Here is a 57,671-nt window from a genome sequence, read left to right as displayed (position 1 = left end):
GCGCCGCTTTCGGCATCCAGCGAGACCAGCGCGGACTGGCCGCGCGGGATCTGGTCGATCAGCCACTCGCCTTCCTTCTCGCCGGCGCGCACGCGGACCAGGTCGCCGCGGGTCAGCAGCTTGGCCGGGGCCTTGTTGACCCAGCGGCTGGCCGCGACCGGCAGCACCAGCTCGCTGCGGTTGGCCAGCACGACCGTGGCGCTGCCGTCGGCAGCGGTCGAGGCCACGATCGCCGGCAGCAGCCCGGACTGGGACGGGATCCCGACCAGCTTGGCGGCCAGGGCCTTGGCGTCGGCGTCGGCGGGCACGTCGAAATGCTGCTCCACCCCGTGCCAGCCATGGCGGTGGTCATACACGCGCAGGCCATCGCGCACGGCGATGTTGGCCGCCGTCTGCAGTTCGGCATTGATGGTGGTGGTGACGTGGTAGCCCTTGTTGACCACGTCGCCGCCGAAGCGGGCGATCATTTCCTGGCGGACCAGTTCGGCCACGTACGGCGCGTCGACCTGCACCGGCGGCTCGTGCGCGCTGGCGTGCATCGGCACCGCCTTGGCCGCGTCGGCCTCGGCCTGGGAGATGAAGCCCAGGCTGGCCATGCGCTGCAGTACGTAGAAGTCGCGGCGCTCACGGGCGCGCTCGGGGTTGCTGATCGGGTTGCCCGAAGAGGGGAACTTGGGGATGCCGGCCAGCGAGGCCATCTCGTCCAGGTCCAGTTCGCCCAGCTTCTTGCCGTAGTAGAACTCGGCCGCAGCGGCCACGCCGTAGGCGCGGTTGCCGAAGAAACTCTTGTTCAGGTACAGCTCGAAGATCTCGTCCTTGCTCAGCTCGGACTCGATCTTGCGCGCCAGCAGGATCTCGGCCAGCTTGCGGGTGTAGCTGTACTCCGAGCTCAGGAAGAACTGCCGGGCGACCTGCTGGGTGATGGTGGACCCCCCCGGCACGCGCTTGTCGTTGGTGGTGGCCAGCAGCCACACCGCGCGCCCGATGCCCTTGTAGTCCACGCCCCCGTGCTCGTAGAAGCGGGCGTCCTCGGTGGCCAGGAAGGCCTGCTTGAGGCGCTCGGGGACCTCTTTCATGGTGATCGGGGTGCGCCGGGACTCGCCGAACACCGCCATCAGCTTGCCATCGCTGGCATAGACGTACATGGGCTCCTGCATCTCGATGTCGCGCAGGCTCTGCACGTCCGGAAGCTTGGAGGAAACAGCGTAATAGAGGCCACCTGCGACGGCGGCGCCGATCAGGCCCAGGACCAGGAAGGCGACCAGCAACCAGCGCAGCCAGCGGCGAAAGCGTGTCATCAGTGACAGATTCCGATTGCGAATTTCGTGGCCGCAGAGTATAGATTACGCAAGGGAACGGCTGGGGCCGTTCCTGGGGAGAGCAGGTCGATCATCGTTTGGGGACGTGTGAAACGTGTCGTAGTGCACGTTTTGCCGCGAACGGTTGCGCTTTGCTAAAAAAACGTTATTAATGCGCGGGCGCAGGTTCTGCGTCCAAGTGCCCGTCGGCAGGGGAGAAACCGTGGGGCTTATCCCAAAAAGCCAGTCGCCGCTTATTGGCGTCGACATCAGCTCGACTGCAGTAAAGCTTTTGCAGCTTTCCCGCAGTGGCAATCGTTTCCGCGTGGAACATTACGCTGTGGAACCACTACCGCCGAATGCGGTGGTGGAGAAGAACATCGTTGAGGTCGAGGCTGTCGGAGAGGCTATCCGGCGCGCCGTGAACCGTTCCGGTACCAAGGCCCGGCACGCCGCCGCGGCCGTGGCCGGTTCGGCGGTGATCACCAAATTGATCCCGATGCCGGCCGACCTGGACGAGAACGACATGGAAGCCCAGGTCGAGCTCGAAGCGGTCAATTACATCCCGTACCCGATCGAGGAAGTGAACCTCGACTTCGAAGTGCTGGGCGCCATCCCCAACAACCCGGAGATGGTCCAGGTGCTGTTGGCGGCGTCGCGGTCGGAGAACGTGGAGCTGCGCCAGTCGGCGCTGGAACTGGGCGGCCTGACCGCCAGGGTCATGGACGTGGAGGCCTTCGCGGTCGAAAACGCCTTTGCCCTGGTCGCCAGCGAGCTGCCGATCGCCAGCGACGGCGTGGTGGCCCTGGTGGACATCGGCGCCACCATGACCACCCTGAACGTCCTGCGCGGCGGGCGGAGCCTGTATAGCCGCGAACAGGTGTTCGGTGGCAAGCAGCTCACCGACGAGGTGATGCGCCGCTATGGCCTCACCTACGAGGAGGCCGGCCTGGCCAAGCGCCAGGGCGGGTTGCCGGAAAGCTACGAAATGGAAGTGCTGGAGCCGTTCAAGGAAGCCACGGTCCAGCAGATCAGCCGTCTGCTGCAGTTCTTCTACGCCGGTAGTGAATTCAACCGGGTGGACTACATCGTGCTGGCCGGTGGTTGCGCGGCGCTGGCCGGGCTGCCGGAGATGGTGGAAGAACAGCTGGGCGTGGCCACCGTGGTGGCCAATCCGCTGGCACAGATGACGCTGGGTCCGAAGGTGCAGGCGCATGCCCTGGCCCAGGACGCCCCGGCGCTGATGATTGCCACCGGTCTGGCCCTGAGGAGCTTTGACTGATGGCAAGAATCAATCTATTGCCTTGGCGCGCCGAGCGGCGCAAGCAACGCCAGCGCGACTTCTACGGCATGCTCGGCTTCGCCGCCATCGGCGGGGTCCTGCTGTCGTTGATGATCTGGTTCTACTACGACCGCCAGGTCAGCGGCCAGGCCGAGCGCAACAGCTTCCTCACCGCCGAGATCGCCAAGGTCAAGGACCAGAACAAGGAGATCGACCGGCTTGACCGCCAGAAGGATCGCCTGCTGGCGCGCAAAAAGGTGATCGAGGAGCTGCAGGCCAAGCGCTCGCAGATGGTCCACCTGTTCGACGCGCTGGTGCGCACGATCCCGGACGGGGTGGTGCTGACCGCGCTCAAGCAGGAAGGCGACATCCTCACCCTGGAAGGCCGCACCCAGTCCAACGCCCGGGTCAGCGCGTACATGCGCAACCTGGAAAGCTCGGGCTGGATGAGCAAGCCGGAACTGTCGGTGATCGAAGCCAAGAAGCCTGACCAGAAGGCGGGCACCGCGGGTCCTGTCACCGACATCAGCGCCTTGCCGTACATGTTCGTGGTCAAGGTGACGCTGCCGGCACAGAGCGCACCGGTCGATGGCGTGGCGCCTGATGGCAGCGTGATCGTTCCTGCGGAGACGACCGACCCGGCCGCCAATCCCGCCGCAGCGCCGGTGGCGCCGTTGTCGCCGGGCACCGCGCCCGCTCCGGCCACCGCACCTGCGACCGATCCGGCCGCTCCGCCCGGCAAGCCCGGCGGCAGCCGTCTCGCTCCGACCGCCGCACCCGCACAACCGGCGGCGTCCAGTACGCCGCAGAAGGGGGCCGCATGAGCCAGAAGATCAACCTCAAAGAGCTGGACTTCAACAACATCGGCAATTGGCCGCAGAAGGCCAAGGTGGTGTTCTGCGTGCTGCTGTCGGCCCTGATCGTGCTGCTGGCCTGGTTCGCCCTGATCAGCGGCAAGCGTGAAGAGCTGGCCGGCCTGGAGCGTACCGAATCCGGCCTGCGCGCCGAGTTCGAGAAGGAGCAGGGGCGTGCGGTCAACCTGGAGCCGCTCAAGCAGCAGCTGAGCCAGATGGAGCAGGTGCTGCAGCAGATGCTGCGCCAGCTGCCCAGCAAGACCGAAATGCCGGACCTGATCATCGACATCTCCCAGACTGCGTTGTCCAGCGGCCTGGTCAATGAACTGTTCCAGCCCGGTGCCGAGCAGCCCAAGGAGTTCTACGCCGAGAAGCCGATCGCCCTGCGCATGGTGGGCAGCTACCACCAGTTCGGTGCGTTCGTCAGTGGCGTGGCCTCGCTGCCGCGCGTGGTCATCCTGACCATGCACGACATCAACCTGAAGCCCAAGGACCCCAAGACCGGCATCACCGCGCGCAGCGGTGCGCTGGAGCTGTCCGGCACGGTCAAGACCTACCGTTACCTGGACGAGCTGGAAATGGAAGCGCAGGAAAAGGCAGCCGCCGCCAAAGACGCCAAAGACAAGAAGTCCAAGTCCGGAGGCCGGAAATGAGCCTGGCGATGACCGCACGGATCTGTGGACTGCTGGCGCTGGCCTTGCTGGCCGGCTGCGCGCGCGGGGTGAGCAGTACCCCGGGCGATGCACCGAACCTGGCCAAGTGGGTGGAGGACGTGCGTGCACGTCCGGCGCCGCCGCTGGAGCCCCTGCCGGTGATGCAGCAGTTCGAAACGTTTGAATACTCCGCCCAGGGGATGCGCGATCCGTTCACGGATGCCTGGACCAATCCACAGGGCGGCTCGGGGCTGCGTCCCGATCCGAACCGTCGCAAGGAGCCGCTGGAAGTTTTCCCGCTGGATGCCTTGGACATGGTGGGTTCGATCGGCAACGGGGGCGGGCTGGTCGCGCTGGTGATGGCGCCGGACAAGGTCACCTATCGGGTGCGTCCAGGCGTGTACATGGGGCAGAGCGACGGCCGCGTGACCGGGGTCTTCGAAGACCGGATCGAACTGATTGAACTGGTGCCGGATGGCGCGGGCGGCTGGCTGGAACGGCCTGCATCGCTTGCGCTTGAAGATCAATGATTGATTATGGGGATAGCACGATGACCTTTTCCAATGCCATGCGGCAGCGTCCCAACCGGCGCCCGAAGCTGATCCACCTGTGCGCGCTGGGAGTCGCGCTCATGGTGGCCAATGGCACGCTGCTGGCGGCAACGCCAGTGGCAGCACCCACGCCGGCAGCGGCTGCGCCGGCGATCGCGCCGGCCTCGCTGGCGGTATCCAAGATCGACTTCAAGCGCGGTGAAGACGGCGCCGGCCGCCTGATCCTGAAGTTCGACGGCCAGGGCGCCAGCCCGGACCTGCGGACCCAGGGCAACAACGTCGTCATCGACGTCGGCAACGTGCGTCTGCCGGAGAACCTGCAGAAATCGATCAACGTGACCGACTTCGCCACGCCGGTGCAGCGCATCGATCCCAAGCCCTATGGCGGCGGTACCCAACTGGTGCTCAGCACCAACACCGCCTTCGAGTCGCTGGCCTACCAGTCCGGCAACGAGTACGTGGTGGAGATCAGCGCGCGCAAGGAGGCCCCGGCCACCGGTGCGATCAATGCCACCACCGTGAGCCAGGCCGCGGCAGCGGTCGGCCAGCGCGGTTACAGCGGCAAGCCGGTGACCTTCAACTTCCAGGACGTGCCGGTGCGCACCGTGCTGCAGTTGATCGCCGAGGAGTCGAACCTGAATGTCGTTGCCTCCGACAGCGTCGAAGGCAATGTCACCCTGCGCCTGGTCAATGTGCCGTGGGACCAGGCACTGGACATCGTGCTGCGGGCCAAGGGCCTGGACAAGCGTCGCGAAGGCGGCGTGGTGTGGGTTGCCCCGCAGCCGGAACTGGCCAAGTTCGAGCAGGACAAGGAAGACGCCCGCATCGCGATCGAAAACCGCGAAGACCTGGTGACCGATTACATCCAGATCAACTACCACAACGCAGTGCAGATCTTCAAAGCACTGACCGAGGCCAAGGGCATCGGCGGCGGTGGTGGTGGTGGCGGTGGTGGCGGCAGCAGCTCGCAGGAAGACAGTGGCTTCCTGTCCTCGCGCGGTCGCATCGTGGCCGACGAGCGCACCAATACGCTGATGATCAGCGACATCCCGAAGAAGCTGGCGCGCATGCGCGAGCTGATCAACGTCATCGACCGCCCGGTCGACCAGGTGTTGATCGAAAGCCGCATCGTCATCGCCACCGATACCTTCGCTCGCGAGCTGGGTGCCAAGTTCGGCATCAGCGGCAGCCGCGACAACGTGTACTTCAGCGGCGACCTGGCGGCCAATGCGGCCACCCGCAGCTCGCAGGTCAATTCGCAGACCGAGTACAACAAGGCGGTCAACGAATGGCTGGCGGGCGGCGGCACGGGCCCGGCACCGGTCAGGACGCCGTCCACGATCACCCGTGGCTTGAACTGGAACCTGCCGGTGGCCGCGGCCAGCAACCCGGGCTCGCTGGCATTGTCGATCCTCAACGCCGGCTACCTGCTGGACGTGGAACTGTCGGCCATGCAGCAGGAGTCGCGTGGTGAAGTGATCTCCAACCCGCGTGTGGTCACCACCAACCAGCGCGAAGCCACGATCAAGCAGGGTAAGGAAATCGGCTACGTCACCATCAGTGGCGGCGGCGGTGTGGGCACGGTTGCCACCCCGAACGTGCAGTTCAAGGAAGTGCTGCTGGAGCTGAAGGTCACCCCGACCATCACCAACGACAACCGCGTGTTCCTGAACATGGCGGTCAAGAAGGATGAAGTCGAGAGCTACATCGTGCTGGAAGGCTACGGCCAGGTGCCGACCATCAACCGCCGCGAAGTGAACACCGCGGTGCTGGTGGAAGACGGCCAGACGGTGGTGATCGGTGGCGTGTACGAGTTCACCGACCGCAACAGCGTGAACAAGGTGCCGTTCCTGGGCGATGTGCCCTTCCTGGGCAACCTGTTCAAGAAGCGCAGCCGCAACAAGGACAAGGCCGAACTGCTGGTCTTCGTCACCCCGAAGGTGCTGCGCGTGGCCAAGACCAACTAAGGCCGCCGCACTACCTGCAGCGAAAGGGCCGCCTCGTGCGGCCCTTTTCGCGTTCAGGCAATCTTGATCCCGCTCCGGGGCCAGCCCTGCCATCATGTCGGCGGAACCTTGCGCACCTCGCGTGGGTCACATGGATGCCATGAACCTGCCTCCCCCGATGCCCGACACCCAGACCGATACCCCCGCCGCCGCCGACGCGTCCCTTGGCCGCCTCCACGATGGCTTCCGCGCGCTGCGCGATGCGCTGTCCAGCGAGATCGTGGGCCAGGCCGCGCTGGTCGACCGCCTGCTGATCGCCCTGCTTGCCGATGGCCACCTGTTGGTGGAAGGCGCGCCGGGGCTGGCCAAGACCACGGCGATCCGCGCACTGGCTGCCCGCCTGGAAGCGGACTTCTCGCGCGTGCAGTTCACCCCGGACCTGTTGCCGGCCGACCTGACCGGCACCGAGATCTGGCGGCCGCAGGAAGGGCGCTTCGAGTTCGTGCCCGGTCCGATCTTCCACCCGATCCTGCTGGCCGACGAGATCAACCGCGCGCCGGCCAAGGTGCAGTCGGCGCTGCTGGAGGCGATGGGCGAGCGCCAGGTCACGGTGGGCCGCCACACGTATGCGCTGCCGGCGCTGTTCCTGGTGATGGCCACGCAGAACCCGATCGAACAGGAAGGCACCTTCCCGCTGCCCGAAGCGCAGTTGGACCGCTTCCTGATGCACGTGCGCATCGGTTATCCGGATTCGGACGCCGAGGCGGAGATCCTGCGGTTGGCGCGCGACCGCGCGCGCGACGCACTGGGCACGCCGCCGCCGATGCCGGCGCGGATGCCGTTGGAGGATGTCTTCGCCGCCCGCAAGGCGGTGCTGTCGCTGCACATGGCGCCGGCGCTGGAACGCTATCTGATCGAGATCGTACTGGCCTCGCGCGATGCCAGCCGCTACGACCCGGCGCTGGGCCGTCGCATCGCCTGGGGCGCCAGTCCGCGCGGCTCGATCGCGCTGGAGCGCTGCGCCCGCGCCCGCGCCTGGCTTGCCGGCCGCGACTTCGTCACCCCCGATGACGTCCGCAGCGTCGCCCCCGATGTGCTGCGCCACCGCGTGCTGCCCAGCTACGAGGCGACCGCCGAAGGCTGGGATGGCGACCGCCTGGTCGCCGAGCTGCTGGCACGCGTGCCGGCGCCCTGACCCCGATGGGCTCGAACGTGGACGACCCCGCAGGCGCCAGCCAGGGCGACGGCCTGCGCCCCAGCCTGGCCGAACTGGTCGCGCTGCGCCGCAATGCGCATCGCCTCGCACCGGCCCGGCGCGGGCGGCTCGGGCATGCCGGCAGCGCGCCGGCGCCGATGCGCGGCCGCGGCATGGAGTACGCCGAATCGCGTGAGTACGTGGCCGGCGACGATGCGCGGCATATCGACTGGCGCGTTACCGCGCGCACCGGGCGGGCGCATACCAAGCTGTTCCAGGCCGAGCGCGAGCGCTTGACCCTGCTCGTGGCCGACACCGATCCGGTGCTGTATTTCGGCACCCGCGTGCGCTTCAAGTCGGTGCAGGCGGCCCGCGTGGGTGCGATTGCGGCGTGGCTGGCGCAACGCCAGGGCGACCGGCTGGGCGCACTGCGCGGCAGTGCGGTGGAAGCCCCGCTGCCGCCCGCGGGCGGCACCCGCGGCGTGCTGCGCGTGCTCGATGCATTGACCCGCTGGTACGCGCAGCCTCCCGCCGAGGACGCCGGGCTGGACAGGGCGCTCGAACAGGCCTCACGCCTGCTGCGCCCCGGCGCGCGCGTGGTGGTGCTGGCCGACCCGGGCCAGGCCGCGGCGATCAGCGTCTCCCGCTGGACCGCGCTGGCGATGCACCACGAAGTCCTGGTGATGCTGCTGGTGGACCCGCTGGAACTCGCCCCGCCGTCGGCGCCGCTGGCCTTCCTGTCGGAGGGCCGCCGCGTGCTGCTCGACCTGGACCGGGCCAGCGTGCGCGATCACTGGCGCGAACGCTTCGTGGCGCCGCTGGAGGCGCTGCAGAAACAGCTCGCATCACGCCGCATCCAGGTGCATGTGGTGGCCACCGATGACGCCAGCGATTGCTGGCTGACCCCGATGCCCTCGGCGGTGGTGGCATGAGTACGCCCACGTCACTCCCGCTGCGCGACGTGCACCTGCCGGCGGCGCCGTCGTTGTGGCCGCCGGCCCCGGGCTGGTGGCTGCTGGCGGCCGCGCTGCTCGCCCTGTGCCTGCTGGCCGGCGGATGGCGGCTGCATCGCCAGCGTCGCCAGCAGCGGTGGGAACGCAGTTTCGACGAGGCGGTGGCGCAGGCCGGCACGCCGGTGGAAACCGTCGCCACGATCGCCACCTTGTTGCGCCGCGCCGCGCGCCTGCGCCAACCCGGCGCCGAGCTGCTGCAGGGGCAGGCGTGGCTGGAATTCCTCGATGCACCGGGCAGCCGCGCCTTCTCCGATGGCGACGGGCGCCTGCTGCTGGACGGCGGCTATCGCCCCCACGTCGATGCCGAGGCAGTGCGCCGGTTGCAGGTGCTGGCCCGCATGCGCTTCCTGGCGCTGGTCTCGGGGCGACGCCAATGATCGCGCTGAGCGTGCCGCAGGACCTGGCCGGCGCGTTGCCCGGCTGGCTGTCATGGCTGGACGTGCTGGCCTGGCCATGGATGCTGGCGGCGCTGCCGCTGCCGGTGCTGATGCACTGGTGGCCGCAGCGCAAGGCCACCGCCGCGGCGCTGCGCGTGCCGTATGCAGCGGCGCAGTTGCAGGCACTGGGCGCGGGCGCGGGCGGGCGCGCGTTCGGGGTCGGTCGCGTGCTGTTGTGGTTGGCGTGGGCCTGCCTGTGCGTGGCCGCATCGCGGCCACAGCAACTCGGCGAGGCGGTCACTCCGCCGCAGCAGGGCCGGCAGATGATGCTGGCGGTGGATGTGTCCGGCAGCATGAGCGAGGCGGACATGCTGCTCGGCAACCGGGTCGTGGAGCGCCTGACGGCGGCCAAGGCCGTGTTGGCCGACTTCCTCGACCGCCGGGCCGGCGACCGGGTGGGCCTGCTGATCTTCGGCGAACGCGCCTACACGCTGACCCCGCTGACCAGCGACCTGGCCAGCGTGCGCCAGCAGTTGGGTGACAGCGTGGTCGGCCTTGCCGGGCGCGAGACCGCGATCGGCGATGCGATCGCGCTGGCGGTCAAGCGCCTGCGCGAGCAACCGCAGGGCCAGCGCGTGCTGATCCTGCTCACCGACGGGGTCAGCAACGCTGGCGTCCTCGAGCCGCTGCGCGCGGCCGAGCTGGCCAAGGCCGAAGGCGTGCGCGTGTACACGGTGGCCTTCGGCGGGGATGGGGGCTTCAGCCTGTTCGGGATGACCATCGCCCCCGGCGAGGATCCGGTGGATGAAGCGACCCTGCAGAAAATAGCCGCGCAGACCGGCGGGCGTTCCTTCCGCGCGCGCAACACCGATGAGCTGGCCGGCATCTATGCCGAGCTGCAGCGCCTGGAGCCGGTGGTTTCGGCCGGGCCGGCGGTGCGGCCGCGGATCGAACGCTACGCCTGGCCATTGGCGCTCGCGCTGTTGTTGGCGTCATTGGCGTGGCTGCTGCCCAGGCGGTGGGCATGAACATCGACTGGACCGCGCTGCACCTGGTGCGCCCGCAGGCGCTGTGGGCCCTGTTGGCGCTGCCGCTGATCGCGGCGCTGTGGTACTGGCGCCGCCGCCGTGGCAGCGCCTGGCATGGCGCGGTCGATGCGCACCTGCTGCGCCACCTGCTGGTGGCCGGCGGGCAGCGCGCCTGGGGCGGACTGGTGCTGCTGATGCTCGGCTGGACGCTGGCGGTGTTGGCCCTGGCCGGGCCGAGCTGGCGCCAGGTGGCGCAGCCACTGTGGCAGTCGCCTTCGCCGCTGGTGGTAGCGCTGGACCTGTCCACGCGGATCACCGCCACCGACCTGCCACCCTCGCGCCTGCTGCAGGCGCGCGCCAAGCTGGCCACGCTGCTGCGCGAGCGCCAGGGCGGTGAGGTGGCGCTGCTGGCGTATGCCGACGATGCGTACACCGTGGCGCCGCTGACCGCCGACGCTGCCAACGTGGCGCTGTACCTGGACGCGCTTGGCCCGGACGTGATGCCGCGCGATGGCCAGCGCGCCGAGCGCGCGCTGGATGCCGCGGTCCTGCTGCTGCAGCAGTCCGGCGCACATGACGGCGACATCCTGCTGCTCACCGACCGCGCCGACGCTTCGGCCACCCCGGCGGCCGCGGCGGCACGCCGGCAGGGTATCCGCGTGTCGGTGCTTGGCCTGGGGACACCGGCCGGCGCGGCGTACCGCAGCGGCGATGGCCAGATTGCCCAGGCCAGGCTGGAGGAGGCGTCCCTGCAGGCGATCGCCAGCGCGGGCGGAGGGCGCTACGTGCGTATCGCAAGCGACGATGCCGACCTGAAGCAGCTCGGCGTGCTCACGCCGACGCTCAGCCAGGCCGATCGCCGCGACGGCGATGGGCTGGCCTGGCGCGATGAAGGATTCTGGCTGTTGCCGCCGCTGATGCTGCTCGCGCTGTGGGCGTTCCGTCGTCGCGGGCTGGCGATGGCGCTGGTGCTGTGCACCGCGCTGCCGCTGGCCGCGCCGGCGCCGGTGTACGCCGCCGAGGGCACCTGGTGGCAACGCGCGGACCAGGCCACCCAAGAGCGCCTTGGCGCCGGCGTGGATGCGTACCGGAAGGGCGACTTCAAGGCCGCCCAGCAGCAGTTCGACGGGATCGACACCGCGACCGGCTGGTACAACATGGGCAACGCGCTGGCGCGCCAGGGCCAATACGACGCGGCTATCGCGGCCTACGACAAGGCGCTGCAGCGGTCGCCGGGGATGGCCGATGCCGTGGCCAACCGCGCCGCGGTGGAGGCCGCGCGCAGGCGCAAGCCGCCGTCGCCGCCGCAGGGCAAGGACGGACAGCCCGCGAAGACCCCGCCGTCGTCGGGGCAGGGCGGACAATCCGGGCAGGATCAGGCGCCGCCCAGGCAGCAGGGCAAGCAGGACCCGGGCCAGGCGCCGCCCACGCCAGGGCAGTCACCCGGCACCCCGCAGGAGGCCAAGGGCGAATCCGGGCAGCCGAACCCGGCCGCGCAGGCGCAGGCCGATGCCGCCCAGCGCCAGCGCATGCAGCAGGCGCTGCAGCGGCAGGACACGCCCGGCAAGGCCGGGCAGGACACGGCGGCCCAGCGCCAGGCCGGCGAGACCCCGCAACAGCGCGAACAGCGCCAGGCCGTCGAGGCGTGGATGCGGCGCGTGCCGGACGATCCGGGCAGCCTGTTGCGGGCCAAGTTCCAGCTGGAAAACGAACGCAGGAAACGGGAAGGACGATGAGCATCCACTCCATCACGCGGCGCTGGATGCAGGCCGGTTGCTGGCTGCTGCTGGTGCTGTGCGCCACGGCGCAGGCGCAGACACGGGCCTGGCTTGACCGGCAGGACATCAGCGACACCGATACGGTCACCCTCACTATCGAGAGCGATGCCGCCGGCGCGCCCGATTACGCGCCGCTGCGCGCCGATTTCGACCTGAGCGCCCAGACCAGCAGCCGCCAGGTGCAGTGGAGCAATGGCGGGGCCAGCACGCGCAATCTGTTTGCCGTGGTGCTGGCGCCGCGCCGCACGGGCACCCTGCAGATTCCGAGCCTGCAGGTCGGCTCCCAGCGCACCGCGCCGTTGCAGCTGCAGGTGGCTGCCGGGGCCGGGGCGTCGGCGGCGGTACCGGGCAATGCCGCGGTGTTCATGGAAACCGAGGTCGATGACGCCACGCCGTATGTGCAGCAGAGCGTGGGCGTGGTGGTGCGGCTGTTCTACGTGGCCCAACTGGTGTCCGGCGAACTGGTGCTGGATACCCCCGACGGCGCCTCCATGCAGCGCGTGGGCGAGGACCGCAGCCTGGTGCGCGAGGTCAATGGCCGCCGCTACAACCTGGTCGAGCGCCGCTTCCTGCTGATCCCCGAGCGCAGCGGGCCGTTGCAGGTGCCGGCGGCCCAGTTCAACGGACGTGCGGCGGGGGGGTTCTTCGATGACATGTTCGGTGGCGACGGGCGGCTGCGCGCGAGTGCGCCGGCGCGCACGTTGCAGGTGCAGCCGCAGCCGGCGAGTGCGCCGCAGCCGTGGCTGCCGCTGCACGACCTGCGCCTGCGCTACACCGCCGCGCCCGACAGCGGGCGGGCCGGCGAAGCGGCCACGGTGGTGGTGGAAGCCGTCGCCGTGGGTGCCACCCGTGCGCAGTTCCCGGAGCTGCCCTCGCTGGACGTGGGCCCGGATGCGCAGGTGTTTGCCGAGCCGGCCCAATACGATGAGACCTTCAACGGCGGCACCCCACAGCTCAAACTGACCCGACGCTATTCGATCGTGCCGCGCGGCCCCGGCACCCTGCGCGTACCTGGTCCGCGCATGGCGTGGTGGGACGTGCAGGCGGGCGAGGCACGCATGACGGCCCTGCCGGACCTGACCCTGGCCGTGGCGGCGGGTGGCGCGGGCGGCTCGGCACCCGCGCCGCTCCCGGTGGATACGCGCTCGGCGCTTCCCGGGCAGGCGCCGGCGGCGTCCAATGCGCTGCCGTTGGCGGCGCTGCCGGCGCCCACCCGGCCCTGGGGCTGGATCGCGGCGGCCTGCTTCGCGTTGCTGTGGCTGCTCACGCTGGCGTGGGGCTGGCGCCGGAGGCGGCATGACGGCCGTCGCGCGCCCGCGCCGGTCGGCGTAGCGGCCGCGCCGGTTGCGCCGGTGTCGCGGGCCGAACTGCGCCGGGCCATGGAAAGCCAAGGCCTGGACGAGATCATCAGTTTGTTGGCGGCGATGGGCCGGGTGCAGGGGCTGGAGGGCGTGATCGGGCGGCTGGCCGACCCCGTCCAGCGCGAGGCCCTGCTGGCCATGCAGCAGGCGCGCTGGTCCGGCCAGGGCGGCGATGTGGCCGCCGCCCGCCAGGCCCTGCGCCGGGCGTTCCATGACGGACCGCACTGGCAGCCGGTCACGGTGGCGGAAAACAATGGGCTGGCGCCTCTATATCCTTCAGGACCTTGATGCGCCGCCGGGCCTGCGGGACCGGCTTTGCTAAGCTGATTCACTTCTTTACAGGAAAGCCGCTACATGACTGAGGCCGCAACGACCCGGAAGAAACTGCCCTTGCACTGGAAAATGGGCATTGGCTTCGCGCTGGGCCTGGTGCTCGGCCTGATCGTGCATGCCGCCGGCCCGGGCGTCCCCGGCCTGACCGATGCCGCCAGGGGCGTGATGGCCTGGGTGACCACGCCGCTGTCGGGCCTGTTCCTCAACCTGATCTTCATGCTGATCGTGCCGCTGATCTTCTCGGCGTTGATCATGGGCGTGTCGGAGATGGGCGACATCCGCGCGCTCGGCCGGATCGGCTGGAAGACCCTGGCCTACACGGTGCTGCTGTCGGGCATCGCGGTGGGCATCGGCCTGGTGCTGGTCAACGTGCTCAAGCCCGGCGCCGGCATGGACCCGCAGGTGGCGGCGCAGATGCTGTCGGAGAACGCCGAGCGCAGCAAGGAAATCGTCGCCGGCATCCATGAAACCCCCAAGGGCATGGACATGCTGCTGTCGATCGTGCCCAGCAACGTGCTGCAGGCCGCATCGGACAACGGCGCGATCCTGTCGCTGATGTTCTTCGCGCTGATGTTCGGCATCGGCATGGTGCTGAGCCCGGAAGAAAAGGTCGCGCCGCTGCGCCGCGCCATCGAAGGCGTGTTCGAAGTCTCTATGACCCTGATCAACCTGGTCATCCGCCTGGCGCCGTATGCGGTGGCCTGCTTCATGTTCAACCTGGCCGCGCTGTTCGGCTTCGACCTGATCATCCGCCTGGGCGCATACGTGGGCGTGGTGGTGCTGGCGCTGGGCCTGCACATGGTGGTGACCTACGGCACGGCGGTGTGGCTGTCCGGGCGTTCGCCGCTGTCGTTCTTCCGCGATACCCAGGAAGCGACGGTGATGGCCTTCTCCACCGCCTCCAGTAACGCCACCCTGCCGACCGCGCTGCGCGTGGCTGACCAGATGGGCCTGCCGCAGAAGGTCTCGCGCTTCGTGCTGACCGTGGGCGCCACCGCCAACCAGAACGGCACCGCGTTGTTCGAGGGCGTGACCGTGATCTTCCTGGCGCAGTTCTTCGGCGTGGACCTGAGCATCGGCCAGCAGGTGATGGTGATGGCGGTCTGCATCCTCGGTGGCATCGGCACGGCCGGCGTGCCGTCCGGCTCGCTGCCGGTGGTGGCGATGATCTGCGCCATGGTCGGGGTTAACCCGCTGGGCATCGGCCTGATCCTGGGCGTGAACCACTTCCTGGACATGTGCCGTACCGCCCTCAACGTCACCGGTGACCTGGCCCTGACCACGCTGGTGGCCAAGGGCGAGACCGACGACAGCCCGGTCCCGGTGCAGGTCGGCCGCGACTGACTCCCCGCCGGGCGCCGCCGCCGCGCCAGCCCCGATCAACGCCCCGCCCCGAGCGGGGCGTTTTTTGTTCAGGAAGCAGACGCACGGCCTGACCCCGCTGGACGTCTGTGGGACAATGGCGCGCCCGCACGTTCGCGGCCGCCTCCCGATTCCGACAGAACCATGACGCAGCCTACCCGCCGCCAGTTGGCCAATGCCATCCGCTTCCTCGCCGCTGATGCGGTCGAAACCGCCAAGTCCGGGCATCCCGGCATGCCGATGGGCATGGCCGATATCGCCGAGGTCCTCTGGAACGACTATCTCCGTCACAACCCGAACAATCCGAAGTGGTTCAACCGCGACCGCTTCGTGTTGTCCAACGGCCACGGCTCGATGCTGCAGTACGCGCTGCTGCACCTGAGCGGTTACGACCTGCCGATCGAGCAGCTCAAGCAGTTCCGCCAGCTGGGCAGCAAGACCGCCGGCCACCCGGAACACCATGAAACCCCCGGCGTGGAGACCACCACCGGTCCGCTCGGCCAGGGCCTGGCCAACGCCGTGGGCTTCGCGCTCGCCGAGAAGTTGCTGGCACAGCGCTACAACCGCCCCGAGCACGAGATCGTCGACCACCGCACCTGGGTGTTCCTGGGCGACGGCTGCCTGATGGAAGGCATCTCGCACGAAGCCGCCTCGCTGGCCGGCACCTGGGGCCTGGGCAAGCTGGTCTGCTTCTGGGATGACAACCACATCTCCATCGACGGCAACACCGAAGGCTGGTTCACCGACAACACCCCCGAGCGTTTCGAAGCCTATGGCTGGAACGTGGTGCGCGGCGTCGATGGCCACGATCCGGAGAGCATCAAGGCCGCCATCGACAGCGCCCTGGCCCAGTTCGACAAGCCGACCCTGATCTGCTGCCGCACCACCATCGGCTTCGGTTCGCCGGGCAAGGCCGGCAAGGAATCCAGCCACGGCGCGCCGCTGGGCAAGGACGAGCTGGAGGCCACCCGCAAGCAGCTGGGCTGGAACTACGGTCCGTTCGAGATTCCCGAAGAGATCTACGCCGGCTGGCGTGCCGGCGGTACCGGCACCCTGCGCCAGGCCGAATGGGAACTGCAGTTCGACAAGTACGCCGCGCAGTTCCCGGCCGAAGCCGAAGAGCTGACCCGTCGTTCGCACGGTGAGCTGCCGGCCGATTTCATCGCCAAGGCCGATGCCTACATCGCCAAGGTCCAGGAAGAAGGCCAGACCATCGCCTCGCGCAAGGCCTCGCAGCTGGCGATCGAAGCGTTCGCGCCGCTGCTGCCGGAGCTGGTGGGCGGCTCGGCCGACCTGGCCCACTCCAACCTGACCCTGTGGAAGGCCAGCAAGTCGGTCGCCACCGATGACCCGAACGCCAACTACGTGTATTACGGCGTGCGCGAATTCGGCATGACCGCCATTGCCAATGGCCTGGCCCTGCATGGCGGGTTCATTCCCTTCGATGCCACCTTCCTGGTGTTCAGCGACTACGCCCGCAACGGCGTGCGCATGAGCGCGCTGATCCCGGCGCACGCCATCCACGTCTATACCCACGACTCGATCGGCCTGGGCGAAGACGGCCCCACCCACCAGCCGGTGGAGCACCTGGCCTCGCTGCGCTACATCCCCAACAACGATGTGTGGCGCCCGTGCGATGCGGTCGAGTCGGCGGTCAGCTGGAAGTCGGCGATCACCCGCACCGACGGCCCGAGCTGCCTGGTGTTCAGCCGCCAGAACCTGCCGCACCAGCCGCGCAGCACCGAGCAGGTCGCGCAGATCGCGCGCGGTGGCTACGTGCTGGCCGACGCCGAAGGCGGCGTGCCCGACGTGATCCTGATCGGTACCGGTTCGGAAGTGGGCCTGGCCGTGGCCGCCAAGGCCGAGCTGGATGCTGCCGGGATCAAGACCCGCGTGGTGTCCATGCCGTCCACCGACGTGTTCGATCGCCAGGACGCGGCGTATCGCGAGTCGGTGCTGCCCAACGCGGTGCGCAAGCGCGTGGCGGTGGAAGCCGGCGTCACCGGTTTCTGGCGCCAGTACGTGGGCCTGGACGGTGCGGTGGTCGGTATCGACACCTTCGGTGCCTCGGCCCCGGCCGAAGCGTTGTACAAGCACTTCGGCATCACCACGGACCACGTGGTGGCCGCTGCCAAGGCGCTCTGATGCACTGAGTGCCGTTGCAGGGTTTGCAGCAGAAGGCCGGGGATTTCCCCGGCCTTCTGCGTTTCCGGGAGAGCAGCCGAGCATGGCTCGGCTCTACCACCCCCCGATCGATGCACGGCCCGGGGTAGAGCCGAGCCATGCTCGGCTGCGCCAGACGACGGACGTCGTCACCCTGGGGACGATGCGAGGCTCGCCGGTAGAGCCGAGCCATGCTCGGCTGCGCCAGACGACGCGCGTTGTCACCCTTGGGACGATGCGCGGATCGCCGGTAGAGCCGAGCCATGCTCGGCTGCTCCAGACGACGCGCCTTGTCACCCTGGGGACGATGCGTGGCTCGCCGGTAGAGCCGAGCCACGCTCGGCTGCGCCAGACGATGCGCCTTGTCACCCTGGGGACGATGCGCGGATCACCGGTAGAGCCGAGCCATGCTCGGCTGCTCCAGACGATGCGCCTTGTCACCCTGGGGACGATGCGCGGATCGCCGGTAGAGCCGAGCCATGCTCGGCTGCGCCAGACGATGCGCCTTGTCACCCTGGGGACGATGCGTGGCTCGCCGGTAGAGCCGAGCCATGCTCGACTTCTCCAGACGATGCGCCTTGTCACCCTGGGGACGATGCGCGGCTCGCCGGTAGAGCCGAGCCATGCTCGGCTGCTCTAGACGACGCGCCTTGTCACCCTGGGGACGATGCGTGGCTCGCCGGTAGAGCCGAGCCATGCTCGGCTGCGCCAGACCACGCGCCCCGCGCTCAGGCGGCTGCCGTCCGCGCCAACGCCAACCGCACCAACCGCGCTTCGATCCGCTCGCCAAAACTCGCCGGTGCATCCAGTCCCATCCGCTGCAGGTACACCGCATCGCCATCGCCGGCCGGCTGGGTCAAGGCGGCCAGGACCGTGCGCAGCTTGCTGCCGCGCGTCTGCGTGTTCTGCTTCAACCAGCCCAAGGCCTTGACCAGGTGCTGTTCGACCTCGGTGAAGTCGCTGCCCAGCGGGTAGTCGGGCAACAGGCCCGAGTGGCGGAACGGGGCCAGCGCGGCACTGACGGCCGTGGCACTGTTGCGCCGTTGCCAGTGCTCGGGCGCGGCGAAGGCGGCGTCCAGCTTCTTCGATGCCTTGGCCGTCTGCAGCAGCTCCGCCTGGAAGGCCGCATCGGTGATCCCGGCCATGCCGATCACGCAGTCCTCGTCGGTGAGGTTGCGCAGGTCGGCAATGCCGTACTCGTTGATGTAGATGTCGCGCAGGTGCCGCGGGATGGTGGTGTGGCCGTAATTCCAGCGCACGTTGGACTGCAGCCGGCCCTTGTCCTCGCGCACGGCGCGGAACATCAACGCGCTGCGTGCCTCCGGCAGCGCGTGCGCCATCGCCACGAAGTTGTACTGGCCGCCCACGCCGGACACCACGCGGCCGTCTTCCAGGGCGTCGGATACTGCCGCGCCCAATGCGGTGGCGATCATGCACGAGTTGAAGAAGCGGGCGTGGCGGCGCTGCAGGCGTTCGAGCACTTCATCGCCGCCGTAGAGCTGGTTGATCTCGCTGATCCGGCGCATGCCGATGGCCCGGCGTTCGTCGTCGGGCAGGTCGCGCAGCCACTGGTAGAACTCCGGCGAGCCCAGGTAGAACGCACCATGCAGGTACTCGCCCTCGGCGGCGAGGGTGGCGTGGTCGATGGTCAGGGTGCTGCCGTTCTCGATGCGCTGCATCAGGGCCACGTCATCGTGCACCTTGCGCCGGATCACGCCGGTCTGGACGAGGCGGCGGAAACCTTCGTTGAGCATTTCGCTGCAGCCGTACAGGCCGATCTCGAACGGCTCCAGGCCACCGCATTCGCGCACGGTGGGGTGGCTGGACAGGGTCGGGTCGAGCGCGTGCAGCAGCTGCCGGTAGCGCGCGTTGTCGGTATGCCGCAGCACCAGCGCATGGCTGATCGCATCGGCGAGGGTGCCGATGCCGATCTGCAGCGTGCCACCGTCGCGGACCAGCGCGCTGGCGTACAGGCCGATGGCGTAGTCGGCGTCGCTCACCGGCTGCCGCGGCAGGCCGAACAGGTCGGGGTAGGGCGGTGGCGGGCTGATCACCAGGTCGAAGAAGCTCACATCCACCGTGGCCGAGCCGGCCAGGTACGGCAGCTGCGGGTCGATCTCGGCGATCATCAACGGGCGCGGCAGGCCGCGCGCGACCATCGCGTCCAGCGTGTCCTGGGTGATGTCGTTGTTGCACGACAGCGACAGCCGCCGGTCATCCGGGCGCACCGCCACCTTCTGCACGATCGCGTGCGGCGCGCGCTGGGCCACCGCATCGGCGGCGTGGGTGTAATTGAGGCTGGTGTAGCTGCGCTGTGCCTGCGAGGAAGTGAGCAGCGCGCCGGACTGCATGTAGAACTCCTCCACCTGCACGTGCGCGGGCAGGCGGTCGCGGGCAACGGCGTCGGCATAGGCCAGGCGCGGGAAATCCTCACCGAAGTGGCGCGCGGCGAACGGCGCCATGAAGCGCGCCTCCAGCCCGGTGCCGCTGGGCTTGGGCGGGTTCAACGACAGCGCGGTGTAGATCTGCAGCGGGCGCGACGGATCGTTCTCCACCCGCGCATACAGCGCGTTGAGCAACCGGTGCGGCTTGCCCAGCGCCAGCGGCGCGCCGATGCGCAACGGGCCCTCCACGCGCTGCAGCAGCCAGTCGGTCGCCGCGTCGAGGTCGGTGAGGTGTTCGGTCATCCAGCGCCATCCTGCAGGTATATGCGGGCCATTACAGCATCTCGGGCTTGAACAGACGGCGACGCGAGACTTCATCGCCGGACAGCATGAACTGGCCATCGCCCCGGTAGTGCACGGTGCGAGGCACCTTCGGCGTGCGCGCGACGTGCGCCTTGACCACCTCCCAGATGAACATGCCATGCCGCGAGACCTGGCTGCGGTCGGCCAGCCGGCACTCGAAGCTGGCATGGCACTGGGTCAAGAGCGGTGCCGCCACCGCGCTGGCGGCGACGGTGTCCAGGCCGAAGTGCTCGAACTTGTCGATCGCCGCGCCGCTGCTGTTGCCGATGCCCACGACGGTGTCGAGCATGGCGGCCGTGGGGACATTGATGACGCATTCGCCACTGCGGCGGATCAGCTCGAAGCTGTGGTTGCCGCTGGAAATCATGGTCGCCACCCGCGAGGGAGTGAATGCCAGCACCATGTGCCAGCCGAGCGTCATGACGTTGCGCTGGTCCTTCCAGGCCGAGGTGACCAGCACGATCGGGCCGGGTTCCAGGAAGCGGCGCACGTCCTCGACCGGATAGTCGAATTTTCGGTAGCGTCTCATCGAGGGCTCCGTGGGGCGTCGCCCGATGCTGGCAGCGAGGGGATGAACCGGCTGTCGAAGGGGTTGACACGGGCTTCGATTACGTGCGTAATCGCTCCGTCGATTACGGATGTAAATGATGAGCCAGATCAGCGAAGCGGAAGCCGTGGTGATGGATGTGCTCTGGGGCGAGCATCCGTTGGGTGCCGATGAGGTCGTGGCCGCGCTGGCCGGGCGTGGCTGGGCCGAACCCACCATCAAGACCTTGCTCAACCGGCTGCTCACCAAGGGCGCGATCAGTGCCAGCCGCGATGGGCGCCGCTACCTCTACTCGCCGGTACTGCAGCGCCAGGCCTGGGTGGCCGAGCAGAGCAGCGGCCTGCTGGACAAGCTGTTCGATGGCCGCGTGGCGCCGCTGGTCGCCCATTTCAGCCAGCGCGGGGAACTCAGTGCGCAGGACATCGCCGAGCTGAAGGCGCTTATCGAGGGACTGGACCATGACTGAGCTGCTCACCGGACTGATGCAGGCCAGCGTATGGCTGGCGATCGCGGTGCTGCTGCTGGCCGCGTCGCGCCCGTTGCTGCTGGCCTTGGGCGGGGCGGCGCTGGTCTATCGCAGCTGGTGGTGCGTGCCGGTGCTGCTGCTGACCTTGCACCTGCCGTTGCCGGTGGCACCGTTGGCCGATGCGCTGCCGATGCTTGCCGCCGCCGCGGCCTGGAGCGCGCCGGTCGTGGCCCCGGCCGCGCCTGCCTGGCCCTGGGTGCTGCTGGTGGCGTGGGCACTCGGTGCGCTGGGCAACGGCGCCGTCGCCTGGCGCGCGCAACGCCGCTTCGAGCGCGCCCTGGGCACGCTGCGGCCGCGTGCCGACGGCAGTTGGCAGGCCAGCGCCGATCCCGGCTTGCCCGCCCTGGTCGGCCTGTGGGCACCGCGCATCGTGGTGGGCCCGGGGTTCGAGGCGGATTTCAGCGCGGCCGAACAGGCCCTGATCCTGCAGCACGAGCGCAGCCATCGCCGCCATGGTGACCCGTGGGCCAACCTCGCACTCCTCGTGTTGCGCTGCGTGTTCTGGTTCCACCCGCTGTTGCCCTGGGCCGCGCGTCGTTTCCTGCGCGACCAGGAGCTGGCCTGCGATGCACGCACCATCGATCCACACCCGGCCCAGCGCCGGCTTTACGCCAACGCGCTGCTGAAGGCGCAGTTGGTCCACCCGGTTGCGCCGATGGCCTGCCACTGGCGCAGCCAACCGATGTTGAAGGAGCGTATTGCCATGTTGAAGGAACACAAGCGGAAGGCACTGCCGTGGATGACCGGGCAGGTGCTGGTGGTGGGGATGAGCCTGGGTCTGGCGGCGGTGGCGTGGGCCAGCAAGGGCGGGATCGACACCGCGTCGATCGAAGCGGACCCGGCGGCGCTGGCCAACCAGGCCAATACGGCCGCAGCCGTCGACGTGCCGGCCAAGACCCGCGACATGGCGCCGCCGAGCTATCCCAGCGCTGCGTTCGAGCAGGGTCTGTCGGGCAAGGTGGTGCTGCGGGTGGAGGTGGATGCCGAGGGCAAGGCCGGCGAGGTGCGCGTGCTCAGTTCCACGCCGGCCGGCGTGTTCGACGCGGCCTCGATCGCCGCGGCGAAAAAATGGACCTTCGAGCCGGCGCGCCGGGACGGCAAGGCGGTGGCCTCGGCGCTGAAGATCCCGATGACCTTCCAGATGAACGAGACGGGTCCGGCGCCGTGAGGCAGGCGCTCCCCCTGCTGGCCGTTGCGTGCCTGCTGGTCGGCTGCGCAAGCCGACCGTCGGTCACCACGGTGGACACCCGCAGCGAGAACGTGGCGCTACAGCGGCTGCACGCCGATGGCGGCGGAGGTGCAGGCCAGGTGCAGCCGTATCGGCTGCTGCCCAGCCAGGGCTACCGCATGCCGCAGTTGTACGCGGCGCAGGACCCGGTGGTCGGGGCACGCGACCCACGTCGCGAGCTGCCGCCCACCGTGGTGTGCCTGCAGGTGGTGGTAACGGCGGAAGGCAAGGTGGACCGCAGCGTGGCCCTGGCCGATCGCCCCGAATGCACCGCCGGCACCGCGGCGGAAAATGCGCCGTTGCTGCAGGCAGCGCAGGAGGCGGTGGCGCACTGGCTGTTTTCCCCGGCGGCGGTCTGTCACTACGCTGCCGGCGTCGTCCCCGACAACAAAGGGCATTGCGACGGCGCGCAGCGGATCGAGCCGGTGCCGGTAAGCCTGCTGTACGCCTTCACGTTTGAAATCGTGCACGGCCAGCACACGGTGCATAGCCAGGGGCGCTGAGCACCGTCGTGGCGGCCGGTGGCCGGCAACCGCATGAACCGATCATCGCGGGGTGGAAGGCCAGCTGCCGACACTAGGATCGGCCGGGGCCGCCCTGGATATTGGCTTTCACCGAGGGATGCATCAGTTTCGGCTCGGCCAGCGTTGCATCACGGGCCCGCCGCGTGGCGACGAAGTCGGCTTCGCTGACGCCCTCAGCCAGGTGGATGTTGCGCGCGCGCTGTGCACCGATGGTGGTTTCGTTGGCGACCTCGCGACCACCCGGGCCGTAGTCGTGGCAGATGAACACGCGGGTGGCGTCGGGAAGGGCCAGCAGGCGCTGGATCGAGCGGTACAACTGTGCGGCATCGCCGCCCGGGAAGTCGCAGCGGGCGGTGCCGCCATCAGGCATGAACAGCGAGTCGCCGGTGAACAGCGCATCGCCGATGCGGTAGGCCACGCTGTCGCTGGTGTGGCCAGGCACGGCGATCACCTCTGCATCTACCGCGCCGAGCGCGAAGCGTTCGCCATCGGCGAACAGGTGGTCGAACTGCGAGCCGTCGGTGGGCACGTCGAGCGCATAGCGGGGGGCGAACGTGCGCTGTACCTGCACGATGCCGTTGCCCATCGCCAGCGTGGCCGCCGGCCAGTGCTGCTTGAGCCAGCGGCCGGCACTGACGTGGTCGGCGTGGGCGTGGGTTTCCAACAGCCAGCGCACCTGCAGGCCGCCGTCACGGACATGCGCGAGCAGCGGTTGCAGGGGCCCGGCGCCGAGTGCGTCGGTGTCCGGGTCGTAGTCCAGCACGGGGTCGATCACCGCCGCCTGCAGGGTCGCCGGATCGTGCACCACGTAGCTGAAGGTATGGCTGTCGGGGTGGAAGAAACTGGCGACGTGCAGTGACATGGGGGTGGCCTCAGCGTTTGCCCAGCGTGGCGTTGAGCAGCACCGCCAGGCGTTCGCCGGCCAGGCGCAGCTCCTGTTCCGCCATCGGGCGATAGGTCGCGGTGTATTCCGGACCCAGCGTACGCCTGGTCGGGTAAACGCCAGGTGCAATGGCGATACGGCAGCTGGCTTCGGCCCACTCGACCGCGTCGGTGGCGATGCTGGAGCGCTTGCCCACCTTGGGCGCGGGCAGGGCCATCAGGCGCTTGAAATACTGGTCGTCGTCCAGCTTCTGCTCGTTGAGCATGCCGCTGTCCCACAGCGAATGCAGGTTGGTGCCCCGGTTGTTGAACTGCACCTGGAAGTCGTTGCCGCCCTTGTCATGGCCGTACCCGGCGTGCATCGGCTGGTGGATGTCACCGGCGAAGTGGACGACGAACTTCAGCGCCTGGGCGCGTTCGGCATCGGACTTGCTGCGGTCGCCGAGGATGGCGGTCTGGGCCTTGAGCGCCTCGACCACGCAGTTGCCATCGGTGCAGTGCTTCTGCACCTGGTAGTGGCAGTCGTCCTCGCCGATGTTGACGTAGTGCCAGCCCGCCGAGCGCTTGCCCAGGCCCGGGTCCTTGGCGCGCAGCTGGTCGGCCCACGGGGCGATGGCATGCATGGTGGGGTCCGGCTCGCCGGCCAGCAGGCGATCCACGTCGGCCTGGGCCTGTGGGGTGAGCCGGGTTTCGGCGATGCGGGCGACCAGCCGGTGGCCTTGCGCGCCCCAGGCCAGGGCGTCGGTGGAGACGAAGGTGAGGGCCAGCGCGAGGGCAGTGGCGGGGAGCAGGGAGGCAATTTTCATCGCCCGCATTCTAGCGGGCTGCCCGCGGGCGCGGCTTGGCCGGATCTGGCCGGCGGCGTGCTGGCGGCGGTACGCTGGGCGCTGGATCGACGGCGGGAGCGGCGGGGTGCAGAAGGTCTTGGGGCTGATCGGCGGGATGAGCTGGGAGAGTTCGGCGCACTACTACCGGATGATCAACGAGCAGGTGCGCGATGCGCTGGGCGGCATGCATTCGGCGCGGATGCTGCTGTGGTCGTTCGATTTCGCCGACATCGAGGCCATGCAGCGCGCCGGGGACTGGACGGCGGCGACGCAGGCGATGGTGGAGGTGGCACGGCGGCTGGAGGGCGCGGGCGCGACGGCGGTGGTGATCTGCACCAACACGATGCACCGGATGGCCGAGGAGGTGCAGGCGGCGATCGACGTGCCGCTGCTGCACATCGCCGATCCGGTGGGTGAGGCGATCCGGGCGTTGGGGCTGACGCGGGTGGGCCTGCTCGGGACGGCTTTCACGATGGAGCAGGATTTCTACCGGGTGCGGTTGGCGCAGCGGTATGGGCTGGAGGTGCTCATACCGGAGGCGGACGACCGCGCACAGGTGCATCGGATCATCTACGAGGAACTGGTGCAGGGACAGGTGCTGGATGCATCGCGCGAGGTGTACCGGGCGGTGATGCAGCGTCTGGTGGATAACGGCGCGCAGGCGGTGATCCTCGGCTGCACGGAGATCATGCTGCTGGTGGGCGATGACGATGCAACCGTGCCGTTGTTCGATACGGCGGCCCTGCATGCGCAGGCGGCGGCACAGCACCTGCTCTCCTCCCCGTAGAGCCACCCCATGGGTGGCTGCTCGCAGCGCCGGATCGAACAAAGGTGCTCCACCCATCCGCATGGCGCGCTGTGGACCCTTGCTGGCGCGCGGCGGTCGGTGGGTCGGGGGCTGGGGCCCTATGCCCTTTCCGGCGAATGTCCTCCGGCGTCGGCCTGCGGCCGCCCCCTCCTCCTTTATTTCGCCTCCAAGGGCATAGGGCCCCAGCCCCCGACCCACCGACGGCCATCAAAAAAGCCGGGCGCCTCACCTGCGCCGCAAGCCGAGCCCCGTAGCGGTCGGTAGGCTCCTGGGCAAAATAAAGGAGGCGGCCGCTTGGCGGCCGGGGGACATTTGCACCAGGAGCCTACCGGCCGCTACGGGGCCCTCATGCTCGCGACAACGCCGATCGGAGACGCCAGCCGATCACTCTGCACACCCGGCAACACGCGTAGCGCCTCAAGCCATCTGCCACGCCCTGTGGAGCAGGACGCAACTTCCCTTGCGAGAAGCGCAAAAAAAATCCCCGGCCGAAGCCGGGGAAAAACGCTTGCTGCGAGGGGTGTTGCGCTGTTGGGTTCCGATCCGCCGATCAGAACTTGAACACGTAGGACACGCCGTAAGCCAGCGGGTCGATGTTGACCGTACCGATCTTTTCGCCGTTGAGCTTGACCTTGCTGTCGATGTCCATCCAGCGCACATCGACGCGCAGCGCGCCCTTGTCGCTGATCGCGACGTCCAGGCCCGCATGCGCGGCCAGGCCCCAGGAGTCGTCCAGCTTCAGTTTGTTGCCGGCCAGCGCGCCGCCGGTCTTCTCGCTGAAGAACGTGGTGTAGTTGATACCCGCGCCAACGAACGGGGACACCTTGCCCTTGCTGTTGAAGTGGTACTGCAGCGAGATCACCGGCGGCAGGTGCTTGGTGCTGCCCACGTTGCCCAGGCCGGCGATGTTGATGTCGTGCTTGAACGGCAGCGCGGCCAGCAGCTCGATGCCCAGGTTGTCGGCGATGAAGTATTCACCGGTGATGGTCGGCTTGATGTCGTTGTCGACGTCCACCTTCAGGGTGCCACCGGCCAGCGAGCCGTTGTTGGACTTCGGGGCGACCTGGTGCACGCCGGCACTGATGGTCCAGTCGCCCTTGGACTGGGCCATGGCCGGCGCGGCGGCCAGGGCGAGCGCGGCGGCCAGGCTGGCCAGCAGGAGGGGGGAGGTATTGCGCATGAGGGTGTCTCGTTGCGGGTGGAATGGGGCAAGTTTTCCCTTGCCGGGCCGGGCGCGCCTTGATCCGGATCAATCCACGGGCCGGGCCGTGTAACCGCTTCCGATTTATCGCCCGGGGGCCTGCCCCGGTTCGGCCCTGCTAGAATGGGTATCCCTTTCCATCGGCGCCGCACCGTCGCGGCTGCAGGAGCGTGTGAACATGGCAATCAAGGTTGGCATCAACGGTTTCGGTCGCATCGGTCGCAACGTGCTGCGTTCGGCCGTGCTGAATTTCGGCAATGACATCGAAATCGTCGCCATCAACGATCTGCTGGAGCCGGACTACCTGGCCTACATGCTGAAGTACGACTCCGTGCACGGCCGCTTCAAGGCCGACGTCGAGGTGTCCGGCAGCGACCTGCTGGTCAACGGCAAGAAGATCCGCCTGACCCAGGAGCGCGACCCGGCCAACCTGAAGTGGGACGAGGTCGGCGTGGACGTCGTCATCGAATCCACCGGCCTGTTCCTGACCAAGGACACCGCGCAGAAGCACATCGACGCGGGCGCCAAGAAGGTGATCCTGTCGGCGCCGTCCAAGGACGACACCCCCATGTTCGTGTTCGGCGTGAACGACAAGACCTACGCCGGCCAGGCCATCGTTTCCAACGCCTCGTGCACCACCAACTGCCTGGCCCCGCTGGCCAAGGTCATCAATGACAAGTGGGGCATCAAGCGCGGCCTGATGACCACCGTGCATGCGGCCACCGCCACCCAGAAGACCGTCGATGGCCCGTCCAACAAGGACTGGCGCGGTGGCCGTGGCATCCTGGAAAACATCATTCCGTCCTCCACCGGCGCAGCCAAGGCCGTCGGCGTGGTGATCCCGGAATTGAACAAGAAGCTCACCGGCATGAGCTTCCGCGTGCCGACCTCGGACGTGTCGGTGGTCGACCTCACCGTCGAGCTGGAAAAGGAAGCCACCTACGCCGAGATCTGCGCCGAAGTGAAGGCACAGAGCGAAGGCGCGCTGAAGGGCATCCTGGGCTATACCGAAGACAAGGTCGTGGCCACCGACTTCCGTGGCGAGACCCACACCTCGGTGTTCGATGCCGACGCCGGCATCGCCCTGGACAGCACCTTCGTCAAGCTGGTGTCCTGGTACGACAACGAGTGGGGCTACTCCAACAAGTGCCTGGAAATGGCCAAGGTTGTCGCCGCCAAGTAAGCGCGGCACGCCAGCGCTGAACACCGCGAACCCCGGCCCCGTGCCGGGGTTCGTCGTTTGTGGGCCCTGGCATGCCGGGCAGGGGGGGGCACCCCGCAGCCGCCGCCGATCCATTAGCATGGCCGCGTGCCACCGGCATGGCGTCGGCAGGATGCCGCCGGGGCTCCCCTTTGAGGATGGCGTGGAATGGAAGCTCTGATTGTCCTGCTGGCGGTGGTGGTACTGCTGATCCCGGTGTTGCTGGTGGTGGCGTTGGTGATGATCGCCGGCCTGCGCCGGCGCGTGTCCGCGCTGGAAAGCCAGCAGTTCCCCGCCAGTGCGCGGCCATCGGCCGAAGTGCCGGTCAGCACGCCGCTGGGCTGGGCCGAGACTCCCTATCGCGCGCCGCCGCCAGCGGCCGCCGAACCGCCACCCGAACCGGCGGTGATGGCCGCGCCATTGGCCGCGGCCCCGGAGCCGCCCCGTCGTCCGCCGCCGTTGCCGGCGTCCGCACCCATACCGGTGGCGGCCAGTGCCCCCGTCCCGCCCGCACCGCCACAGGGCCCGGGCATCGGCGAACGGATCATCGGTGCGATCAAACACTGGTTCACCGAGGGCAACGTGCCGGTCAAGATCGGCATGCTGGTGCTGCTGGCCGGCGTTGCCGCGCTGCTCAAGTACGCCAGCGACCAGGGCTGGTTGAACGCGCCCATCGAGCTGCGTCTGGCTGCGATCGCCGCGGGTGCGCTGGCGGGGCTGGTGTTCGGCTGGATCCAGCGCGATCGCCGGCGCCTGTTCGCGCTGGCCCTGCAGGGCGGGGCGATTGGCATCCTGCTGCTGACGATCTTCGCCGCGTTCAAGCGCTACGACCTGATCGAGGCGCTGCCCGCGTTTGCGATGAGCGTGCTGCTGATCGCCGGCATGGGCGTGCTGGCGGTGGTGCAGAACTCGCGCACGCTGGCGGTGCTGGGCATCCTGGCCGGCTTCATGGCGCCGATCTGGCTGTCCACCGGCAGTGGCAACCATGTCGCGCTGTTCTCCTATTACGCCGTGCTCAACGCCGCGATCCTGGCCATCGCCTGGTGGCGTCCGTGGCGGGTGCTCAACCTGCTCGGGTTTGCCTTCACCTTCGGCATCGGCACCGCCTGGGGCGTGCTGCAGTACAACGCCGACAAGTTCAGCAGTACCGAGCCGTTCCTGCTGCTGTTCTTCGCCTTCTACCTGCTGATTCCGATCCTGTACGCGCGGCGCCAGCCGGCGGAGAGGCGCGATCTCGTCGATGGCAGCCTGGTGTTCGGCACGCCCCTGATCGCGTTCTCGCTGCAGGCCGGCATGCTGCACGATGACCGCCTGCTGCTGGCACTGTGCGCGCTGGGGCTGGCCGCGTTGTATGCGGTGCTCGGCTGGGCGCTGATCCGCCGCGCGCGCTATGCCGCGCTCGGCCAGTCGCACGCGGTATTGGCGGTGGGCTTTGCCACGCTGGCGGTGCCGCTGGCGCTGTCGGCGCGTGCCACCGCCAGCGTGTTCGCGCTGGAAGGTGCCGGGCTGGTGTGGCTGGGCCTGCGCCAGAAGCGCTGGCTGCCGCAGATTGCCGGCGCACTGCTGCAGCTGGGCGCGGCCTTCGGGTTCGTGGTGGGCGCCGACTACTGGCACGCCGATGCCACCGCGATCGCCAACCCGACCTTCATGAGCGGGCTGCTGCTGGCACTGGCCGGCTTCGCCTCGGCCGCCTGCTACCGAAGGGCACGCCAGGATTCGCCGGCCGTCGTCTACTACCTGTGGGGCCTGGTGTGGTGGCTGGGCGGTATCGCCCACGAGGTCGGTCGCTTCGTGGCACGCGACAGCCGTCCCGACGCGCTGCTGATCGCGGTCGCGGTCACCGCCTGGCTTGCCGCCGAGTGGCATCGCCGCGCGCCGGCCCGCGCGCTGGTGCTGACCACGCTGGCCATGCTGCTCAGCGCCTTCCCGCTGGTGCTGTGGCAGGGTGAGGCGCACCAGCAGCCCTTCGCCGGCTATGGCGCGCTGGCCTGGGCGGTGTTCGCCGTGCTCGGCGTGCGCAGCCTGTGGTGCCTGCGTGGCGGCCAGGACCGCACCGCGCTCGCGGCGCAGTTCACCTGGTGGCTGCTGTGGCCGACGGTGGTCTCGCTGGCCTGCATGTGGCTGGCCGACCGCTTCGCGCTGGCGCAGGGCTGGTCGGTGGCGCTGGCGCTGCTGCCCTGGCTGCTGGTCACCGCCACCGCGCTGCTGCGCTGGCCGTGGCTGGCGCTGCCGCTGGGTGCGCGCTTCGACCCACTGCGCACCGCGCTGGGCACCACGCTGTTCGCGGTGCTGGGCGTGAGCTGGCTGTGCCTGCTGGCCGCGCGTGGCGCCGCCGCCCCATTGCCGTGGGTGCCGCTGCTCAACCCGATGGAACTGGCGCAGCTGGCCGTGCTGGCGCTGGCCGCGCGCTGGCTATGGGTGGGGCCAGCGCCGTCGGGCGTGCGCAGCATGCGCGTGCCGTTGCTGGCGATCGCCGGCTTCATCCTGCTCACCAGCACCACCCTGCATACCGTGCACCACTGGGGTGCGGTGCCGTGGAACGACGCGCTGTGGTCCTCCACGCTGGCCCAGACCAGCCTGACCGTGGTCTGGAGCGTGCTGGGCGTGATCAGCTGGGTATGGGGCTCGCGCCGCGGCCAGCGCATCCTGTGGCTGGTCGGTGCGGTGTTGATGGGCGTGGTACTGGCCAAGCTGGTGCTGATCGACCGCCAGCACCTGGGCAACCTGCTGGGCATTTCCTCCTTCATCGCCTACGGCCTGCTGTGCACGGTCGTGGGTTACCTCGCGCCGGCGCCGCCGCGCGCACCGGAACCCTCCGTGGAGCCACATCCGTGAACCGAATGCGCATCCTGATCGCGGCGCTGTCGCTGGCCGTTCTTCCGTCCCTGGCACTGGCCGCCGACGCGCGGCAGGCGTATCGCCAACAGTGGCCATTGCAGTTGTCGCAGCCGCAGGCCGGTGCGTACCGGGTCCTGCTGGACGAGGCGGTGTACCGCAGTGCGGTGTCGCCCCAGCTGGCCGACGTGCAGGTGTTCAATGCCCAGGGCCAGGCACTGCCGACGACCCTGCTGGCGGCCGACCAGCCGCTGGCACGCGAGGCGCACTGGCAGACGCTGACGTGGTTCCCGTTGCCGGCGCTGGCGGGCGCGGCCGCCGATGACCTGCAGCTGCTGACCGAGCGCAATACCGACGGCAGCGTGCGCCGGGTGGAAGCGCGCCTGGGGCGCAGCGGCGCGGCCAGCACGCAGGCGGCCGGTTGGCTGGTCGATGCCAGTGCGTTGCAGGTGGGCGTGCAGGCGCTTCGGTTGGACTGGCAGACGCAGACGGCGTTGCAGGCGCGGGTGCGGGTGGAGGCCAGCGACGACCTGCGGCAGTGGCAGCGCATCACCGACGAGGTGCCGCTGGTGGATTTGCAGCACGATGGGAAGCGGCTGCAGCAGCGGCGCATCGAGATCGGGCACCAGGCAAAGTACTTCCGGATCCTGCCGATGGGCGCCGACGCGCTGCCGGCATTGTCGGCGGTGCAGGCCGAGCTGGTGCCGGCGGCGCAGTCGATCGACTGGCGCTGGCAGTCGCTGACGGGCATGGCGGGCAAGCCGGGTGAGTTCGAGTACCGCCTGGAGGGTCGCTTTCCCATTGCCCAGGTGGACATCGCCACGGCCGACAACAGCGTGGTGCAGTGGACGTTGCTGAGTCGCGATGATGCCAACCAGCCGTGGCAGGTGCGCGCCGGTCCGTGGGTGGCCTATCAGGTGCAGGATGCGGCGCAGCGGCGTCAGTCGCAGACGCAGTCGTTGCCGGTGCCCAGTCGTGATCGTTACTGGAAGCTGGTGGCGGGGCAGGCGCAGCCGAGCGTGGCACCGACGTTGAAGCTGGGCTATCAGCCGGAAGCGCTGGTGTTCCTGAGCCAGGGCGCGGGGCCGTACAGCGTGGCAGCGGGCAGTGTGCGCGCGGCGCGCAGCGATGCGCCGGTGGGCACGGTGATCGCGCAGTTGCGTGAGCAGCAGGGGGCGCAGTGGCAGCCGGCACTGGCGACGTTGCAGGGGCCGGCGCAGGTGCTGGCCGGCGACGCGGCGGTGGCAGCGCAGCGCGACTGGAAGCGCTGGCTGCTGTGGGGGTTGCTGGTGCTGGGCGTACTGGTGGTGGGTGGTTTTGCGGTGAGCGTGCTGCGGCAGAAGCCGGGCGGTGCTGCGGGGTGACCGATCGGCCGGTTCCTGCGGCAAAGGCAGTGCAACGGCGTTGGAAGCAACGGCTTGGCAGCAGCGCCTTGGTGTCGCACCGTCCGGCGCGCTCGGCCTCCGGCTCCGGTCTAAACGTTGCTTCGGTATTGGCGTGCGCAATCCTGAAGAAAAAAGACCGGAAATTTGCGATGCGCCCGCGCAGCCGGGACAATGGGCGTCTGCGCCGTGCGCGGCGCCCTTTCCTTTTCCAGCCAAAGAGTTGCCCATGTCCATCGTTCGCATGACCGACCTCGATCTCTCCGGCAAGCGCGTGCTGATCCGCCAGGACCTCAACGTGCCGATCGAGAATGGCAGCATCACCTCCGAACAGCGCATCACTGCATCGCTGCCGACGCTGAAGCTGGCGCTGGAGAAGGGCGCGGCGGTGATGGTCATGTCGCACCTGGGTCGGCCGAAGGAAGGCGTGTGGAGCGACGCCGATTCGCTGGCGCCGGTGGCGCTGCGCCTGTCCAGCCTGCTTGGCGTGGACGTGCCGCTGGTGCGCGACTGGGTCGACGGCGTCGACGTCGCGCCGGGCTCGATCGTGCTGCTGGAAAACTGCCGCATGAATGTCGGCGAAGGCAAGGACGACGAAGCGCTGGCGAAGAAGTATGCCGCGCTGTGCGATGTGTTCGTGATGGATGCCTTCGGTACCGCGCACCGCGCGCAGGCCTCCACCCACGGCGTGATCCGCTTCGCCCCGGTCGCTGCTGGCGGCCCGCTGCTGATGGCCGAGCTGGATGCACTGGCCAAGGCCCTGCATGCCCCGGCAACGCCGCTGCTGGCGATCGTGGCCGGCAGCAAGGTAAGCACCAAGCTTGAGCTGCTCTCCAGCCTGGTCGGCAAGGTCGACCAGCTGATCGTCGGCGGCGGCATCGCCAACACCTTCATTGCGGCCGCCGGGCATCCGGTCGGCAAGTCGCTGTACGAGCCGGACCTGCTGGAGACGGCGAAGAAGATCGTCGCCGATGCCAAGGCGCGCGGCGCCGAGATCCCGCTGCCGACCGACGTGGTGGTGGCCAAGCAGTTCCTGCCCGATGCCGAGGCCACGGTGAAGGCGCTGGCCGATGTCGCCGAGGATGACCTGATCCTGGACATCGGCCCGGACACCGCCCGGCACTATGCCGGGTTGATCGCCAAGGCGGGCACCGTGGTCTGGAACGGCCCGGTCGGTGTGTTCGAGTTCGAGGCCTTCAGCCACGGCACCCAGGCGCTGGCGCAGGCGATTGCCGCCTCGCAGGCGTTCTCCATTGCCGGCGGCGGCGACACCCTGGCCGCGGTGGACAAGTACGACATCGCCGATCAGATCAGCTACATCTCCACCGGCGGCGGCGCGTTCCTGGAGTTCCTGGAAGGCAAGACCCTGCCGGCCGTGGCCGCGCTCGACGCACGGGGCGCCTGATGGGCACGCTGGGACGTTTCGCCGATCCCGGCCGGGACGTCCTGTTCTTCGACCTCGACGGCACGCTGATCGATTCGGCCGTCGGCATCACCCAGTGCGTGGCGCATGCGCTCACGCAGATGGGCCAGCCGGTGCCGCCGCAGGACGCGCTGCGGCGCTGGATCGGCCCGTCGCTGCGCACCAGCTTCGCGCCGCTGTTCGCCGATCCGGCCGATGTCGAGCAGGCGGTGACGTATTACCGCGAGCGTTTCGACGTGGTCGGCTGGCGTGAACACGCGGTCTACCCGCGCATCGGCGAGGTCGTGCAGGCGCTGCACGGCCGCGGCCACCGCATGGCCATCGTCACCGCCAAGAACGAGCCGCATGCGCGGCGCATCATCGACCACCTGCCGTTCGGCAGCTGCTTCGAGGACGTGATCGGGGCCACCCTCGACGGCAGCCGCAGCGAGAAGCCGCAGCTGGTGGCCGAGGCGCTGCAGCGGCTGTCGCTGGTCCCGCAGCAGTGCTGGATGATCGGCGACCGGCGCATGGATATCGCCGGTGCGCGTCATCACGCCATGCGCAATATCGGCGTGTTGTGGGGTTTTGGCGGGGCTGAAGAGCTGCAGGAAGCCGGTGCGCAGCATCTGGCCAACACGCCGGATGACCTGCTGACCGTGCTCGCCTGAGGCAGTCGGCGGCGTCCCGTACGCCGCCGCATGTCCTGCGCAAAGCCAATCGTGCCGGGGCTTGTCGCCATTCGCGCGTCAGCCGGTGTCCGCGCGGCAGTCCGATGCTGTCTGCGGGACATCGGACAAACCCAGACACCGCAAGGCTGTAAACGTATTCATGGGACGTGAAGGGTGTGCTAATTTCGATCCTTTCCCGGGAGCCCATTTACCATGATTGAGCGTCAGCGCCGTACCAAGATCCTTGCCACCCTCGGACCGGCAACCGACCCGCCGGGCGTGCTGGAGGATCTCTTCCGCGCCGGCGTGAACGTGGTTCGCCTCAACTTCAGCCACGGTGATCCGTCCGGCCAGGCCAAGCGCGCGGCCGACGTGCGCGCCGCCGCCCAGCGGGTGGGCGTGGAAGTGGGCATCCTGGCCGACCTGCCGGGCCCGAAGATCCGTATCGAACGGTTTGCCGAAGGCAAGATCCACCTCAAGGCGGGCGATCGCTTCGACCTGGTGGCCTCGCCCAACGCACCGGCTGGTGACACCACCCAGGTGGGGGTGAGCTACCTCGGCCTGCCGCAGGACGTGGTGGCCGGTGACGTGCTGCTGCTCGACGACGGCCTGATGCAGCTGCAAGTGATCGAGGTGCAGGGCGAGCGCATCATCAACACCGTGCTCAACGATGGCGTGCTGTCCGATCGCAAGGGCCTGAACAAGCAGGGCGGTGGCCTGTCGCTGGGCGCGCTGACCGAGCGCGACAAGGAACTGATCGGCATCGTGGCCAAGATTGGCGTGGACTTCATCGCCGTCTCGTTCTGCCGCAATGCGCAGGACATGAACGATGCGCGCGCCATCGCCGAATCGCACGGCTGCTACGCCGCGCTGGTCTCCAAGATCGAGCGCACCGAAGCCATCGAGAACCTGGAAGAGATCGTCGACGCCAGCGATGTGGTGATGGTGGCCCGTGGCGACCTCGGCGTGGAAATCGGCGATGCCGAACTGCCGGGCCTGCAGAAGAAGATCATCAAGGCCTCGCTGGCCCAGAACAAGGTGGTGATCACCGCCACGCAGATGCTGCAGTCGATGGTCGAAAGCCCGATCCCGACCCGTGCCGAAGTGCTGGACGTGGCCAACTCGGTCATCGACGGCACCGATGCGGTGATGCTGTCGGCCGAAACCGCCGCCGGCGCCTATCCGGTCAAGGCGGTCGAAGCGATGGCCCGCATCTGCCTGGGTGCCGAACGCCAGTTCCAGACCGAGACCGACTTCGGCGCCTCGCCGCGCAACCTCGAACGTGCCGACCAGGCCATCGCCATGGCGACCATGTTCCTGTCCCAGCACGTGGGCGTGCGCGCGATCGTGGCGATGACCGAATCCGGCGGCACCGCGCGCTACCTGTCGCGCTTCCGTGCCTCGGCGCCGGTGTTCGCGGTGACCCGCCATGACGGCGCCCGCCGCCAGATGGCGCTGATGCGCGATGTGTTCCCGATCAACTTCGACAGCCGCGGTTTCACCCCGCGCGAAGCCGCCCGCGGCAGCATCCGCCTGCTGGTGGAAGCCAACCAGCTGCAGGCCGGCGACCGCGTGGTGTTCACCAGCGGTGAGCACATGGAAACCCATGGCGCCACCAACACGCTGCGCCTGCTGGAAGTGGGCGAAGACGGGCGCGCCAGCGGCCTGGGCGACCTGTAACGGAACGGCCGGGCGACGCCCGGCGGTGCAGCACGCGGCGGCGCGGCGGAAACGTCGCGCCGTCCTTCATTGGGAAACTGAAAGCGGTTCCAGACTCCGTGGACGGCCAGTTCACGGGAGGGGCGGTCTATAATCAGCGTTTTCCCGCACCCGCCACAGGAAATACATGAGCATCGAACAGCTGGCCGAAACCGCCCAGGCCATGGTCGCCCCGGGCAAGGGCATCATCGCGATCGACGAATCCACCGGCACCATCGGCAAGCGCTTCGCCAGCGTCGGCCTGGAAAACACCGAAGAGAACCGTCGCGCCTACCGCGAAATGCTGCTGACCACGCCGAAGCTGAACGAGCATGTCTCCGGCGCGATCCTGTACGACGAAACCATCCGCCAGTCGACCAAGGATGGCGTGCCGTTCGCCAAGTACATGGCCGACAACGGCATCATCCCGGGCATCAAGGTCGACAAGGGCGCCCACGCCCTGGCCGGCTGCCCCGGTGAGCTGGTGACCGAAGGCCTGGACGGCCTGCGCGAGCGCCTGCAGGAGTACTACAAGCTGGGTGCGCGCTTTGCCAAGTGGCGTGCGGTGATCAACATCGGCGAGAGCATTCCGTCGGGCACCTGCATCGAGTCCAACGCGCACGCGCTGGCCCGCTACGCCGCGCTGTGCCAGGAATGCGGCCTGGTGCCGATGGTCGAGCCGGAAGTGATCATGGACGGCGACCACGACATCGAGACCTGCTACGAAGTCACCGAAGCGACCCTGCGTTCGCTGTTCGACGCGCTGTACCAGCAGAACGTGCTGCTGGAAGGCACCATCCTGAAGGCCTCGATGGTCATCTCGGGCAAGGGCTGCGAAGAGCAGGCCGACGTCGAGGAAGTGGCCGAGTCGACCGTGATGTGCCTCAAGAGCACCGTGCCGGCGATCCTGCCGGGCGTGGTGTTCCTGTCCGGTGGCCAAAGCGACGAGCAGTCCACCGCGCATCTGAATGCCATGAACCAGATGGGCAACCTGCCGTGGCCGCTGAGCTTCTCCTACGGCCGCGCCATGCAGCAGGCCGCGCTGAAGCTGTGGGCCAAGGACACCAAGGCCAACATCGCCAAGGCGCAGCAGACGGTCTACGACCGTGCCAAGGAAAATGGCCAGGCGGCACTGGGCAAGTGGAACGGCTGATACCGGCCTGACCGCGCACGAAGAAACGCCGGCCTCGCGCCGGCGTTTTTTTTGGCGTAGAGCCACCCCATGGGTGGCTTCGCGCGGTGGCTGGATGGCCGCGTGCAGTCCCAGCCGGCTGCGCGGTGCCTGATCGCCAACAGGAAGCAGCCACGCATGGCGTGGCTCTACCCGTCGCTGTCTGGCACGATGCGATCCACATTGCCGGGATGGATGCCATGATCGTGCGACGCTGCGTTGGGCTGTTGGCGTTACCGCTGCTGTTGGGTTGCTGCGTGGTGCACGCTGCGCCGCCACGCGGTTTCGACGTACTGCACTACAGCGTGGCGCTGGTGCCTGATATCGCGGCCAAGCGCGTGCAAGGGCAGCAGACCGTCCGGTTCAAGGCGGAGCAGGTGCTGTCCACGCTCACCCTCGACGCGGGCACACTCGAGGTCACGTCGGTGACGCAGCACGGTCGTGCCCTTGCCTTTGCGCAGGCCGGCCAGCAGCTGCACATCACCTTGGCCACGCCGCTGCAGCGCGGTGCGTCGGCCGAGCTGCAGATTCGCTACCACGGTGCCCCGGCATTCGGCCTGACGTTCGCCCCGGAGCGCGAGGAGGTCTACACGCTCTTCTCCACCAGCCAGTGGATGCCGTCGGTGGATGCGCCCGACGAGCGCGCCACGCTCGATCTCGCGGTGACCCTGCCGCCGGCGCTGCTGGCCGCTGGCACCGGGCGCGCGCTGCCCACCCGCACGCTGGCCGACGGACGCATCGAGCATCGCTGGCGGCTGGACACACCGATGCCCGGCTATGTGTACGGTTTCGCGGCAGGCCGCTACCAGCAGGCCACGCAGCAGCATGGCCCGGTGCAACTGCGCTACCTGTCGGTGGAGCGCTCGCCGGCGCAGCTGCGCACGGTATTCGCGCGCACCGGCGACATGCTCGATTTCTTCGCCGAGCGCGCGGGCCTGCCGTATCGCGGTGATTACCAGCAGGCCCTGGTGGCCAGCACCATCGGGCAGGAGATGGCCGGCCTGTCGCTGATGTCCGAAGCGTATGGCCAGGACGTGCTCGACGATGCCGACCAGATCGCGTTGATGGCGCACGAGGCCGCGCACCACTGGTGGGGCAACCGGGTCACCTGTGCCGGCTGGGAGCATTTCTGGCTCAATGAGGGCATGGCCAACTTCATGACCGCTGCCTACCTGCAGCAGGCGCAGGGCGATGCCGCGTACCAGGCGCAGGTGGACGGCTGGCGCACGCGCCTGGACGCGCTGCGGGCCAAGGGCGCGGACCACGCGCTGGTGTATGCCGATTGGGATGCACCGACGGCCGATGACCGCGCGGTGGTCTACCGCAAGGGCGCCTATGTGCTGCACCTGTTGCGCGGCGAGCTCGGCGATGCGGTGTTCTGGCGCGGGCTGCGCGCGTATACCGTGGCCAACGACGGGCGCTCGGTGGTCACCGCCGATTTCCAGCGGGCGATGGAGACGGCTGCAGGACATTCACTGCAGCCGTTCTTCGACGAATGGGTCTACACCGCTGGAACAGCGGCGCGGTAACGGAGTTGCAGCGCCGGTAAGCCCGGTGGGCGGCAGAGCGCGGCCAGGCGCGGATTCACACAGGGGGACGCGGCGCCGGCATCGGCCCCCGGCAACGGCCCCGCCGTTTCCTCAGTGCGCCGCCGCCGGCGGCAGCCCCAGATCCAGCGAGGGCAGCAGCGGTGAGGGGGGCGGTTCGATCGGCTGGCCCTGTGCGGCCAGCGCCGACTGGTAGGCCTTGTACGTGGCCGCGTTGTAGGCCACCAGGATGATCCGGCGCGGTTCGCGGTGCGAACGCTGCCAGGCCACGGTCTCGGTGGCGGCGATCTGCGCGGCCTGGTGCAGCGGGTAGCCGAACACCCCGCAGCTGATCGCCGGGAAGGCAATGGAATGCAGGCCCAGCTTCTCGGCCAGTTGCAGCGATTTCCAGTAGCAGTTGGCCAGCAGCGCGGGCTCATCGCGCTGGCCGTCCTGCCAGACCGGGCCCACGGTATGGATGACGTGCCGGGCGGGCAGGTCATGGCCGGCAGTGGCGCGCACTTCGCCGGTAGGGCAGCGCACGCCCAGCCGGATCTGCGGCAGCGCCTCGCACTCGGCCAGCAGGCGCGGGCCGGCCGCACGATGGATCGCGCCGTCCACACCGCCCCCGCCGAGCAGGGATTCGTTGGCCGCATTGACGATCGCATCCACCGCCAGGGTCGTGATGTCGCCCTGCCACACTTCGATCTTCATGCGTACCACTCCTGACTGAAACCGGGTCCATGCAACGGGATGTCGCCTTGTTACTGCACCGTACCGGGCAGCAGGTAGACAGTGCGTCATCGTCGTCTCAGGCAGTGCGACCCGGCATGCACCGCCCTGCATTCACACCATGCGGGGCACCGGCTTCACCGTAGATGAAGCCGATGGCGACGCCTGAATACGAAGACGCCCACCGGAGGGTGGGCGTCCGAGCGTGCCTGGTGACAACGCGGCGGTCAGGGCAGACCGGCCAGCCAGTCGTCGTCGGAGCCTTCGTTGATGTCGGCGAACAGCGGGGTGGAGAAGTAGCGTTCGCCGGTGTCCGGCAACATCGCCAGGATGACGCTGCCTTTCTCGGCGCGGGCGGCGATGTCCAATGCGCTGGCCACCGTTGCACCCGCGGAAATGCCGACGAAGATCCCTTCCTCGGCCGCCAGCCGCCGCGAGGTCTCGATCGCGCGGGCGTCGTCGATGCTCAGCAGCTCATCATAGACGCCACGGTTGAGCACCTCCGGCACGAAGTCCGGGGTCCAGCCCTGGATCTTGTGCGGCTTCCATTCCTCGCCCTTGAGCAGGGCCGCGCCGGCCGGCTCGGTGGCGACGATCCGGGTCTCCGGCCGGGCCACCTTGAGCACCTCGCCGACGCCGGTCAGGGTGCCGCCGGTGCCCCAGCCGGTGACGAAGTAATCCAGCCGCTTGCCGGCGAAGTCGCGCAGGATCTCCGGCGCGGTGGTGTTGCGGTGGTAGGCCGGGTTGGCCGGGTTGGCGAACTGGCTGGCGAGGAACCAGCCATGCTCGTCGGCCAGTTCCTTCGCGCGGCGCACCATGCCCGAGCCGCGCTCGGCGGCCGGGGTCAGGATCACCTTGGCGCCGTAGGCGCGCATCAGCTTGCGGCGTTCGATGGAGAAGGTCTCCACCATCGTGGCCACGAACTTGTAGCCGCGGGCGGCGGCCACCATGGCCAGCGCCACCCCGGTGTTGCCCGAGGTGGCCTCCACGATGGTGTCGCCGGGCTTGAGCACGCCGCGCGCCTCGGCGTCGAGGATGATCGCCAGCGCCAGGCGGTCCTTGACCGAGCCGCCGGGGTTGAACGACTCGACCTTGGCGTAGAGGCTGACGTGGTCGGGGGCGATGCGGTTCAGGCGGACCACCGGGGTGTTGCCGATGGTGTCCAGGATCGAGTTGTAGAGGGCCATGGGATGCTCCGAAGAAGACCGTTCACCGCGGCCGGCGCGGCAGGGGGGAGGGCAGGCCGGCGGCAGCGGCGCCGCGCGGTCTCCGGGACGGCGGGCGCCGGCCCCGGGTGCTCCGGCAGACCGTAGCCCCGGCATATGCCCCCGGGAAATGACCTGATACCCTTCATAAACAACATTTGGTTATAAGCTGGTGACGGCAATTGCCCTACAGTCGGATTGCCCTTCCTTCGCCTGCCGTGCCGCACGCCCATGACGCTGACCCAACTCCGTTATCTGGTGGCCATCGCCGACGCCGAGCTCAACATCACGCTGGCGGCCTCGCGCGTGCATGCCACCCAGCCTGGCCTGTCCAAGCAGCTCAAGCAGCTGGAGGATGAGCTGGGTTTCCTGTTGTTCGTGCGCAAGGGGCGCAGCCTCGAAGCGGTGACGCCGGCCGGGGTGGAAGTGATCGGCCGTGCCCGCGCGGTGCTCTCCGAAGCCAACAACATCCGCACCTACGCCGCCAACCAGCGCCGCGAGAGCCAGGGCCAGTTGATCCTCACCACCACCCACACCCAGGCGCGCTTCGTGCTGCCGCCGGCCGTGGCGAAGATCAAGCAGGCCTATCCGCAGGTCAGCGTGCACCTGCAGCAGGCCGCCGAAAGCGATGCGCTGGACCTGCTCAGCCAGGGCGATGCGGATATCGCGATCATCTCCACGGCGGGCGCCGAACCGACCGCGGGCCTGGCCATTCCGCTGTACCGCTGGCGCCGGCTGGTGCTGGTCCCGCGTGGCCATGTGCTGGATCGCCCGGGCCCGGCGCCGGACCTGCAGGCGCTGGCCACCCAGCCGCTGATCAGCTACGAATCCTCCACCCGCGGCAGCTCGTCGCTGCAGCGGGCCTTCGCCAGTGCCGGCCTGACCCCGGACATCGCGCTGACCGCGCTGGATGCCGACCTGATCAAGACCTACGTGCGGACCGGGCTGGGCGTCGGCCTGCTGGCGGAAATGGCGGTCAACGCCAGCGACGAGGACCTGCGTGCCTGGCCGGCGCCGGCCCCGATCGATGAATGCATCGCCTGGGCGGTGCTGCCGCGCGACCGCGTGCTGCGCGATTACGCGCTGGAACTGGTGCACGTGCTGGCCCCGCAGATCGACACGCGCGACCTGCGCCGGGTGATCGACGGCAACCAGGAGGCCAACTGGCCGCTGCCGCCGACCTGGGAATCGCTGACGCAGACCATCACCGTCTGAGAAGCGACGGTGATGGCCGCGCATGCTTCCTCTCCCCCGCGCCGTTGGCGCGCCGCCCTTCGGCAGAAGGGGGCTTTTCTCCAGAGGGGGTGAGGGGTTCGGTGGGCGCTTCGAACGCGCCGCTGCGACGGTTGGTCGCAGGGCGCCGGGCTGCCCGGCCCAGGGGCGGGCGCTACCATGAGGGGGTGAACGTTCGCCGTCGCCCGTATGCCGTCTTTCTTCAGCTTGCCTTCGTGGCGACGCTGCTGATGGTGCTGGCGCCGCTGGTCAGCCGCTGGCAGCAGGCGCACGCCGACGCGCCGGTGATGCGCATGCCAACCGGGATGACCCACGCGATGCCGGTGCCGTTGGATGCCCACGCCGGGCACGTCATGGCGCATCAGGACATGCAGCATGACGGTACGCAGCACGACGGCGCGCAGCACCATCACATGCCGACGCAGCCGATGCCGGTGCACGCGATGCAGGGCGCTCACGAGCAAGCGGCACCGTCGCCGCCGATGAGCGAGCACGCCGGGCATGGCGACGCCTGCGAGTACTGCATGATGGCCTCGCGGCTGATGCCGTGGCTGGCGGTGCTGATCCTGCTGTTGCCGGCGATGCCGGTCATCGCACCGCGCGTGCGGCGCGCGGTGCCCACGCCACGCAGCCTGCGCTGGCCCGCCCACGCCGCGCGCGGCCCGCCCGCGCGCTCCTGAAAACCACCGCCCTTCCTGCCCGTGTCGCCGTGATGGCGGCGCGCGCCTGCGTGCTTTTCTGGAGTTTCACCATGACTGTTGCTTCCCGCAGCGCGGGCGCACTGACGCGCCTGTCTGTTTCCCTGTCGCTGGCCCTGGCGGCGCTGCCGCTGCATGCCGCCAATGACGACGCCCGCACCCTCGATACGCTGGTGGTCACGGCCACGGCGCCGTCCTCGCCGCTGCACTGGGTCACCGATCCTCGCCTGCCGCGCCAGCCGGTGCCGGCCAGCGATGGTGCCGACTACCTCAAGACCGTGCCCGGCTTCGCGGCCATCCGCAATGGCGGCACCAACGGCGACCCGGTACTGCGCGGCATGTTCGGCTCACGCCTGAACATCGTCAGCAACGAAGGCAACCTGATCGGCGCGTGCCCGTCGCGCATGGACAACCCACTGTCCTACATCGCCCCGGAAACGTTCGACCGGCTGACCATCATCAAGGGGCCGCAGAGCGTGCGCTGGGGCGCAGGCGCGTCGGCCGGCACGGTGCGCTTCGAACGCGATACCCCGCGCTTCGATGCCCCGGGCATCGACCTCGACGCCAGTGCGCTGGTCGGCGCGCGCAACCGCAACGACCAGGTGCTGGATCTCACCGCCGGGGCCTCGCAAGGCTATGTGCGGGTCAACGGCAACCGCTCCGAAGCGGACGACTACAAGGACGGCAACAGCGAGGTGGTGCCGTCGAAGTGGCGCAAGTGGAACAGCGACGTCGCCGTCGGCTGGACTCCCGATGCCGACACCGTGCTGGAACTGTCGGCCGGCACCGGCGACGCGATCGCCCGCTATGCCGGCCGCGGCATGGATGGCGCCGCGTTCAAGCGCACCAGCTATGCGGCGCGGTTCGAGAAGGACAACCTGCCCGGCGCGTGGGACACGCTGCTGGCCAATGTCTATTACAACGACGCCGACCACCTGATGGACAACTACACGCTGCGCACGCCCAACCCGGACAGCAGCATGCCGATGCCGATGGCGGCCAATGTCGATCGACGCACGACGGGCGGCCGCATCGCCTCGGAGTGGCGCTGGCAGGACGTCGCCGTCGTGGCCGGTATCGATGCGCAGGACAGCCGCCACCGCAGCCGCAGCGGCATGGGCCGCAACAGCTATCGCCAGCAGCCCTGGAGCACCGACGCGCGCTTCGCGAACCTCGGCGCCTTCACTGAAATCACCCTCGGCGAGGGCACTGCGCAGCGCTGGGTCGGCGGCCTGCGCATCGACCGCGCCGAGGTCACCGACGAGCGCGGTAGCGCCGGGATGATGGCCCTGCCCAATCCGACCGGGGGGCAGCAGCGCCGCGAGAACCTGGGCAGTGGTTTCCTGCGCATCGAGCGTGATCTCGCCCCGGCACTGACCTGGTATGCCGGCATCGGTCACAGCGAACGCATACCCGACTACTGGGAACTGTTTTCCCCGGACAGCGGGCCGATGGGCGCGGCCAACGCGTTCGCCGGCATCCAGCCGGAGAAAACCACCCAGCTCGACCTCGGCCTGCAGTACCGCAGCGACCGCGTCGACGCATGGGTATCGGCCTATGCCGGCCGCCTGCAGGACTACATCCTGTTCACCTACCTCGACGGCGGCATGATGGGCAGCATGACCCGGGCCGACAACGTGGATGCCCGCATCGCCGGTGCCGAAGCGGGTGCTCAGTTCCTGCTCGGCCGGCAGTGGACGCTCGGTGGCACGCTCGCCTATGCCTGGGGCGAGAACCGCAGTGACGGCCGGCCGCTGCCGCAGATGCCCCCGCTCGAAGCCCGGCTCAGCGCGAGCTGGGAAGGCACGCGCTGGCGCCTGGGGGCGCTCGCCCGCGCAGTCAGCCACCAGCATCGCGTCGCCGACAACCAGGGCAATGTCGTCGCCCGCGACCTCGGGCCCAGCGCCGGCTTCGCCACGCTGGCGCTCAACGCCGGCTACCGCATCAGCGACGCCCTGCAGCTCAGCGCCGGCGTCGACAATCTGTTCGACCGCGCCTACAGCGAGCACCTCAACCTGGCCGGCAGCGCCGATTTCGGATTCCCGGCCGACCCGGTCCGGATCAATGAGCCGGGCAGGTCGATGTGGATGAAGGTGAACGTCCGGTATTGAGCAGCGGCGGGTGCCGTCCGTGGGGCGGTACCCGTGTGCCCGGTTTTGCGTGCAGCCGACCAACGGTCGGCTCTACGGGGTGCAGCCGACCAACGGTCGGCTCTGCGGGGTGCAGCCGACCAACGGTCGGCTCTACGGGTGCAGCCGACCAACGGTCGGCTCTACGATGGGGTCAATCGACATGCTCTGACACACGCCGACATATCCGTCGGGCCCCCCAGCACGAAAGGCATTGCCTCCGTCACCGGTCGTTGCGCGGCCCCCGGTAAACGCTTGGCACATATGCCTGGGCAGCCCCGGCCCGTACACTCGGCGGTCGTGGGATTTAACGGGATTTTTCCAAATGTTGGGACGCATCACAGCGCGCATCGCCGCTGGCCTCACCTTCGCCGTCCTGGCCGGGTGCAGCAGCAAGGACGACACCGCGCGCCGGCAGGCAGACGCCGTACCGGTCACCACCCAGGTGGTGCAGACCTCCGCATGGAACGACACCCTCCAGGCCCTGGGCACCGCCAAGGCCCGCGAATCGGTCACGATCACCGCCAAAGTCAGCGAGATCATCGAAACCGTCCATTTCGACAGCGGCCAGCAGGTCAACGCCGGTACGCCGCTGGTGACCCTGCGCGGCCAGGCCCAGGAAGCGGCCCTGCTGCAGGCCCAGGCCACCTTCGCCGAGGCCGACCAGCTGTACAAGCGCCAGCGCGAGCTGGCCGCCCAGCAACTGGTGGCCAGCGCCACCCTGGACACCCAGCGCGCCATCCGCGATGCCGCCGAGGCGCGCGTGCGCGAAATGCAGTCGGACATCGGCGACCGCCGGGTGCGCGCGCCGTTCGCCGGCGTGCTGGGCATCCGCCAGGTCAGTGCCGGCTCGCTGGTCACCCCCAGCACCACCATCGCCACGCTCGACGACATCGAACGCATGCACGTCGACTTCCAGGTGCCCGAGGCCGAACTGGCCAGCCTTGGCAACGGCGACAAGGTCACCGCCACCAGCGTCGCCTACCCGGGCCGCAGCTTTGAAGGCGTGGTGGCCACCATCGACACCCGCGTCGACCCCGGTACCCGCGCGGTCACCGTCCGCGCCGACTTCATCAACGCCGACCACGCCCTGCGCCCGGGCATGCTGCTGGACATCCGCATGTTCCGCCCCGAACGCCAGGCGCTGGTCATTCCCGAGATCGCCGTGGTCCAGGTCGGTCGCGACTCGTTCGTCTACCGGGTCAAGGCCGACCACAGCGTCGAGCGCATCGACGTCAGCAGCGGCGCCCGCCGTGCCGGCGTGGTCGAAATCCGCAGCGGCCTCAAGCCCGGCGACCGCATCGTCGTGGACGGCACCGGCAAGCTCCGCCCCGGCCTGAAGGTCGATGACCGTCCCGCCACCGCGCCGGTCGCGCCTGCCACGCCTGCGGACCGCGCCGGATGAAGCTCTCCGACGTTTCCATCCAGCGCCCGGTATTCGCCGTGGTGATGAGCCTGCTGCTCGTCGTGCTGGGCATCATGTCCTTTACCCGCCTGACCCTGCGCGAACTGCCCGCGATCGACCCGCCGATCGTCTCGGTCTCGGTCGACTACACCGGCGCGTCGGCAGCGGTCATCGAGAGCCGCATCACCCAGGTGCTGGAAGACGCGCTGGCCGGCATCGAGGGCATCGACACCATCAACGCGCGCAGCTCCAACGGGCGCGCGCAGGTCAGCATCGAGTTCACCTCCAACCGCGACATCGAAGCGGCGGCCAACGATGTCCGCGACGCGGTCAGCCGCGTCGCCGACCGCATGCCCGAAGAGGCGCGCCCACCGGAAATCGCCAAGGTCGAGAGCGACGCCGATCCGATCATCTGGTTCAACATGACCTCTTCCAGCATGGACACGCTGGAATTGAGCGACTATGCCGACCGCTACGTGGTCGACCGCTTCTCCAGCCTGGATGGCGTCGCCCAGGTCCGCATCGGCGGGCGCCAGCGCTATGCCATGCGCATCTGGCTCGACCGCGACCAGCTCGCCGCGCGTGGCCTCACCGTCGGCGATGTCGAAACCGCGCTGCGCAACGAGAACGTCGAACTGCCGGCCGGCCGGATCGAATCGACCGACCGCGATTTCACCCTGCGCGTGGAGCGCAACTACGTCAAACCCGAGGATTTCGCCACCATCCCGCTGGGCAAGGGCAGCGATGGCTACGTGGTCCGCATGGGCGACGTGGCGAAGATCGAGCTGGCCTCGTCCGAGCGCCGGGCCTACTACCGCAGCAACGGCGAGCCGGGCATCGGCCTGGGCATCGTCAAGACCTCCACCGCCAACTCGCTGGACGTGGCGCGCACCGCACGCGCCGAGGCCGAGCGGGTCGGGCAGACGCTGCCCGAGGGCACCCACATCTTCGTGGCCTTCGACAACACCACCTTCATCGAAGCGGCCGTCGACCGGGTGTACGCCACCCTGGTGGAAGCCATGCTGCTGGTGCTGGCGGTGATCTGGCTGTTCCTCGGCAGCTTCCGCGCCGCGCTGATTCCCGCGGTGACCGTGCCGGTGTGCCTGGTCGCGGCGTTCATCGCGCTGTATGCCTTCGGTTTCTCGATCAACCTGCTCACCCTGCTGGCGCTGGTGCTGTGCATCGGCCTGGTGGTCGATGACGCCATCGTGGTGGTGGAGAACGTGCAACGCCGCATCGACCTGGGCGAACCACCGCTGGTGGCCTCCAAGCGCGGTACCGCGCAGGTCGCCTTCGCGGTGATCGCCACCACCGCCGTGCTGGTCGCGGTGTTCCTGCCGGTCGGCTTCCTGGAAGGCAACACCGGGCGCCTGTTCCGCGAACTGGCCGTCGCGCTCGCGGCCGCAGTGGCGTTGTCGGCGTTCGTCTCGCTCACCCTGACCCCGATGATGGCCTCCAAGCTGCTCAAGCCGCATACCGGCCAGCCGCCCCGGGGCCTGCACGGGCTGATCAACCGCAACCTGGACCGCGTCTCGGCGGCCTACGGGCGCGTGCTCGACGCGCACGTCGGGCGCACCTGGCTCTATGTGGTGGTCATGCTGCTGTCGCTGCTGGCCAGCGCTCTGCTGCTCAGGATACTGCCCTCCGAGCTGGCCCCGGCCGAAGACCGCGGCTCGTTCCAGATCATGATCGATGGCCCGGAAGGTGCCGGCTACGATTACACCGTGGCCCAGGTGCAGGAAGTGGAAAAGGTGGTCGCCGGCTTCGTCGGCGAGGACAAGCCGATCGTGCGCGCCAACCCGCGCGTGCCCGGCGGCTTCGGTGCCAGCGAGGAAATGCATACCGGCCGCATCAGCGTGTTCCTGCAGCCGTGGCGCGAACGCCAGTCGGCCACGCCGGACGTGGCTGCCGAGCTGCAGAAGCACCTGGACGGCATGCGCGGCGTGCGCGTGCGCACCCAGGTCGGTGGTGGCCTGGTGCGCAGCCAGGGCCAGCCGTTCCAGATCGTGCTGGGGGGGCCGGAGTACGCCGAGATCGCGCAGTGGCGTGATCGCATGCTCCAGCGCATGGCCGACAACCCGGGCCTGGTCGGCCCGGACTCGGATTACAAGGAAACCCGGCCGCAGATGCGGGTCAACATCGATCGTCAACGTGCGGCGGACCTGGGCGTGTCGGTCACCGCGATCGGCAGCGCGCTGGAAACCATGATGGGCTCGCGCCGGGTCACCACCTTCGTCGACAACGGCGAGGAGTACGACGTGCTGGTCCAGGCCGGCCGAGACGGCCGCGCTTCGCCCGCCGACCTGGCCGCCATCCGGGTGCGTGCCAGCAGCGGCGAGCTGGTGCCGCTGTCGAACCTGGTCACCCTCAGCGAAGTGGCCGAAGCCGGCAACCTCAACCGCTTCAACCGGCTGCGCTCGATCACCATCACCGCTGGCCTGGCCCCGGGGTATCCGCTTGGCGAGGCGATCGCCTGGGCCCAGCAGACCGCGCGCGAGGAGCTTCCGCAGCACGCCCAGCTGGACTGGAAGGGCGAATCGCGGGAATACCAGAATGCCGGCAGCGCGGTGCTGCTCACCTTCGCCATGGCCCTGCTGGTGGTGTATCTGGTGCTGGCCGCGCAGTTCGAGAGCTTCATCCACCCGCTGGTGATCATGCTGACCGTGCCACTGGGCGTGCTCGGCGCACTGCTCGGGCTGTACGTCAGCGGCGGCAGCATCAACCTGTTCAGCCAGATCGGCATCGTCATGCTGGTCGGCCTGGCGGCCAAGAACGGCATCCTGATCGTGGAATTCGCCAACCAGTTGCGCGACGAAGGCCGCGACGTGCACAAGGCCATCGTCGAATCGGCGATGGTGCGGCTGCGCCCCATCCTGATGACCTCCATCGCCACGGTGGTCGGCGCGATCCCGCTGGTGGTGGCCGGTGGCCCGGGTTCGGCCAGCCGCGGCACCATCGGCATCGTGGTGATCTTCGGCGTTACCGTGTCCACGTTCCTGTCGCTGTTCGTGGTGCCGGCGTTCTATTCGCTGCTGGCCCCGTATACGCGCTCGCCCGAAGCGGTGGCGCGCGAGCTGGAAAGGCAGGAGGCGGAGACGCCGTCGGTGGGGGGGCATGCCTGAGCTGGCGGTGCCGCGTATCGTCGGTGGGGGTTGCTTGCTGCGTCACGTCGACGCCGAGCCGATTGCGCGCGCGCTGCGCGACTGCTTACCGTATCTGTTTTCCCCGCTGCGCAGCCTGTAACGCAGCGTTGCCGTAGAGGCAGCCGGGCATGGCCCGGCTCTACCGAGGCTTGGATCGCTCCGGGTGAGACGCAGCCGGGCATGGCCCGGCTCTACCGAGGCTTGGATCGCTCCGGGTGAGAGGCAGCCGGGCATGGCCCGGCTCTACCGAGGCTTGGATCGCTCCGGGTGAGACGCAGCCGGGCATGGCCCGGCTCTACCGAGGCTTGGATCGCTCCGGGTGAGACGCAGCCGGGCATGGCCCGGCTCTACCGAGGCTTGGGTCGCTCCGGGTGAGAGGCAGCCGGGCATGGCCCGGCTCTACCGGGCTTAGGTCGCTTCGGGGCAGAGGCAGCCGCGCATGGCCCGGATCTACCGAGGCTAGGCTCCCTCCGGAAGGACCGGGCATCCTGCCGGGCCGATGAACCGCTGCTGCTACCGCAGCGGCTCCCGATCATGGAGAATCGACCCGGTCCCTTCCAGCCGACGGGACGTCCTTCATTTTTCCGCCGACTGGAGAGAGCGCGTGGAAGCAGCCGTACATTTCATCAACAGCATCATCTGGAGCAAGGCGCTGATCGCCGTGTGCCTGGGCGCTGGCCTGTTTTTCAGCGTCCGCACCCGGTTCATGCAGATCCGCGGCTTCTTCGAGATGTGTCGCCTGACCGTCCAGGGTGAGAAATCCGAGGCCGGCGTGTCCTCGTTCCAGGCCCTGGCCATGTCGATGGCCGGGCGCATGGGCATCGGCAACATCGCCGGCGTAGCCACCGCGATCGCCTTCGGCGGCCCCGGTGCGATCTTCTGGATGTGGGTAATGGGCTTCCTGGGCGCGTCCACCTCGTACGTGGAATGCACGCTGGCGCAGATCTACAAGACCAAGGATGCCGAAGGCCGCTACCGTGGCGGCCCGGCGTATTACATCGAAAAAGCGATGGGCATGAAGTGGTACGCCCTGGCCTTCGCCGTGGCCACGATCATCGCCGCCGGCTTCCTGATGCCGGGCGTACAGGCCAACGCGATCGCCGACAGCATCATCAACGCCTGCCGCGGCGGCGCACTGTGCGGCCCGCTGGATGGCCAGGTCATGGGCATGGACGCGGTGCAGGCGCTGAAGCTGGGCATCGGCATCGTGGTCGCGCTGCTGCTGGGCGTGGTCATCTTCGGCGGGGTCAAGCGCATCGCCAACTTCGCCGAAGTGGTGGTGCCGTTCATGGCCGCCGCGTTCATCCTGATGGCCATCGTCATCATGATCATCAACTACGACCGCGTGCCGGAGATGTTCGGCATCATCTTCGACAGCGCCTTCGGCACCCACGCCGCGTTCGGCGCGATGATGGGCCTGGCCGTGGAGTGGGGCATCAAGCGCGGCATCTATGCCAATGAAGCCGGGCAGGGCTCGGGCCCGCACGCCGCCGCCGCCTCGGAGGTCTCGCACCCGGCCAAGCAGGGCTACGTGCAGGCCTTCGCGATCTACTTCGACACCATGATGGTGTGCACCGCCACGGCCTTCCTGATCCTGGCCAGCGGCACCTACAACGTGTATTCGCCGGTGGAAGGCGCCGCGCCGCTGTTCCAGGGCCTGGCCGGCATCCCCGAAGGCGCCGGGTACGCGCAGGCCGGCGTGGAAGCCGTGCTGCCCGGTTGGGGCGCCTCGTTCGTGTCGCTGGCGATCTTCTTCTTCGCCTTCACCACGATCATGGCCTATTACTACATGGCCGAGACCAACCTCAGCTACATCAACCACAACCGCAAGCGGCCGCTGACCGTGCTGGTGCTGCGCCTGGGCATCATCGGCATGGTGGTGTTCGGCGCGTTCCACAACGCCACGCTGGCCTGGGCGCTGGGCGACATCGGCGTGGGCCTGATGGCGTGGCTGAACATCATCGCCATCCTGATCGTGCAGAAGCCGGCGATGCTGGCGCTGCGCGATTACGAACGACAGAAGAAGCTCGGCCTGGATCCGACCTTCGACCCCGATGCCCTGGGCATCAAGAACGCCGACTTCTGGCGTCAACGCAAGCTGGAGCTGTCCCGTAGTGAATGATCCCTGGAAAAATGCCCGCCGCCCGTCCTCGCGGCCGCCGCGGGCAACCCCGTTGCCCCCGCGCGAGGGCGGCACGCCGCCACCGCCGGGCCGCGGCAACGACGAGCTGCGCCTGTACGGCTGGAATGCCGTGCAGGCACTGTTCGCCTCGCGCCCGCAGGCGCTGCGCAAGCTGTACCTGGTCGAGGCACTGATCCCGCGCATGCAGCCGGTGCTCAAGTGGTGCGTGGCCAACCGCGTCGGCTATCGCGTCGTGGAGGAGGGAGACCTCAACAAGCTCGCCGCCACCACCCATCACGAAGGGGTCGTGGCCGACGTGCTGCGTGCGCCGATGCTCGAGCTGGGCGAGTGGCTGCAGGCGCTGCCGGCCGGCAAGCCGGTGCTGGCGCTGTGGCTGGACGGGGTGGGCAACCCGCACAACTTCGGCGCAATCCTGCGTTCGGCCGCGCACTTCGGCGTGGCCGGGCTGCTGTTGCCGCCCGGTGCCACGTTGGCGTTGTCCGGCGCGGCCGCACGCGTGGCCGAGGGCGGTGCCGAGGCGGTGCCGCTGGTGCGGCTGCCGGCCGTGCCGCAGGCCATGTCGCAGTTGCGCGAGGCCGGCTTCGGGCTGGCCGCCACGCTGGTCGACGGTGGCAGTGACCTGTTCGCCAGCGAGGTGCCGGCACGCCTGGTGTATGTGATGGGTGCCGAAGGCGAGGGCATGGACCGCGAGCTGGCGCAGGCATGCGACCAGCAGGTGTCCATTCCCGGTACCGGTGCGGTGGAGAGTCTCAACGTGGCATCGGCGACCGCGGTGCTGCTGTCGCACTGGTACGCGCGTCAGTCGCGCTGATCCGGTGCTGTTTTTCGGGTAGCGCGCGTGCGCGCTCGCCCAACGCGGTGTGAACCACGTCACCGATAACTCGGTGACTACAAGGGATTCGGACTTTTCGCATGGTGAGCGGCTGTAGCGCTGCGTCACAGTGCAAGGCGGTGCTGTGTTGGGTTGGTGAGGAGAGACACCCACCCAGCGCGGCGCTGTTGTCCGGATCGCAGCAAGTCTGTGGCGCTCACCGCGTGGGGTGTGACGAGTCCCGGTGGCCCGGTCGCTTTTGCGGCCGGGCTTTTTTTATTCTTCTGCCATCCGCGGGCAAGCAGAAGCGCGCTCTGGATCTTTTTCCGCGCGGCGGTCGGTGGGTTGGGCGCTGGGCCCCCATGCCCTTGGAGGCGAACGCGCTCGCGACAGACCCGAGCGGACAAACCCCCCGTTCCACTCAGCCCAAGGACTGCCCGACCACGCGCTCATGGCCGTGAACCATCCGCCACAACGCGTTGGAACAACGCTCCCCGCGATTGCAGGAAGCGCCTTTTTCAGGACATCGCGATCAACACACGCAAGGCGACGACGCCACGCCGTCGCGCGCGGCGATCATTCGTTGGGCGGGGTGGTCGGCTTGGCTTCGCTGCCGAAGCTGCCGTCGGCTTCCGCGGCCAGGTAGGCGAACACCGTGTACGCGGCCACGTTCTGCGCCAGTGCGGCCGGGTCGATCTTGTCCAGGGTATCGTCGGCGGTGTGGTGCAGGTTGAAGTAGTCGGTGCCGTCCTGCGCCAGCCACGCCCACGCGCCGCCCTTGGCAGCCAGCGGGCCCACGTCCGGCCCGGGGCCGCCCTTGTCGGGCGCGTACTCGATGCCCAACGGCTTGAGCACGTCGGCGATCTGCCGGGTCGCCTCGCGCGAGTGTTCCGGGTTCGGCGAGCCGGTGTTGAAGGCATAGATGCGGCCGGCGCCGAAGTCGCTTTCGGCGGCGAGCTGGTGCAGCACCACGTCCTTGGCATGCGCTTCGGCGTAGGCCTTGCCGCCATACAGGCCCTGTTCCTCGTTGGCGAAGGCAACCACGCGGATGGTGCGCTTGGGCGCCTGCTTGAGCTGGCCGATCAGGTGGCCGGCGGCCATGGTGATGCCTACGCCTGCGCCATCATCGATCGCCCCGGTGCCCAGGTCCCACGAATCCAGGTGACCGCCGATCACCACCACTTCCTTGGGCAGGCTGCGCCCGGTGATCTCGCCGATTACGTTGTAGGAGGTGGCCTTGCCATCCCAGCCGCAATCCAGGCTCAGCTTCAGCGTGGTCCTGCCGCGTGCGACCAGGCGCGCCAACTGGTTGGCATCGGGCACCGACAGCGCGGCCGACGGCACCGGGGTCAGGCCATCGTCGAAACGGGTGATGCCGGTGTGGGGCACGCGATGCGAGTCGGTACCGGCCGAGCGCATCACAAAGCCCACCGCGCCCTTGCGGATCGCTTCGGACGGGCCCTTGCTGCGCACCGCGCCGCCGTTGCCGTAGTCGCGGCCATCGCGGTAGGCGGTCATCTGGTAATCAACGAAGGCGATCTTGCCGGTCAGCGAGCTGGCGGGCGCCGCCTGCAACGCGGCGAGATCGGCGAAGCGCACCACCTCGGCCTCGACCGTGCCGCCCGGGCTGCCGCCCAGCGCGGTGATGGTCAGCGGCTGCGCATGCGTGCCGGTGACCTGCGCGTGCTCGCTGCGGCGCTCCCACTTGGGGAAGGTGACCGGCTCGGTCCATACCTTGTCAAAGCCCAGCGCCTTGAACTTGGCCACGGCCCAGGCCACCGCGCGCGCGTCGGCTTCACCGCCGGCGATGCGCGGGCCGATCTCGGTGGTCAGCGATTCGACCACCTTCCAGCCGGTGTCATCCTTGAGCGCCTGCTCGCGCAGTTCGGCCGCGGTGGCCAGCGACCTGGGCGGCAGGGTGGTGGTGCCGGTCGCCGCGAATGCAGGCGCAGCCAGCAGGGCGAGGGAGGATGCGATGGCAAGGACGCGGCGACGCATGGACAACTCCGGGAAACAGGGGCGGAAGCCTTGGAGCTTAGCAGCCTGCCCGGACCGCACATGGGCGGTAGGTCATGGTTGCGCGGACGCTGTTTTCCATACGCGAAAGCCCCGCCAGGGCGGGGCTTTCGACTGTGCCTCCGACACGCGCCGGAACGCGGGCCAAGGGCCGGCGCCAGACGATGCCGGGTGGCGGCAGCGCCGGCCAACGGCCGGCCCTGCCCGGATCGCCTCAGCGCTTGAGGTTGTCGCGGATCTCGCGCAGCAGCAGCACTTCTTCGGCCGGTGCGGCGGGGGCGGCTTCCTTCTTGCGGGCCAGGCGGTTGATCACCTTGACCACCAGGAAGATGGCGAATGCCACGATCACGAACTGCACCAGCGTGTTGAGGAAGTCACCGTAGCCGATCACCACCGCCGGGATCTCCTTGCCGTCGGCGGCCAGCCGGGCCGGGGCCAGGGTCCAGGCCAGCTGCGAGAAGTCCACGCGTCCGATCAACCAGCCCAGCGGCGGCATGATGATCTTGTCCACCAGCGCGGTGACGATCTTGCCGAACGCCGCACCGATGACGACACCGACCGCCAGGTCGATGACGTTGCCACGCATGGCGAATTCCTTGAACTCGGTAATCATTCCCATCGGGATCTCCTGTGGCGGGTTTATCAAAAGACGGCGCAGGGTAGCGCAGCCGATGTCATCCAGCGATGACGCCGTGGCGCTCGGCCACGTTTTCCAGGCGCGCGCTGAAACGGTCGCCCGGCTTCAATGCCGCCACGCCCGCCGGGGTGCCCATGAACACCAGGTCGCCGGCCTTCAACGCCCACAGCTTGGACAGCTCGTGCAGGATCTCCGGCACGGTCCAGATCATCTGGTCCAGCAGCGACTGCTGGCGCACCTCGCCGTTGATTTCCAGCGACAGGTTGAGTGCGGCGAGGTCGCCCACTTCGCCGGCCGGGACCAGTTCGCTGACCGGTGCGGACTGGTCGAAGCCCTTGGCCGGGTCCCACGGATGGCCCTTGGCCTTGGCGGCGGCCTGCAGATCGCGCCGGGTCAGGTCCAGGCCGACGCCGTAACCGAATACCAGTGCCTCTGCCTGCTCCACCGGCAGCTCGCCGGCCGGCGCATCACGACCGATCGCCACCACCAGTTCCACCTCGTGGTGCAGGTCGGCGGTCGCCGAGGGGTAGGGGATCACATCGTCGTGCCCGACCACGATCGCATCGGCGGGCTTGCTGAAGAACATCGGACGGCCACGGTCGTCGGCAGCCGGCACCGCCGCGCCCATTTCGCGCGCATGGTCGGCAAAGTTGCGCCCGACGCAGTAGATGCGGCGCACCGGGAAGGTGCCGCCACCGGCCACGGGAATGCGCGGTTGTTCGGGCGTGGGGATTACATCGGTCATGCTCGCGTCCTGTCACGAAGGGTCACGGGCAGTCTAGAACGAGCGTGCGCGAGGTGCCACGCCAAACGTGGCGTCATGCGTTGCGCGACAGTATCCGGGCAGGGGCCGCGCAGCCGCGCGGCACGACCTCAACGCGACAGCGGCAAGGCCTGCTTGCGGACAACGCGGTATTCGGCATCGACCACCTGCGGGTCGCTCTGGCGGCTGGCCTGCTTGCGCTGGGCCAGCAGCTTCCACGCCAGCCCGGCAATGATCATCGCCGCGCCCACGAACACCCCGACAAACACCAGTGCCGCCAGGATTGCCAGGCCCAGCAGGCCCACCGCAACGCGCACCAGCGGATGGCGCGGCTTGCGCGGCGCGAACAGGGTGCGCAACGTGTTGAACTGGAAGAAGCGGTTGTACATGGCGTTTCTTTGGCTGAAGTCAGCGAACCCCGAGTATCCGGGCTGCCCTCTGTCATTGAGTGAAAAACTCGTTAAACGCAGTTCGCGTTCATTTCAAATCAATGACTTGTGTTCATCGCCGAGCCAGCCACATGACGGCGTGAGAGAATGCGCCTCCCTTGTCGCCACCGCCGAACCTGCCCGTGTCCGAGACTGCCGCCGCCCCTTTGATCGCCTTGCAGGCCATTGCCGACGAGGGCTTCGCCGAGGTCGATGCCTGCGTCGACGGCGACAGCGAATCGCTGGTGCTGTATCGCCAAGGCGACCAGGTGCGTGGCTGGCTGAACATCTGCCCGCACGCCGGGCGCCGCCTGGACTGGGCACCGGGCCAGTTCCTCAAGAGCCGCGAGGGCCATCTGGTCTGCGCCGCGCATGGGGCCTCGTTCTCGCTCGACGACGGCAACTGCGTGGCCGGCCCGTGCAAGGGGGACCGCCTGCGTGCGGTGCCGCTGCAACTGCGCGACGGCCAGGTGTGGCTGGGCTGATGGCGTGCGACAAGCACGGCGCCGGGCACCGATCCGCGCATGGCGTGGCTCCAGCAGCGTGCAGCCACCACGGGCGATGACGTAGATCCACGCCATGCGTGGACGCCGCCTCAGAACATCAGGTTGATCATCAACACCACCACGATGGTGTAGATCAGCGACAGCGGCGCGCCCACCCGCCACAGTTCGCGCGGGGTGTAGTTGGCCGGGCCGGTGATCATCGAGATCACCGGGTTGGAGGCGGTCATCAGGTTGTTGGACGCCGACAACGCCACGATCAACGCGAATGCGGTCGGGTTGCCGCCGGCCGCCAGGGCCAGGTTGACCGCGATCGGCACCATCACGATGGTCGCCCCCACATGGCTGATCACCAGCGAGAACATCGTGGTCAGCAGCGCCAGCGCGATTTCCAGCACCCACACCGGAATGCCGGTCGGCAGGCGATCGATGGTGTGGCCGGCGATCCAGGCCGCCGCGCCACTGCTGTCCATCGCCCAGCCCAGCGGGATCAGCCCGGCCATCATGAAGATGGTCTTCCAGTTGATCGAGGCGTAGGCCTCGTCCATGCGCAGCACCCCGGTGAGCAGCATGCCGGCCACGCCCGTCATCAGGGTCAGCGCCACCGGCAGCTTGGAGGTCAGCGCGATCAGGATGGTGATGGCGAAGATGCTCATCGCGATCTTGAACTTGTGCGGGCGCTGCTCGCCCTTGGGGTAGTCGGTGACCACCACGAAGTCGCGGCTCTTGGCCGCCTGCGCCAGGTCGGTCCAGATGCTGTGGAAGACCAGCATGTCGCCGGCGCGCAGCGCCACGTTGCGCACGTCCTCGCGGATCACCTGCTTGTCGCGGTTGATCGCCAGCAGGCTGATGCCGCGCTGCTTGCGCAGGCGCAGTTCCGAGGCGGTCTTGCCGATCACGTCCGAGGTCGGCGGGATCACCGCTTCGGAAATGCCGGCGCGGCTGGGATTGAACAGGTCGCCCAGGTGCTTCAGCCGCGAGGACATGCGCAGAAACTGGTTCTGCGCGAAATCGCCCACCTGCTGGCGCGCGCCCATCACCCCGAGCACGCTGCCCACCCAGATGCGCATCTCCGCCGGCGGCGCAAGGCGGGTGTCGTTGCCGGTCTTCAGGGCCAGCAGCAGCGGTGCATCGTGCACGTTCTCGGCCTCGCCCAGGGTCATGCCGACCAGCGGGCTTTCGGCGGTGACCACCAGCTCGAACACGTCGCCTTCGATGCCGTAGGTCTTGGCGAAGTAGCTCTCGGTGCGCGCGGGGGTGACCCCGTCGTTGGCCAGGGTCTCCTCTTCGACCAGCTTGCGGTCGCCGAAGTAGCGGAAGTACAGCAGCGAGGCGATCAGCAGCGCCACGCCGATCGGCAGCGGCGCGAACATGCGCAGCGGCTCGATGGTGGCAAGGCCCGAGGGCAGATTGTTGTTGGCCGAGGCCAGCAGATCGTTCAACAGGATCAGCGGC

Annotated in this window: 46 protein-coding genes (2 of these 46 only partly in view); 33 read left to right on the top strand and 13 right to left on the bottom strand. The window is 68.7% G+C overall.

What is annotated here, in order from left to right:
- Positions 1-1,298, bottom strand: the 5' portion of a protein-coding gene (locus AC1DGC_RS04460) for a penicillin-binding protein 1A (RefSeq protein WP_394161287.1). The gene continues 1,129 nt to the left of window position 1, outside the view; 1,298 of the gene's 2,427 nt are visible here — the first part of the coding sequence; its start codon is at positions 1,296-1,298; its stop codon lies off the left edge, out of view.
- 223 nt (positions 1,299-1,521) lie between these two features.
- Here AC1DGC_RS04460 and AC1DGC_RS04455 point away from each other — a divergent pair, with 223 nt between their 5' ends.
- From AC1DGC_RS04455 to tkt, 13 genes are all read left to right on the top strand, one after another.
- On the top strand, positions 1,522-2,580 hold the full coding sequence (locus AC1DGC_RS04455) for a pilus assembly protein PilM (protein ID WP_345780465.1): 1,059 nt from the start codon (positions 1,522-1,524) through the stop codon (positions 2,578-2,580).
- Complete coding sequence (locus tag AC1DGC_RS04450; protein WP_478047292.1) at positions 2,580-3,404, top strand: PilN domain-containing protein; 825 nt, start codon at positions 2,580-2,582, stop codon at positions 3,402-3,404. The genes AC1DGC_RS04455 and AC1DGC_RS04450 overlap by 1 nt, the downstream gene beginning before the upstream one ends.
- The gene (locus AC1DGC_RS04445; protein ID WP_259206498.1) at positions 3,401-4,087 is read left to right on the top strand and encodes a type IV pilus inner membrane component PilO; all 687 of its coding nucleotides are present in this window, start codon (positions 3,401-3,403) and stop codon (positions 4,085-4,087) included. Before AC1DGC_RS04450 ends, AC1DGC_RS04445 begins: the two co-directional genes overlap by 4 nt.
- Complete coding sequence (locus tag AC1DGC_RS04440) at positions 4,084-4,617, top strand: pilus assembly protein PilP (protein WP_259206497.1); 534 nt, start codon at positions 4,084-4,086, stop codon at positions 4,615-4,617. Before AC1DGC_RS04445 ends, AC1DGC_RS04440 begins: the two co-directional genes overlap by 4 nt.
- 20 nt (positions 4,618-4,637) lie before the next feature.
- Positions 4,638-6,605: a type IV pilus secretin PilQ gene (locus tag AC1DGC_RS04435; RefSeq protein WP_259206496.1), complete on the top strand. Its 1,968-nt coding sequence runs from the start codon at positions 4,638-4,640 to the stop codon at positions 6,603-6,605.
- 139 nt (positions 6,606-6,744) lie between these two features.
- Positions 6,745-7,779 carry an AAA family ATPase gene (locus AC1DGC_RS04430; RefSeq protein WP_394161284.1) on the top strand — a complete coding sequence of 345 codons (1,035 nt, stop codon included), beginning with the start codon at positions 6,745-6,747 and terminating at the stop codon, positions 7,777-7,779.
- 5 nt (positions 7,780-7,784) lie between these two features.
- On the top strand, positions 7,785-8,711 hold the full coding sequence (locus tag AC1DGC_RS04425) for a DUF58 domain-containing protein (protein WP_478047291.1): 927 nt from the start codon (positions 7,785-7,787) through the stop codon (positions 8,709-8,711).
- On the top strand, positions 8,708-9,169 hold the full coding sequence (locus tag AC1DGC_RS04420) for a DUF4381 domain-containing protein (RefSeq protein ID WP_478047290.1): 462 nt from the start codon (positions 8,708-8,710) through the stop codon (positions 9,167-9,169). The genes AC1DGC_RS04425 and AC1DGC_RS04420 overlap by 4 nt, the downstream gene beginning before the upstream one ends.
- Positions 9,170-9,249: 80 nt before the next feature.
- Entirely contained in the window at positions 9,250-10,197 is a 948-nt protein-coding gene (locus AC1DGC_RS04415; RefSeq protein WP_478047476.1) for a vWA domain-containing protein, read from the top strand.
- The gene (locus AC1DGC_RS04410) at positions 10,194-11,933 is read left to right on the top strand and encodes a VWA domain-containing protein (RefSeq protein WP_478047289.1); all 1,740 of its coding nucleotides are present in this window, start codon (positions 10,194-10,196) and stop codon (positions 11,931-11,933) included. Before AC1DGC_RS04415 ends, AC1DGC_RS04410 begins: the two co-directional genes overlap by 4 nt.
- The gene (locus AC1DGC_RS04405) at positions 11,930-13,624 is read left to right on the top strand and encodes a BatD family protein (protein ID WP_478047288.1); all 1,695 of its coding nucleotides are present in this window, start codon (positions 11,930-11,932) and stop codon (positions 13,622-13,624) included. The genes AC1DGC_RS04410 and AC1DGC_RS04405 overlap by 4 nt, the downstream gene beginning before the upstream one ends.
- A gap of 66 nt (positions 13,625-13,690) precedes the next feature.
- Positions 13,691-15,013 carry a dicarboxylate/amino acid:cation symporter gene (locus tag AC1DGC_RS04400; protein WP_394161274.1) on the top strand — a complete coding sequence of 441 codons (1,323 nt, stop codon included), beginning with the start codon at positions 13,691-13,693 and terminating at the stop codon, positions 15,011-15,013.
- A gap of 162 nt (positions 15,014-15,175) precedes the next feature.
- Positions 15,176-17,176: a transketolase gene (gene tkt / locus AC1DGC_RS04395; protein WP_259206486.1), complete on the top strand. Its 2,001-nt coding sequence runs from the start codon at positions 15,176-15,178 to the stop codon at positions 17,174-17,176.
- A 746-nt stretch (positions 17,177-17,922) separates the two neighbouring features.
- On the opposite strand, the gene AC1DGC_RS04390 is transcribed toward tkt, so the two are convergent.
- Together AC1DGC_RS04390 and AC1DGC_RS04385 are read right to left on the bottom strand one after the other, a co-directional pair.
- Positions 17,923-19,881: an acetyl-CoA hydrolase/transferase C-terminal domain-containing protein gene (locus AC1DGC_RS04390; RefSeq protein ID WP_478047287.1), complete on the bottom strand. Its 1,959-nt coding sequence runs from the start codon at positions 19,879-19,881 to the stop codon at positions 17,923-17,925.
- Positions 19,882-19,912: 31 nt separating this feature from the next.
- Positions 19,913-20,470 (bottom strand): flavin reductase family protein, encoded by a 558-nt coding sequence (locus AC1DGC_RS04385; RefSeq protein WP_478047286.1) that lies wholly within the window; start codon positions 20,468-20,470, stop codon positions 19,913-19,915.
- Between the two features lie 118 nt (positions 20,471-20,588).
- Between AC1DGC_RS04385 and AC1DGC_RS04380 the strand changes: the two genes are divergently transcribed.
- Genes AC1DGC_RS04380 through AC1DGC_RS04370 form a run of 3 tightly spaced genes read left to right on the top strand, consistent with a single transcriptional unit; the run spans position 20,589 to position 22,745 of the window.
- Positions 20,589-20,954, top strand: coding sequence for a BlaI/MecI/CopY family transcriptional regulator (locus tag AC1DGC_RS04380; protein ID WP_259206481.1), 366 nt, complete (start codon positions 20,589-20,591; stop codon positions 20,952-20,954).
- Complete coding sequence (locus tag AC1DGC_RS04375) at positions 20,947-22,182, top strand: M56 family metallopeptidase (RefSeq protein WP_478047285.1); 1,236 nt, start codon at positions 20,947-20,949, stop codon at positions 22,180-22,182. The genes AC1DGC_RS04380 and AC1DGC_RS04375 overlap by 8 nt, the downstream gene beginning before the upstream one ends.
- Complete coding sequence (locus AC1DGC_RS04370; protein ID WP_449334671.1) at positions 22,179-22,745, top strand: hypothetical protein; 567 nt, start codon at positions 22,179-22,181, stop codon at positions 22,743-22,745. The genes AC1DGC_RS04375 and AC1DGC_RS04370 overlap by 4 nt, the downstream gene beginning before the upstream one ends.
- 73 nt (positions 22,746-22,818) lie before the next feature.
- Here AC1DGC_RS04370 and AC1DGC_RS04365 read toward each other — a convergent pair whose 3' ends face one another.
- Positions 22,819-23,628 (bottom strand): MBL fold metallo-hydrolase, encoded by an 810-nt coding sequence (locus tag AC1DGC_RS04365; RefSeq protein WP_259206475.1) that lies wholly within the window; start codon positions 23,626-23,628, stop codon positions 22,819-22,821.
- A gap of 10 nt (positions 23,629-23,638) precedes the next feature.
- Positions 23,639-24,454, bottom strand: coding sequence for a S1/P1 nuclease (locus tag AC1DGC_RS04360; RefSeq protein ID WP_478047284.1), 816 nt, complete (start codon positions 24,452-24,454; stop codon positions 23,639-23,641).
- A gap of 106 nt (positions 24,455-24,560) precedes the next feature.
- On the opposite strand from AC1DGC_RS04360, the gene AC1DGC_RS04355 reads away from it, so the two are divergent.
- Positions 24,561-25,262: an aspartate/glutamate racemase family protein gene (locus tag AC1DGC_RS04355; protein ID WP_478047475.1), complete on the top strand. Its 702-nt coding sequence runs from the start codon at positions 24,561-24,563 to the stop codon at positions 25,260-25,262.
- 571 nt (positions 25,263-25,833) lie between these two features.
- Here the strand turns inward: AC1DGC_RS04355 and AC1DGC_RS04350 are convergent.
- Entirely contained in the window at positions 25,834-26,463 is a 630-nt protein-coding gene (locus AC1DGC_RS04350) for an OmpW/AlkL family protein (RefSeq protein ID WP_449334668.1), read from the bottom strand.
- Positions 26,464-26,662: 199 nt separating this feature from the next.
- On the opposite strand from AC1DGC_RS04350, the gene gap reads away from it, so the two are divergent.
- From gap to AC1DGC_RS04310, 8 genes are all read left to right on the top strand, one after another.
- Positions 26,663-27,667, top strand: a complete 1,005-nt coding sequence (gene gap / locus AC1DGC_RS04345; protein ID WP_259206470.1) for a type I glyceraldehyde-3-phosphate dehydrogenase — start codon at positions 26,663-26,665, stop codon at positions 27,665-27,667.
- 186 nt (positions 27,668-27,853) lie between these two features.
- On the top strand, positions 27,854-30,520 hold the full coding sequence (locus AC1DGC_RS04340; RefSeq protein WP_478047283.1) for a DUF2339 domain-containing protein: 2,667 nt from the start codon (positions 27,854-27,856) through the stop codon (positions 30,518-30,520).
- Between the two features lie 5 nt (positions 30,521-30,525).
- Positions 30,526-31,884 carry a DUF3999 domain-containing protein gene (locus AC1DGC_RS04335; RefSeq protein ID WP_478047474.1) on the top strand — a complete coding sequence of 453 codons (1,359 nt, stop codon included), beginning with the start codon at positions 30,526-30,528 and terminating at the stop codon, positions 31,882-31,884.
- Positions 31,885-32,131: 247 nt separating this feature from the next.
- Positions 32,132-33,307: a phosphoglycerate kinase gene (locus AC1DGC_RS04330; RefSeq protein WP_259206468.1), complete on the top strand. Its 1,176-nt coding sequence runs from the start codon at positions 32,132-32,134 to the stop codon at positions 33,305-33,307.
- Entirely contained in the window at positions 33,307-33,975 is a 669-nt protein-coding gene (locus AC1DGC_RS04325; protein ID WP_394161256.1) for an HAD hydrolase-like protein, read from the top strand. The genes AC1DGC_RS04330 and AC1DGC_RS04325 overlap by 1 nt, the downstream gene beginning before the upstream one ends.
- A gap of 213 nt (positions 33,976-34,188) precedes the next feature.
- A complete protein-coding gene (pyk, locus tag AC1DGC_RS04320) occupies positions 34,189-35,655 on the top strand; it encodes a pyruvate kinase (RefSeq protein WP_259206466.1) in 1,467 nt (488 codons plus the stop codon).
- A gap of 166 nt (positions 35,656-35,821) precedes the next feature.
- Positions 35,822-36,826, top strand: coding sequence for a class I fructose-bisphosphate aldolase (locus tag AC1DGC_RS04315; protein WP_259206465.1), 1,005 nt, complete (start codon positions 35,822-35,824; stop codon positions 36,824-36,826).
- A 218-nt stretch (positions 36,827-37,044) separates the two neighbouring features.
- On the top strand, positions 37,045-38,373 hold the full coding sequence (locus AC1DGC_RS04310; RefSeq protein ID WP_478047282.1) for a M1 family metallopeptidase: 1,329 nt from the start codon (positions 37,045-37,047) through the stop codon (positions 38,371-38,373).
- A 111-nt stretch (positions 38,374-38,484) separates the two neighbouring features.
- On the opposite strand, the gene AC1DGC_RS04305 is transcribed toward AC1DGC_RS04310, so the two are convergent.
- Entirely contained in the window at positions 38,485-39,084 is a 600-nt protein-coding gene (locus AC1DGC_RS04305) for an O-acetyl-ADP-ribose deacetylase (protein ID WP_259206463.1), read from the bottom strand.
- A 245-nt stretch (positions 39,085-39,329) separates the two neighbouring features.
- Positions 39,330-40,289 carry a cysteine synthase A gene (gene cysK / locus AC1DGC_RS04300; protein WP_259206461.1) on the bottom strand — a complete coding sequence of 320 codons (960 nt, stop codon included), beginning with the start codon at positions 40,287-40,289 and terminating at the stop codon, positions 39,330-39,332.
- Positions 40,290-40,538: 249 nt separating this feature from the next.
- On the opposite strand from cysK, the gene AC1DGC_RS04295 reads away from it, so the two are divergent.
- The 7 genes from AC1DGC_RS04295 to AC1DGC_RS04265 all read left to right on the top strand — a co-directional run bounded on the left by AC1DGC_RS04295 (position 40,539) and on the right by AC1DGC_RS04265 (position 51,869).
- Positions 40,539-41,522 (top strand): LysR family transcriptional regulator, encoded by a 984-nt coding sequence (locus AC1DGC_RS04295; protein ID WP_259206460.1) that lies wholly within the window; start codon positions 40,539-40,541, stop codon positions 41,520-41,522.
- A gap of 248 nt (positions 41,523-41,770) precedes the next feature.
- Positions 41,771-42,220: a hypothetical protein gene (locus AC1DGC_RS04290; RefSeq protein WP_394161308.1), complete on the top strand. Its 450-nt coding sequence runs from the start codon at positions 41,771-41,773 to the stop codon at positions 42,218-42,220.
- 71 nt (positions 42,221-42,291) lie between these two features.
- A complete protein-coding gene (locus AC1DGC_RS04285; RefSeq protein WP_478047281.1) occupies positions 42,292-44,349 on the top strand; it encodes a TonB-dependent copper receptor in 2,058 nt (685 codons plus the stop codon).
- Positions 44,350-44,692: 343 nt separating this feature from the next.
- Entirely contained in the window at positions 44,693-45,772 is a 1,080-nt protein-coding gene (locus AC1DGC_RS04280) for an efflux RND transporter periplasmic adaptor subunit (RefSeq protein ID WP_478047280.1), read from the top strand.
- A complete protein-coding gene (locus tag AC1DGC_RS04275) occupies positions 45,769-48,894 on the top strand; it encodes an efflux RND transporter permease subunit (protein ID WP_478047279.1) in 3,126 nt (1,041 codons plus the stop codon). The genes AC1DGC_RS04280 and AC1DGC_RS04275 overlap by 4 nt, the downstream gene beginning before the upstream one ends.
- Positions 48,895-49,519: 625 nt before the next feature.
- The gene (locus tag AC1DGC_RS04270; RefSeq protein WP_259206454.1) at positions 49,520-51,037 is read left to right on the top strand and encodes an alanine/glycine:cation symporter family protein; all 1,518 of its coding nucleotides are present in this window, start codon (positions 49,520-49,522) and stop codon (positions 51,035-51,037) included.
- The gene (locus AC1DGC_RS04265; RefSeq protein ID WP_394161242.1) at positions 51,030-51,869 is read left to right on the top strand and encodes a TrmH family RNA methyltransferase; all 840 of its coding nucleotides are present in this window, start codon (positions 51,030-51,032) and stop codon (positions 51,867-51,869) included. The genes AC1DGC_RS04270 and AC1DGC_RS04265 overlap by 8 nt, the downstream gene beginning before the upstream one ends.
- A 576-nt stretch (positions 51,870-52,445) precedes the next feature.
- Here AC1DGC_RS04265 and AC1DGC_RS04260 read toward each other — a convergent pair.
- The 4 genes from AC1DGC_RS04260 to AC1DGC_RS04245 all read right to left on the bottom strand — a co-directional run bounded on the left by AC1DGC_RS04260 (position 52,446) and on the right by AC1DGC_RS04245 (position 55,674).
- On the bottom strand, positions 52,446-53,867 hold the full coding sequence (locus AC1DGC_RS04260; protein WP_394161240.1) for a M28 family peptidase: 1,422 nt from the start codon (positions 53,865-53,867) through the stop codon (positions 52,446-52,448).
- 232 nt (positions 53,868-54,099) lie between these two features.
- On the bottom strand, positions 54,100-54,504 hold the full coding sequence (mscL, locus tag AC1DGC_RS04255; RefSeq protein WP_259206452.1) for a large-conductance mechanosensitive channel protein MscL: 405 nt from the start codon (positions 54,502-54,504) through the stop codon (positions 54,100-54,102).
- Between the two features lie 55 nt (positions 54,505-54,559).
- Entirely contained in the window at positions 54,560-55,267 is a 708-nt protein-coding gene (locus tag AC1DGC_RS04250; RefSeq protein WP_259206451.1) for a fumarylacetoacetate hydrolase family protein, read from the bottom strand.
- 128 nt (positions 55,268-55,395) lie between these two features.
- Positions 55,396-55,674, bottom strand: coding sequence for a hypothetical protein (locus tag AC1DGC_RS04245; RefSeq protein WP_259206450.1), 279 nt, complete (start codon positions 55,672-55,674; stop codon positions 55,396-55,398).
- A 182-nt stretch (positions 55,675-55,856) separates the two neighbouring features.
- On the opposite strand from AC1DGC_RS04245, the gene AC1DGC_RS04240 reads away from it, so the two are divergent.
- Entirely contained in the window at positions 55,857-56,198 is a 342-nt protein-coding gene (locus tag AC1DGC_RS04240) for a Rieske (2Fe-2S) protein (RefSeq protein ID WP_259206448.1), read from the top strand.
- 110 nt (positions 56,199-56,308) lie between these two features.
- On the opposite strand, the gene AC1DGC_RS04235 is transcribed toward AC1DGC_RS04240, so the two are convergent.
- On the bottom strand, positions 56,309-57,671 hold the 3' portion of the coding sequence (locus AC1DGC_RS04235; protein WP_259206446.1) for an SLC13 family permease. The gene runs 485 nt beyond the window's last position; only the last 1,363 of its 1,848 coding nucleotides appear in the window; the start codon falls outside the window, past its right edge — the gene reads right to left on this strand; the stop codon is at positions 56,309-56,311.

This window comes from Stenotrophomonas sp. 05N37, from assembly GCF_056397365.1.
This window is presented reverse-complemented; position numbering and strand designations above follow the sequence as displayed.

Excerpts from the sequence above, each read along its gene's own strand:
- AC1DGC_RS04450 (WP_478047292.1), top strand. The coding sequence starts at position 2,580 with ATGGCAAGAATCAATCTATTGCCTTGGCGCGCCGAGCGGCGCAAGCAA.
- AC1DGC_RS04445 (WP_259206498.1), top strand. The coding sequence starts at position 3,401 with ATGAGCCAGAAGATCAACCTCAAAGAGCTGGACTTCAACAACATCGGC.
- AC1DGC_RS04440 (WP_259206497.1), top strand. The coding sequence starts at position 4,084 with ATGAGCCTGGCGATGACCGCACGGATCTGTGGACTGCTGGCGCTGGCC.
- AC1DGC_RS04435 (WP_259206496.1), top strand. The coding sequence starts at position 4,638 with ATGACCTTTTCCAATGCCATGCGGCAGCGTCCCAACCGGCGCCCGAAG.
- AC1DGC_RS04430 (WP_394161284.1), top strand. The coding sequence starts at position 6,745 with ATGAACCTGCCTCCCCCGATGCCCGACACCCAGACCGATACCCCCGCC.
- AC1DGC_RS04425 (WP_478047291.1), top strand. The coding sequence starts at position 7,785 with ATGGGCTCGAACGTGGACGACCCCGCAGGCGCCAGCCAGGGCGACGGC.
- AC1DGC_RS04420 (WP_478047290.1), top strand. The coding sequence starts at position 8,708 with ATGAGTACGCCCACGTCACTCCCGCTGCGCGACGTGCACCTGCCGGCG.
- AC1DGC_RS04415 (WP_478047476.1), top strand. The coding sequence starts at position 9,250 with ATGCTGGCGGCGCTGCCGCTGCCGGTGCTGATGCACTGGTGGCCGCAG.
- AC1DGC_RS04410 (WP_478047289.1), top strand. The coding sequence starts at position 10,194 with ATGAACATCGACTGGACCGCGCTGCACCTGGTGCGCCCGCAGGCGCTG.
- AC1DGC_RS04405 (WP_478047288.1), top strand. The coding sequence starts at position 11,930 with ATGAGCATCCACTCCATCACGCGGCGCTGGATGCAGGCCGGTTGCTGG.
- AC1DGC_RS04400 (WP_394161274.1), top strand. The coding sequence starts at position 13,691 with ATGACTGAGGCCGCAACGACCCGGAAGAAACTGCCCTTGCACTGGAAA.
- tkt (WP_259206486.1), top strand. The coding sequence starts at position 15,176 with ATGACGCAGCCTACCCGCCGCCAGTTGGCCAATGCCATCCGCTTCCTC.
- AC1DGC_RS04390 (WP_478047287.1), bottom strand. The coding sequence starts at position 19,881 with ATGACCGAACACCTCACCGACCTCGACGCGGCGACCGACTGGCTGCTG.
- AC1DGC_RS04385 (WP_478047286.1), bottom strand. The coding sequence starts at position 20,470 with ATGAGACGCTACCGAAAATTCGACTATCCGGTCGAGGACGTGCGCCGC.
- AC1DGC_RS04380 (WP_259206481.1), top strand. The coding sequence starts at position 20,589 with ATGAGCCAGATCAGCGAAGCGGAAGCCGTGGTGATGGATGTGCTCTGG.
- AC1DGC_RS04375 (WP_478047285.1), top strand. The coding sequence starts at position 20,947 with ATGACTGAGCTGCTCACCGGACTGATGCAGGCCAGCGTATGGCTGGCG.
- AC1DGC_RS04365 (WP_259206475.1), bottom strand. The coding sequence starts at position 23,628 with ATGTCACTGCACGTCGCCAGTTTCTTCCACCCCGACAGCCATACCTTC.
- AC1DGC_RS04360 (WP_478047284.1), bottom strand. The coding sequence starts at position 24,454 with ATGAAAATTGCCTCCCTGCTCCCCGCCACTGCCCTCGCGCTGGCCCTC.
- AC1DGC_RS04350 (WP_449334668.1), bottom strand. The coding sequence starts at position 26,463 with ATGCGCAATACCTCCCCCCTCCTGCTGGCCAGCCTGGCCGCCGCGCTC.
- gap (WP_259206470.1), top strand. The coding sequence starts at position 26,663 with ATGGCAATCAAGGTTGGCATCAACGGTTTCGGTCGCATCGGTCGCAAC.
- AC1DGC_RS04340 (WP_478047283.1), top strand. The coding sequence starts at position 27,854 with ATGGAAGCTCTGATTGTCCTGCTGGCGGTGGTGGTACTGCTGATCCCG.
- AC1DGC_RS04335 (WP_478047474.1), top strand. The coding sequence starts at position 30,526 with ATGCGCATCCTGATCGCGGCGCTGTCGCTGGCCGTTCTTCCGTCCCTG.
- AC1DGC_RS04330 (WP_259206468.1), top strand. The coding sequence starts at position 32,132 with ATGTCCATCGTTCGCATGACCGACCTCGATCTCTCCGGCAAGCGCGTG.
- AC1DGC_RS04325 (WP_394161256.1), top strand. The coding sequence starts at position 33,307 with ATGGGCACGCTGGGACGTTTCGCCGATCCCGGCCGGGACGTCCTGTTC.
- pyk (WP_259206466.1), top strand. The coding sequence starts at position 34,189 with ATGATTGAGCGTCAGCGCCGTACCAAGATCCTTGCCACCCTCGGACCG.
- AC1DGC_RS04315 (WP_259206465.1), top strand. The coding sequence starts at position 35,822 with ATGAGCATCGAACAGCTGGCCGAAACCGCCCAGGCCATGGTCGCCCCG.
- AC1DGC_RS04310 (WP_478047282.1), top strand. The coding sequence starts at position 37,045 with ATGATCGTGCGACGCTGCGTTGGGCTGTTGGCGTTACCGCTGCTGTTG.
- AC1DGC_RS04305 (WP_259206463.1), bottom strand. The coding sequence starts at position 39,084 with ATGAAGATCGAAGTGTGGCAGGGCGACATCACGACCCTGGCGGTGGAT.
- cysK (WP_259206461.1), bottom strand. The coding sequence starts at position 40,289 with ATGGCCCTCTACAACTCGATCCTGGACACCATCGGCAACACCCCGGTG.
- AC1DGC_RS04295 (WP_259206460.1), top strand. The coding sequence starts at position 40,539 with ATGACGCTGACCCAACTCCGTTATCTGGTGGCCATCGCCGACGCCGAG.
- AC1DGC_RS04290 (WP_394161308.1), top strand. The coding sequence starts at position 41,771 with ATGGTGCTGGCGCCGCTGGTCAGCCGCTGGCAGCAGGCGCACGCCGAC.
- AC1DGC_RS04285 (WP_478047281.1), top strand. The coding sequence starts at position 42,292 with ATGACTGTTGCTTCCCGCAGCGCGGGCGCACTGACGCGCCTGTCTGTT.
- AC1DGC_RS04280 (WP_478047280.1), top strand. The coding sequence starts at position 44,693 with ATGTTGGGACGCATCACAGCGCGCATCGCCGCTGGCCTCACCTTCGCC.
- AC1DGC_RS04275 (WP_478047279.1), top strand. The coding sequence starts at position 45,769 with ATGAAGCTCTCCGACGTTTCCATCCAGCGCCCGGTATTCGCCGTGGTG.
- AC1DGC_RS04260 (WP_394161240.1), bottom strand. The coding sequence starts at position 53,867 with ATGCGTCGCCGCGTCCTTGCCATCGCATCCTCCCTCGCCCTGCTGGCT.
- mscL (WP_259206452.1), bottom strand. The coding sequence starts at position 54,504 with ATGGGAATGATTACCGAGTTCAAGGAATTCGCCATGCGTGGCAACGTC.
- AC1DGC_RS04250 (WP_259206451.1), bottom strand. The coding sequence starts at position 55,267 with ATGACCGATGTAATCCCCACGCCCGAACAACCGCGCATTCCCGTGGCC.
- AC1DGC_RS04245 (WP_259206450.1), bottom strand. The coding sequence starts at position 55,674 with ATGTACAACCGCTTCTTCCAGTTCAACACGTTGCGCACCCTGTTCGCG.